Origin of the sequence: Croceitalea marina, from assembly GCF_042684265.1 — a bacterium.
Taxonomy (GTDB): domain Bacteria; phylum Bacteroidota; class Bacteroidia; order Flavobacteriales; family Flavobacteriaceae; genus Croceitalea; species Croceitalea marina.
The window spans coordinates 1-57,487 of record NZ_JBHULB010000002.1; the positions used below are offsets into that span (position 1 = coordinate 1).

Annotated in this window: 58 protein-coding genes (1 of these 58 cut by a window edge); 19 read left to right on the top strand and 39 right to left on the bottom strand. The window is 36.4% G+C overall.

Features of this window, described 5'->3' with window-relative positions; translation table 11 throughout:
- Window positions 1-2,614, bottom strand: a 2,614-nt coding sequence (locus tag ACFSQJ_RS00495) for a Calx-beta domain-containing protein (RefSeq protein WP_377764789.1), incomplete at its 3' end; no start/stop codon positions are given.
- A gap of 405 nt (window positions 2,615-3,019) precedes the next feature.
- Here ACFSQJ_RS00495 and ACFSQJ_RS00500 point away from each other — a divergent pair.
- Window positions 3,020-3,568: a ClpP family protease gene (locus ACFSQJ_RS00500; RefSeq protein ID WP_377764790.1), complete on the top strand. Its 549-nt coding sequence runs from the start codon at window positions 3,020-3,022 to the stop codon at window positions 3,566-3,568.
- A 137-nt stretch (window positions 3,569-3,705) separates the two neighbouring features.
- On the opposite strand, the gene ACFSQJ_RS00505 is transcribed toward ACFSQJ_RS00500, so the two are convergent.
- The 5 genes from ACFSQJ_RS00505 to ACFSQJ_RS00525 all read right to left on the bottom strand — a co-directional run bounded on the left by ACFSQJ_RS00505 (window position 3,706) and on the right by ACFSQJ_RS00525 (window position 8,716).
- Window positions 3,706-5,238 (bottom strand): cryptochrome/photolyase family protein, encoded by a 1,533-nt coding sequence (locus tag ACFSQJ_RS00505; protein WP_377764791.1) that lies wholly within the window; start codon window positions 5,236-5,238, stop codon window positions 3,706-3,708.
- 1 nt (window position 5,239) lies between these two features.
- Window positions 5,240-6,535 (bottom strand): DASH family cryptochrome, encoded by a 1,296-nt coding sequence (locus tag ACFSQJ_RS00510; RefSeq protein WP_377764792.1) that lies wholly within the window; start codon window positions 6,533-6,535, stop codon window positions 5,240-5,242.
- The gene (locus ACFSQJ_RS00515) at window positions 6,532-6,666 is read right to left on the bottom strand and encodes a DUF2256 domain-containing protein (protein WP_377764873.1); all 135 of its coding nucleotides are present in this window, start codon (window positions 6,664-6,666) and stop codon (window positions 6,532-6,534) included. The genes ACFSQJ_RS00510 and ACFSQJ_RS00515 overlap by 4 nt, the downstream gene beginning before the upstream one ends.
- A gap of 172 nt (window positions 6,667-6,838) precedes the next feature.
- Window positions 6,839-7,618: a zinc ribbon domain-containing protein gene (locus ACFSQJ_RS00520; RefSeq protein ID WP_377764793.1), complete on the bottom strand. Its 780-nt coding sequence runs from the start codon at window positions 7,616-7,618 to the stop codon at window positions 6,839-6,841.
- A gap of 3 nt (window positions 7,619-7,621) precedes the next feature.
- Window positions 7,622-8,716: a Nif3-like dinuclear metal center hexameric protein gene (locus ACFSQJ_RS00525; protein WP_377764794.1), complete on the bottom strand. Its 1,095-nt coding sequence runs from the start codon at window positions 8,714-8,716 to the stop codon at window positions 7,622-7,624.
- A gap of 48 nt (window positions 8,717-8,764) precedes the next feature.
- On the opposite strand from ACFSQJ_RS00525, the gene lpxK reads away from it, so the two are divergent.
- Window positions 8,765-9,781 (top strand): tetraacyldisaccharide 4'-kinase, encoded by a 1,017-nt coding sequence (gene lpxK / locus ACFSQJ_RS00530; protein WP_377764795.1) that lies wholly within the window; start codon window positions 8,765-8,767, stop codon window positions 9,779-9,781.
- Here lpxK and ACFSQJ_RS00535 read toward each other — a convergent pair.
- From ACFSQJ_RS00535 to ACFSQJ_RS00575, 9 genes are all read right to left on the bottom strand, one after another.
- Window positions 9,753-11,972 (bottom strand): hybrid sensor histidine kinase/response regulator, encoded by a 2,220-nt coding sequence (locus ACFSQJ_RS00535; RefSeq protein WP_377764796.1) that lies wholly within the window; start codon window positions 11,970-11,972, stop codon window positions 9,753-9,755. The genes lpxK and ACFSQJ_RS00535 overlap by 29 nt on opposite strands.
- The gene (gene gap, locus ACFSQJ_RS00540) at window positions 11,969-12,979 is read right to left on the bottom strand and encodes a type I glyceraldehyde-3-phosphate dehydrogenase (protein ID WP_377764797.1); all 1,011 of its coding nucleotides are present in this window, start codon (window positions 12,977-12,979) and stop codon (window positions 11,969-11,971) included. Before gap ends, ACFSQJ_RS00535 begins: the two co-directional genes overlap by 4 nt.
- 53 nt (window positions 12,980-13,032) lie before the next feature.
- Window positions 13,033-13,908 (bottom strand): lipoyl synthase, encoded by an 876-nt coding sequence (gene lipA, locus ACFSQJ_RS00545; RefSeq protein WP_377764798.1) that lies wholly within the window; start codon window positions 13,906-13,908, stop codon window positions 13,033-13,035.
- A gap of 55 nt (window positions 13,909-13,963) precedes the next feature.
- Entirely contained in the window at window positions 13,964-14,527 is a 564-nt protein-coding gene (locus ACFSQJ_RS00550) for an RNA polymerase sigma factor (RefSeq protein WP_377764799.1), read from the bottom strand.
- Between the two features lie 32 nt (window positions 14,528-14,559).
- On the bottom strand, window positions 14,560-14,760 hold the full coding sequence (locus ACFSQJ_RS00555; protein ID WP_377764800.1) for a membrane or secreted protein: 201 nt from the start codon (window positions 14,758-14,760) through the stop codon (window positions 14,560-14,562).
- 72 nt (window positions 14,761-14,832) lie between these two features.
- The gene (locus ACFSQJ_RS00560; RefSeq protein WP_377764801.1) at window positions 14,833-15,591 is read right to left on the bottom strand and encodes an anti-sigma factor; all 759 of its coding nucleotides are present in this window, start codon (window positions 15,589-15,591) and stop codon (window positions 14,833-14,835) included.
- Window positions 15,591-16,154, bottom strand: a complete 564-nt coding sequence (locus ACFSQJ_RS00565) for an RNA polymerase sigma factor (protein WP_377764802.1) — start codon at window positions 16,152-16,154, stop codon at window positions 15,591-15,593. The genes ACFSQJ_RS00560 and ACFSQJ_RS00565 overlap by 1 nt, the downstream gene beginning before the upstream one ends.
- A gap of 196 nt (window positions 16,155-16,350) precedes the next feature.
- The gene (gene murB, locus ACFSQJ_RS00570) at window positions 16,351-17,367 is read right to left on the bottom strand and encodes a UDP-N-acetylmuramate dehydrogenase (RefSeq protein WP_377764803.1); all 1,017 of its coding nucleotides are present in this window, start codon (window positions 17,365-17,367) and stop codon (window positions 16,351-16,353) included.
- Window positions 17,364-18,557, bottom strand: a complete 1,194-nt coding sequence (locus tag ACFSQJ_RS00575; protein WP_377764804.1) for a pyridoxal phosphate-dependent aminotransferase — start codon at window positions 18,555-18,557, stop codon at window positions 17,364-17,366. The genes murB and ACFSQJ_RS00575 overlap by 4 nt, the downstream gene beginning before the upstream one ends.
- A gap of 155 nt (window positions 18,558-18,712) precedes the next feature.
- Between ACFSQJ_RS00575 and ACFSQJ_RS00580 the strand changes: the two genes are divergently transcribed.
- On the top strand, window positions 18,713-20,062 hold the full coding sequence (locus tag ACFSQJ_RS00580; protein WP_377764805.1) for a PDZ domain-containing protein: 1,350 nt from the start codon (window positions 18,713-18,715) through the stop codon (window positions 20,060-20,062).
- Between the two features lie 37 nt (window positions 20,063-20,099).
- Here the strand turns inward: ACFSQJ_RS00580 and ACFSQJ_RS00585 are convergent, their stop codons facing one another.
- On the bottom strand, window positions 20,100-20,486 hold the full coding sequence (locus tag ACFSQJ_RS00585; RefSeq protein ID WP_377764806.1) for a DUF1573 domain-containing protein: 387 nt from the start codon (window positions 20,484-20,486) through the stop codon (window positions 20,100-20,102).
- 199 nt (window positions 20,487-20,685) lie between these two features.
- On the opposite strand from ACFSQJ_RS00585, the gene ACFSQJ_RS00590 reads away from it, so the two are divergent.
- Both ACFSQJ_RS00590 and ACFSQJ_RS00595 read left to right on the top strand, forming a co-directional pair.
- Window positions 20,686-23,328, top strand: coding sequence for a valine--tRNA ligase (locus ACFSQJ_RS00590; protein ID WP_377764807.1), 2,643 nt, complete (start codon window positions 20,686-20,688; stop codon window positions 23,326-23,328).
- A 19-nt stretch (window positions 23,329-23,347) separates the two neighbouring features.
- Complete coding sequence (locus ACFSQJ_RS00595; protein WP_377764808.1) at window positions 23,348-24,055, top strand: TlpA family protein disulfide reductase; 708 nt, start codon at window positions 23,348-23,350, stop codon at window positions 24,053-24,055.
- 5 nt (window positions 24,056-24,060) lie between these two features.
- Here ACFSQJ_RS00595 and ACFSQJ_RS00600 read toward each other — a convergent pair whose 3' ends face one another.
- On the bottom strand, window positions 24,061-24,888 hold the full coding sequence (locus ACFSQJ_RS00600) for a DMT family transporter (RefSeq protein ID WP_377764809.1): 828 nt from the start codon (window positions 24,886-24,888) through the stop codon (window positions 24,061-24,063).
- A gap of 118 nt (window positions 24,889-25,006) precedes the next feature.
- Between ACFSQJ_RS00600 and ACFSQJ_RS00605 the strand changes: the two genes are divergently transcribed.
- The 6 genes from ACFSQJ_RS00605 to ACFSQJ_RS00630 all read left to right on the top strand — a co-directional run bounded on the left by ACFSQJ_RS00605 (window position 25,007) and on the right by ACFSQJ_RS00630 (window position 31,314).
- Complete coding sequence (locus ACFSQJ_RS00605; RefSeq protein ID WP_377764810.1) at window positions 25,007-25,522, top strand: hypothetical protein; 516 nt, start codon at window positions 25,007-25,009, stop codon at window positions 25,520-25,522.
- 48 nt (window positions 25,523-25,570) lie between these two features.
- Window positions 25,571-26,458, top strand: a complete 888-nt coding sequence (locus tag ACFSQJ_RS00610) for an MBL fold metallo-hydrolase (protein WP_377764811.1) — start codon at window positions 25,571-25,573, stop codon at window positions 26,456-26,458.
- Between the two features lie 244 nt (window positions 26,459-26,702).
- Window positions 26,703-28,091, top strand: a complete 1,389-nt coding sequence (locus tag ACFSQJ_RS00615; protein WP_377764812.1) for a Gfo/Idh/MocA family protein — start codon at window positions 26,703-26,705, stop codon at window positions 28,089-28,091.
- A gap of 7 nt (window positions 28,092-28,098) precedes the next feature.
- A complete protein-coding gene (locus ACFSQJ_RS00620; protein WP_377764813.1) occupies window positions 28,099-29,148 on the top strand; it encodes a GHMP family kinase ATP-binding protein in 1,050 nt (349 codons plus the stop codon).
- A gap of 6 nt (window positions 29,149-29,154) precedes the next feature.
- On the top strand, window positions 29,155-29,997 hold the full coding sequence (locus ACFSQJ_RS00625; protein ID WP_377764814.1) for a sugar phosphate nucleotidyltransferase: 843 nt from the start codon (window positions 29,155-29,157) through the stop codon (window positions 29,995-29,997).
- Window positions 29,998-30,045: 48 nt separating this feature from the next.
- Window positions 30,046-31,314 carry a sterol desaturase family protein gene (locus tag ACFSQJ_RS00630; protein ID WP_377764815.1) on the top strand — a complete coding sequence of 423 codons (1,269 nt, stop codon included), beginning with the start codon at window positions 30,046-30,048 and terminating at the stop codon, window positions 31,312-31,314.
- Here the strand turns inward: ACFSQJ_RS00630 and ACFSQJ_RS00635 are convergent.
- From ACFSQJ_RS00635 to rsfS, 6 genes are read right to left on the bottom strand one after another with little or no spacing between them, the layout of a single operon-like run.
- Window positions 31,311-31,577, bottom strand: a complete 267-nt coding sequence (locus ACFSQJ_RS00635; protein WP_377764816.1) for an acyl-CoA-binding protein — start codon at window positions 31,575-31,577, stop codon at window positions 31,311-31,313. The genes ACFSQJ_RS00630 and ACFSQJ_RS00635 overlap by 4 nt on opposite strands.
- The gene (locus ACFSQJ_RS00640; protein WP_377764817.1) at window positions 31,570-32,235 is read right to left on the bottom strand and encodes a phosphatidylserine decarboxylase family protein; all 666 of its coding nucleotides are present in this window, start codon (window positions 32,233-32,235) and stop codon (window positions 31,570-31,572) included. Before ACFSQJ_RS00640 ends, ACFSQJ_RS00635 begins: the two co-directional genes overlap by 8 nt.
- Window positions 32,225-33,028, bottom strand: a complete 804-nt coding sequence (locus tag ACFSQJ_RS00645; RefSeq protein ID WP_377764818.1) for a phosphatidate cytidylyltransferase — start codon at window positions 33,026-33,028, stop codon at window positions 32,225-32,227. Before ACFSQJ_RS00645 ends, ACFSQJ_RS00640 begins: the two co-directional genes overlap by 11 nt.
- A gap of 3 nt (window positions 33,029-33,031) precedes the next feature.
- Entirely contained in the window at window positions 33,032-33,640 is a 609-nt protein-coding gene (locus ACFSQJ_RS00650; RefSeq protein ID WP_377764819.1) for an LUD domain-containing protein, read from the bottom strand.
- Between the two features lie 36 nt (window positions 33,641-33,676).
- Window positions 33,677-35,647: an ATP-dependent zinc metalloprotease FtsH gene (ftsH, locus tag ACFSQJ_RS00655; RefSeq protein WP_377764820.1), complete on the bottom strand. Its 1,971-nt coding sequence runs from the start codon at window positions 35,645-35,647 to the stop codon at window positions 33,677-33,679.
- 6 nt (window positions 35,648-35,653) lie between these two features.
- Window positions 35,654-36,031: a ribosome silencing factor gene (gene rsfS / locus ACFSQJ_RS00660; RefSeq protein WP_377764821.1), complete on the bottom strand. Its 378-nt coding sequence runs from the start codon at window positions 36,029-36,031 to the stop codon at window positions 35,654-35,656.
- Window positions 36,032-36,126: 95 nt separating this feature from the next.
- Between rsfS and ACFSQJ_RS00665 the strand changes: the two genes are divergently transcribed.
- Complete coding sequence (locus ACFSQJ_RS00665) at window positions 36,127-36,846, top strand: biotin--[acetyl-CoA-carboxylase] ligase (RefSeq protein ID WP_377764822.1); 720 nt, start codon at window positions 36,127-36,129, stop codon at window positions 36,844-36,846.
- Here the strand turns inward: ACFSQJ_RS00665 and ACFSQJ_RS00670 are convergent.
- Both ACFSQJ_RS00670 and pyrE read right to left on the bottom strand, forming a co-directional pair.
- Window positions 36,843-37,238, bottom strand: coding sequence for an SRPBCC family protein (locus ACFSQJ_RS00670; RefSeq protein ID WP_377764823.1), 396 nt, complete (start codon window positions 37,236-37,238; stop codon window positions 36,843-36,845). The two genes, ACFSQJ_RS00665 and ACFSQJ_RS00670, sit on opposite strands and share 4 nt — an antisense overlap.
- A 4-nt stretch (window positions 37,239-37,242) precedes the next feature.
- Complete coding sequence (pyrE, locus tag ACFSQJ_RS00675) at window positions 37,243-37,884, bottom strand: orotate phosphoribosyltransferase (RefSeq protein ID WP_377764824.1); 642 nt, start codon at window positions 37,882-37,884, stop codon at window positions 37,243-37,245.
- A gap of 7 nt (window positions 37,885-37,891) precedes the next feature.
- Between pyrE and ACFSQJ_RS00680 the strand changes: the two genes are divergently transcribed.
- The gene (locus ACFSQJ_RS00680; protein WP_377764825.1) at window positions 37,892-38,488 is read left to right on the top strand and encodes an NUDIX hydrolase; all 597 of its coding nucleotides are present in this window, start codon (window positions 37,892-37,894) and stop codon (window positions 38,486-38,488) included.
- Here the strand turns inward: ACFSQJ_RS00680 and ACFSQJ_RS00685 are convergent.
- From ACFSQJ_RS00685 to ACFSQJ_RS00705, 5 genes are all read right to left on the bottom strand, one after another.
- Window positions 38,477-40,249, bottom strand: coding sequence for a M14 family metallopeptidase (locus tag ACFSQJ_RS00685; RefSeq protein ID WP_377764826.1), 1,773 nt, complete (start codon window positions 40,247-40,249; stop codon window positions 38,477-38,479). The two genes, ACFSQJ_RS00680 and ACFSQJ_RS00685, sit on opposite strands and share 12 nt — an antisense overlap.
- A 58-nt stretch (window positions 40,250-40,307) precedes the next feature.
- Window positions 40,308-40,721: a response regulator gene (locus tag ACFSQJ_RS00690; RefSeq protein WP_377764827.1), complete on the bottom strand. Its 414-nt coding sequence runs from the start codon at window positions 40,719-40,721 to the stop codon at window positions 40,308-40,310.
- On the bottom strand, window positions 40,708-42,489 hold the full coding sequence (locus ACFSQJ_RS00695; RefSeq protein ID WP_377764828.1) for a PAS domain-containing sensor histidine kinase: 1,782 nt from the start codon (window positions 42,487-42,489) through the stop codon (window positions 40,708-40,710). Before ACFSQJ_RS00695 ends, ACFSQJ_RS00690 begins: the two co-directional genes overlap by 14 nt.
- Window positions 42,490-42,698: 209 nt before the next feature.
- Window positions 42,699-43,160: a pantetheine-phosphate adenylyltransferase gene (gene coaD / locus ACFSQJ_RS00700; protein WP_377764829.1), complete on the bottom strand. Its 462-nt coding sequence runs from the start codon at window positions 43,158-43,160 to the stop codon at window positions 42,699-42,701.
- A gap of 32 nt (window positions 43,161-43,192) precedes the next feature.
- On the bottom strand, window positions 43,193-44,170 hold the full coding sequence (locus tag ACFSQJ_RS00705) for a D-alanine--D-alanine ligase (protein WP_377764830.1): 978 nt from the start codon (window positions 44,168-44,170) through the stop codon (window positions 43,193-43,195).
- A 163-nt stretch (window positions 44,171-44,333) separates the two neighbouring features.
- Between ACFSQJ_RS00705 and ACFSQJ_RS00710 the strand changes: the two genes are divergently transcribed.
- The 4 genes from ACFSQJ_RS00710 (at window position 44,334) to ACFSQJ_RS00725 (ending at window position 47,216) form a co-directional block, all read left to right on the top strand.
- Complete coding sequence (locus ACFSQJ_RS00710) at window positions 44,334-44,921, top strand: PASTA domain-containing protein (RefSeq protein WP_377764831.1); 588 nt, start codon at window positions 44,334-44,336, stop codon at window positions 44,919-44,921.
- A 1-nt stretch (window position 44,922) separates the two neighbouring features.
- Window positions 44,923-45,948 (top strand): RluA family pseudouridine synthase, encoded by a 1,026-nt coding sequence (locus tag ACFSQJ_RS00715; RefSeq protein WP_377764832.1) that lies wholly within the window; start codon window positions 44,923-44,925, stop codon window positions 45,946-45,948.
- A 95-nt stretch (window positions 45,949-46,043) separates the two neighbouring features.
- Window positions 46,044-46,805 (top strand): peroxide stress protein YaaA, encoded by a 762-nt coding sequence (gene yaaA, locus ACFSQJ_RS00720; protein WP_377764833.1) that lies wholly within the window; start codon window positions 46,044-46,046, stop codon window positions 46,803-46,805.
- Between the two features lie 45 nt (window positions 46,806-46,850).
- Window positions 46,851-47,216 (top strand): hypothetical protein, encoded by a 366-nt coding sequence (locus tag ACFSQJ_RS00725; protein ID WP_377764834.1) that lies wholly within the window; start codon window positions 46,851-46,853, stop codon window positions 47,214-47,216.
- 1 nt (window position 47,217) lies between these two features.
- Here the strand turns inward: ACFSQJ_RS00725 and ACFSQJ_RS00730 are convergent, their stop codons facing one another.
- On the bottom strand, window positions 47,218-47,346 hold the full coding sequence (locus ACFSQJ_RS00730; protein ID WP_377764835.1) for a 30S ribosomal protein THX: 129 nt from the start codon (window positions 47,344-47,346) through the stop codon (window positions 47,218-47,220).
- A gap of 74 nt (window positions 47,347-47,420) precedes the next feature.
- Between ACFSQJ_RS00730 and ACFSQJ_RS00735 the strand changes: the two genes are divergently transcribed.
- Both ACFSQJ_RS00735 and ACFSQJ_RS00740 read left to right on the top strand, forming a co-directional pair.
- The gene (locus ACFSQJ_RS00735) at window positions 47,421-48,095 is read left to right on the top strand and encodes a uracil-DNA glycosylase family protein (RefSeq protein ID WP_377764836.1); all 675 of its coding nucleotides are present in this window, start codon (window positions 47,421-47,423) and stop codon (window positions 48,093-48,095) included.
- A gap of 132 nt (window positions 48,096-48,227) precedes the next feature.
- Entirely contained in the window at window positions 48,228-50,774 is a 2,547-nt protein-coding gene (locus ACFSQJ_RS00740) for a phosphoenolpyruvate carboxylase (protein WP_377764874.1), read from the top strand.
- Between the two features lie 35 nt (window positions 50,775-50,809).
- On the opposite strand, the gene ACFSQJ_RS00745 is transcribed toward ACFSQJ_RS00740, so the two are convergent.
- The 8 genes from ACFSQJ_RS00745 to trpC all read right to left on the bottom strand — a co-directional run.
- Window positions 50,810-51,637 (bottom strand): RluA family pseudouridine synthase, encoded by an 828-nt coding sequence (locus ACFSQJ_RS00745; RefSeq protein WP_377764837.1) that lies wholly within the window; start codon window positions 51,635-51,637, stop codon window positions 50,810-50,812.
- Window positions 51,638-51,703: 66 nt separating this feature from the next.
- Complete coding sequence (locus ACFSQJ_RS00750) at window positions 51,704-53,200, bottom strand: M20/M25/M40 family metallo-hydrolase (protein ID WP_377764838.1); 1,497 nt, start codon at window positions 53,198-53,200, stop codon at window positions 51,704-51,706.
- Entirely contained in the window at window positions 53,197-53,772 is a 576-nt protein-coding gene (locus ACFSQJ_RS00755; RefSeq protein ID WP_377764839.1) for a DUF6563 family protein, read from the bottom strand. Before ACFSQJ_RS00755 ends, ACFSQJ_RS00750 begins: the two co-directional genes overlap by 4 nt.
- Before the next feature lie 273 nt (window positions 53,773-54,045).
- Window positions 54,046-54,561 (bottom strand): hypothetical protein, encoded by a 516-nt coding sequence (locus ACFSQJ_RS00760; protein ID WP_377764840.1) that lies wholly within the window; start codon window positions 54,559-54,561, stop codon window positions 54,046-54,048.
- 83 nt (window positions 54,562-54,644) lie between these two features.
- Window positions 54,645-55,406: a tryptophan synthase subunit alpha gene (trpA, locus tag ACFSQJ_RS00765; protein WP_377764841.1), complete on the bottom strand. Its 762-nt coding sequence runs from the start codon at window positions 55,404-55,406 to the stop codon at window positions 54,645-54,647.
- Window position 55,407: 1 nt separating this feature from the next.
- A complete protein-coding gene (gene trpB, locus ACFSQJ_RS00770; RefSeq protein ID WP_377764842.1) occupies window positions 55,408-56,592 on the bottom strand; it encodes a tryptophan synthase subunit beta in 1,185 nt (394 codons plus the stop codon).
- A gap of 64 nt (window positions 56,593-56,656) precedes the next feature.
- Window positions 56,657-57,337: a phosphoribosylanthranilate isomerase gene (locus ACFSQJ_RS00775; RefSeq protein ID WP_377764843.1), complete on the bottom strand. Its 681-nt coding sequence runs from the start codon at window positions 57,335-57,337 to the stop codon at window positions 56,657-56,659.
- A 3-nt stretch (window positions 57,338-57,340) separates the two neighbouring features.
- Window positions 57,341-57,487, bottom strand: partial view of an indole-3-glycerol phosphate synthase TrpC gene (gene trpC, locus ACFSQJ_RS00780; RefSeq protein WP_377764844.1) — the 3' portion only. The gene runs 636 nt beyond the window's last position; only the last 147 of its 783 coding nucleotides appear in the window; its start codon lies beyond the right edge, outside the window; it ends in the stop codon at window positions 57,341-57,343.

Below are 57,487 nucleotides of genomic sequence, written 5' to 3' on the forward strand. Positions count from 1 at the left end.
CATAGTCGCCAGTAAGTGTTACATCGAAAGTAGCGGTTACGCCAGCCCCTTCGGTCACGACGACATCGGTCTGAACGATTGACAAGCCATTGCCCGGATTGTTGTCATCATCGTTGATGATACCGTTTGCGGTACCATCGTTGATGGGCACCAGTGGATCGGTTGTACTGTTCAGGGTTACGGTATAGGCCTCTTGGGCCTCAATGATGTTATCGTTAAGTATGGACACTACGATTTGCTGTACCTCCCCATCATTACCGGCGAATGAAATCGTTCCGTTGGTGATCGGTGTAAAGTCGGTAGCAGTAGCAGTACCGAAAGCCGTGGAGAAGTCCACATCGAAACCTGCGGCATAGTCGCCAGTAAGTGTTACATCGAAAGTAGCGGTTACGCCAGCCCCTTCGGTCACGACGACATCGGTCTGAACGATTGACAAGCCATCGCCCGGATTGTTGTCATCATCGTTGATGATACCGTTTGCGGTACCATCGTTGATGGGCACCAGTGGATCGGTGGTACTATTTAGAGTTACCGTATAGGCCTCTTGTGGCTCAATGATGTTATCGTTAAGTATGGACACTACGATTTGCTGTACCTCCCCATCGTTACCAGCGAATGAAATCGTTCCGTTGGTGATCGGTGTAAAGTCGGTAGCAGTAGCAGTACCGAAAGCCGTGGAGAAGTCCACATCGAAACCTGCGGCATAGTCGCCAGTAAGTGTTACATCGAAAGTAGCGGTTACGCCAGCCCCTTCGGTCACGACGACATCGGTCTGAACGATTGACAGCCCATTGCCAGGGTTATTGTCATCATCAAGAATTCTCAGGGCTGATTTTTCAGTATTAATACTTACCCTTGAAGGCCCAGTTCCATATTTGCTGGTTTCGGCTGTATTTCTAGATTTAACACCACTAAACTCTTCAGTAGGTTCAATTAAGTTGTCCTCGGTAGTTGGAACGGGTATAAATATTTCAGTTCCTGCTATTGCATTAGGAGGGAATGAAACAGTCGTACTAAAACTATTAAAATCAGAACCATCTGTTGCGGGATTTGAGGAGGTGGGTCGCTCTTCGGTTGCAAAATCGACACTGTAAGAGTCTTCAATACCTGCATACTGTTGCCCTGAGGTATTAGTACCTGTTGATAAAAATAGTCTATATTGAATGGTGTCACCTTCATCTACACTGAAATTCCCACCTACTACATAAGCAATGTCAGTGTCTATAACAGTTCCAGTTCCTTCACCATCAGTAATAGTAACAGCGCCGCTTGGTTCACTAATGGTGACTGTAAAATTTTGTTGTGTTGCTTCAACCCAATCGTCATCTATCGCAAGAACATCAAATGTTATCGAAGAGGCATTTGCCTGTAAAGTAACAGTTGACGGACCCGAATAATCGGCATTAGTGGTTGAATTGTTTGTATAAGAGATATTAAAATCAAGAGGTTCCGTTGATGGATTATTCGTTGAAATAGTGAAAGTCAAGTTGTCACCTTCATTTGCTGAGGCATCATCTATACTGACACTAGACTTAACGTTAAGAGTAACCACCGAAATGTCACAAACATTTTGATTAGGTGCTGGCAAACATACCTGTACTTCAAAAGTGTCGGTACCCGAGAAACCAAAGTCAGGGGTGTATGTAAAAGTACCATCTGTATTTACTATCACGGTCCCGTTTAAAGGTTGAATATTGTCAAAAAGGCTATATGTTGAACCAATTGGTACGTTATCATTTGCTCCAACATCTCCGTTAAATACTTCTTCAAATTCAGGCTCAAAAAAATCGTCTTGAGCATAGGTTTGCATTAAAAAGAATTTACCGTCACCGTGATCTTTTGTGGCTCCTAAATAACGAATAGAAGTTATTGTAGATCCAGTAGGGGCAAGACTTGAAAGTTCAAAAAGTGCAATACCAATGACTTGATCGTTTTTGTCATTATTTCGACCACTGCTCCAATAATCAGAACTTCCTTGAGGTGGAGTTTGAGGTTGAAGTCCTTGAAGTTGGGCTCCATTTTTTATGAAAGTAGACCCTAATAATTGATTTGGCCCACCCCCAGCAGGAGTTCCGTATAGTTCAATATATAAACAATTATTTCCGGCACGTTCTGTAACAGCAAGAATCCCTTCGGGATTAGAAGGAATACCTGGGCTGTATGTTATGGTCTGTATTTGAGCATCAGTGGTAGCAACCTTAGATTGATTATCACAGAATTGGTCACCATTTTGATAAGACTCAAAATAATAGTTCAGGTTCAGTGATTGGTAAGCAAGTATTGCATCATTGGCCCAATTAGCACCAGCACTTCCGGTCACAAATTCTGTTCCATTACGTCTTATGTTATTGGAAGCATGTCCTGCAGGCCCTAATCTTGTTAGTTCGTATGAGGTTGGTACAACAAAACTGGTATACTCTGAACCGTTTAAACTAATTGAACTAAGAGTGGCAGGGTCATCGAATGTAGTCTGAGTATCTGCCCAATTGAAGGTCACTCCACTTTTAATAGAATTTGCTTGTGCAAAAATACTAGTGCTAGAAAAGGCTAACAGTACCAGTAAAATAATAGGGAGTTTAGCAAAATTGCTGCCACGCTGTATTATTGTGGTCATAGGTTTAAGTTTATGAAATTCATGTTTAAAATTTCAAAACCTTAGAACGTCTTATTACACAAATCAGTAAGAGAGAGAGTTCATAGGTTAAGCTTTAATTTTATTCTTGAATTGATTTGGGTTCAATTACGTGGTAAAAGTAGCCCCAAATACGAATCTTGCATAAATTTCACGTTGTTGGTGGTTAATAAATCGATTAATAACAATCAGCTAGATGAACGGTATTATACCACCGATATTGGTAAATTGTTGTGAAACAGCAAGTTTTGTATGTCAAATGACTATAAAATTGGATTGTAAGAAATAGACTATACGCTTATAGTAGTAATATGTTTGCGTATTTTTTTTCGATTAAAGAATCATAAAATATTTAGTTAATTTTGTGGTCTATCTTAAAAAGAAAGAATGAGTTCTAAAAAAGGAAAAGTACAAGAGGCTATACAAGAAAGATTATTGGAAGAACGTAAAGTCTTTTTATGGGGTATGGTAGATGATAATTCTGCAAAACATGTAGTTGATAGATTATTATACCTTGATTTGCTAAACAATAAAGAGATACAGTTAATTATCAATAGTCCAGGGGGTTATGTAACTTCCGGATTTGCTATTTACGATACTATTAAACAAATAAAAAGCCCTGTTTCTACAGTTTGTTCAGGTCTTGCGGCATCTATGGGCTCGATTCTATTATCTGTGGGTGAAAAAGGCCGCAGATTCATTCAACCCCATGCACGGGTAATGATTCATCAGCCGAGTGGTGGTGCTCAAGGACAAGCGTCTAATATCGAAATTCAAGCTAAAGAAATTATTAAGACGAAAGAGTTAGGTGCTAAAATTTTGGCCGATAATTGCGGGCAAGATTTTGATAAAGTGATGAAAGATTTTGACCGTGACTATTGGATGGGAGCCGAGGAGTCTTTAAAATATGGTATTGTTGATAAAATACTGAAATAGAAGTGATTAAGATGTAAATGAAAAGTCCTTCGCAGTATATTGTGAAGGACTTTTTATATATAGGCGCTCTCGCGGAATAGTTTACTTTATTTACGCAATCTGTCGTTGATTGGATTTGTACCTTTCGTTAATAAAAGTTAAAATTTATCAGGATTCGAGATTACATCCGCAGCCCTATCCTTTAATTGCTGAAGTTCTGTCAAATCTTTCTTTTTCAAAAGGTTCAGCATCATCGCCATTCGTTGATTATTTTTAAAGTAATCTTTTTTCTCATCTAAAAAATTCCAATATAAGGCATTGAAGGGGCAGGCGTCTTCCCCTATTTTTTTAGTGTGGCTGTATTGACATTCTTTACAGTAATTGCCCATTTTATTGATGTAATTGGCACTACTTACGTAAGGCTTAGTGGCAACGATTCCCCCGTCGGCGAACTGACTCATACCTCTAGTATTGGTTATTTCTACCCACTCAATAGCATCAATGTATACTCCTAAATACCAATTGTCTACTTCATCAGGATTAGTTTGCGTCAATAGGGCATAGTTGCCTATAATCATTAATCGTTGAATATGATGTGCGTAGGCATCATCTAGACTTTGACCTATGGCATGGCTTAGGCAGTTCATCTTTGTTTTTCCGGTCCAGAAAAAATCGGGCAATGGATTGTTGTTGTCTAATTCGTTAAGTTTTCGATAATTCGGCATCTCTTTCCAATAGATACCCCGCATGTACTCTCGCCAACCTAAAATCTGACGCACAAAACCCTCTACCTGAGATATATCGATTTCATCGGTATGTTCATAATAATGCTCAAGTACTTTTTCGATTACCTCTTTAGGTGAAAGCATTTTGCAGTTCATCGCAAAGCTAAGTCTTGAGTGGAATAAATACTTTTCTTTGGTATGCATGGCGTCTTGAAAGTCGCCAAAATGAACCAATAGCTTTTTACAGAAGTAATTTAGCACTGATAGCGAGTCTGCACGTGAGGTGGGCCAATTAAAATTATCGGGTGCTATATTCCCAAAAGTATTAACCCCAGCTTTTTTAATTTCCTCTAAAATTGAGCTAATATCTTTTCGGAAACCACGTTCACGAGGAATTTCTGGACTGCCCGGCCATTTTTTACGATTGTTATGGTCAAAATTCCATTTGCCTCCATCTGGTTGACCGTTTACCATCATAATATCATGTTTCTTTCGCATCATGCGATAGAAATTCTCCATAATCAATTGTTTTTTCCCTTCAAAAAAGTCTTTTAGCTCCTCACGCTTGGTAAAAAAATGTTCTGTATCGAAGGCTTCTGTTTCAATATCTAAATCGGAACAGATTTTTTTTAGCTGTTCATCTAGGCGATATTCATCTAGTAGTTGATATTCAAATTTTTCCGCTCCACTTTTTTCAATCACTTTTTGTACAATCTTTTCGAGCTTATGCGGATTGTCCTTATCAGAAATCTTGAAATATAAAAATTGATGTCCCTTAGCGGTTAACTCTTCTTTAAAATTACGCATTGATAAAAAGAAAGCTACCACCTTTTGAATATGGTGCTTTACATAGTCTGTTTCTTGGCGCATTTCAGCCATTAGGTAAATAACCTCATCGTCTTGTGTGTTAAACCAGCTATGTTTTGAGTTCAGTTGGTCACCTAGTATTAAACGTATTTTCTTCATTCTAAAATAGTGGTTCTTGTAGCCAAAGCTTTTGAAATTTTCCTTTTGAGTCGTACATAGCCGCCTGTCGACCAATATTGAATTTTCTATCTCTGGGGTCGTTACCTACCCCGCTGTTGTACATCCAATTACACCAATTACTGTGAACATCATAATCGATAAGCATACTTTCAAAGTACGCAGCACCGATACGCCAATCTTGTTGTAGTTCTTTAGACCAGAAACTGGCCACATTTTGCCTACCTCGATTACTCATCCACCCGGTTTTTAAAAGCTCTATCATATTGGCGTTAACAAAGGGTTCTTTGGTTCTTCCATTAATCCAAGAGCCAAGTATTTCTTGGTTTACATTCCAGGTATACTTTTTATTTAAAATTCCACCTAACTGAAATATTTTTTGCTTGTATTTTAGACTGACGTACTTAAAATAGTCTCTCCAGACTAGTTCAAAAATTAGCCAATAAGTATCTTGATTTTTACGGATTTCCTTTTCAAACCTTTTTACTTCCCAGTAAATGGTCACCGGAGAGATACATCCGTTGGCCAACCAAGCAGAGAGTTTAGAACTATAGTCTATTCCTACTAATCCATTTCGGGTCTTTTTATAGGTAGCAAGTCTTTTAGACTCCCAACAGTAATAATTTAAACGTTCTAAAGCATTTTCTTCCCCACCTTTAAAAGGAAATGCACTTCTGGAATCTCCTGAAAAAGTTTCGAAACCCAATTCTATTAGGGAAGGTATATGGGTTTCTGTTTCGAAATAGTTTTCACTAGGCTTTTTTTTAGGAACACCTATTTCTTCTCTAATCGATACATTTTTTTCACACTGTTTTCTGAAGTTTGTGAAAATGTCGGGTACCTCATTAAAACTAGAAAAGGGTATGTAATCGGGATCAAATAAAAATTGATCGCAACTTTCTACAAATTTAACGTTTTTGGAAACTGAAGTTTTAACATTTTCAAGAACGGTGTTTTCATCCCTTGTCCATTCGGCCTGTAGATAAATAGCATCTATCTTATGTTTAACGAGCAAGTCGCTTAATTTTTCTTGTGGTTTAGCAACAAATAGATACAGGGGTATATTCAGTTCTTTAAGATTTGTCTTTAGGTTAGCTACTGACTCAATTAAAAATTGTGCTCGGTATTTTTCTGTTTTTTTAAAGCCAAATTCACCCAAACTAAACTGTCTAGGGTCGAAAAAGTATACCGCTATCGTTTTGTCGCCTTTACACGCCTTTTGAAGTGAAAGATTATCTGTGGTTCTCAGATTGTTTCTAAACCAAATTAGGGTATTCATCTATTTTTGTTTCTTCTGCACTTTTCACTACAGTATTTTACATTATCCCAGTCTTTTGACCATTTTTTTCTCCAGTTAAATGGTCTATCGCAACTGAGGCAAATTTTTACGGGTAAGTTTCGCTTCATTATTTTGTTTAATAAAAATAATAAAAAATTAAACAAAATAAGTATTTAACAATTTTGTTTTTTGGATTTGGATTTGAAGTAGGGTGAAAGTCTTTCAAAAAACTAAACTATGTATGAAAAGAAAAAGCCATCCGTTAGTCTGGGATGGCTTTCATAAATCTTCTAAAAAAATATTCTAAATCTTACTAAAAAGCTTTTGCATTTTTTCTTGTTCTTCGTCCGCTAGGGTAGGGTCAACTAAAATTCTACCACTGTGTTCGTCTGTAATAATCTTTTTACGAGAGGCAATTTCAACCTGTACTTGCGGTGGTATCGTAAAAAATGAACCGCCAGATGCACCACGTTCAATTGGTACAACCGCCAATCCGTTCTTAACATTGTGACGAATACGCTTGTACGCTTTAATAAGGCGCTCTTCAATTTTATCTTCGAACTCTTGAGATTTCTTTAAAAGTGCTAGCTCTTCTTTCTCAGTTTCGGCCAAAATAGCGTTTAACTCACTCTTCTTATGTTTAAGATGTGCATCTCTTTCACTAAGCTTTTCTTTAGTTTCTGAGATTACCTCTTTTTTCTGTTCTATCTGAGCTTTGAACTCCTTGATGTTTTTTTCTGCTAATTGAATCTCCAATTCTTGAAACTCAACCTCTTTGCTAAGCGAATTAAATTCACGGCTGTTACGCACATTCTTTTGCTGCTCAGCATATTTTTTGATAAGCACCTTAGATTCTTCTATAAGATTCTTTTTTGCCGTGATTTCAAAGTTTATTGTTTCAACATCGGTTTTCAACTTATCCATTCTGGTTTTAAGACCTAGAACATCGTCTTCTAAATCTTCAACTTCTAGAGGTAATTCACCACGAACACTTCTTATTTCATCAACTCTAGAATCGATTAATTGTAAATCGTACAATGCACGTAATTTGTCTTCTACAGTTGTTTCCGTTTTTTTCGCCATATGTTAAAAATACTTGATAGGATTAGTTATACTTTCCGATAAAGTGACCGCAAAATTAGGAATTTTTTTTGTAAGAAAGTCTACCAATAGGTTTTTTGTAAACTGCTCGGTTTCAAAGTGACCTATATCTGCTATAATAAATTGATTTTCAGCCTCATAAAATTGATGATATTTAACATCAGCAGTAATAAAAACATCTGCTTTTGAAGCTTTTGCGGCCGAAATTGCAAATGCACCGCTTCCTCCTAAAACTGCTACTCTTTTTATTTTCTTTCCTAAAAAAGCAGAGTGTCTTATGCCTTGTGCATTCATTTTAGTTTTTAGATGATTAAAAAATTCCTCCTCATCCATTTCTTCTATTAGTTCCCCAATCATACCCAGGCCCATATTTTGATTTACATTCTCTAGCGTGGTAATCTCATAGGCCACTTCTTCGTAGGGATGATGTTTGAACAAAGTAGCGATAACTTGAGCTTCTTTTTGACTTAAAAAAGTCATCGATAATTGAATTTCTTCTTCATGATGTACCGCACCAATAGTTCCTTTTACAGGGTTTGCGTTTTTTTCTGCTTTAAAAGTTCCTGTGCCCTCAGTACTAAAGCTACAGTTGCTATAATTACCTATATTGCCGGCACCGGCATTAAAAAGCGCATTTTTTAATTCTTCAATATTGGTTTTAGGCACATAAGTGGTCAACTTTTTTATGGTACCCTTTTTAGGAATAAGAATTTTAGGATTTTGAACACCTAGCATCGAACAAATTTTAGCATTTACGCCTATGTTTGAGTTGTCTAAGGCGGTGTGCATGCTGTAAATGGAAATGTCATTGGCGATGGCCTTCATTACAACTCTTTCTACATAGCTTCGTCCCGTAATTTTTTTTAAGCCTTTGAAGATGATTGGATGGAAGCTCACAATGAGGTTACATTTTTTTTTGATGGCCTCATCGACCACATTTTCCAAGGTATCTAGAGTTACTAGAATACCCAATACATTTTGATTCGGGTTACCTACCAGCAAGCCTACATTGTCGAAATCTTCGGCATAATGTAAAGGGGCAAGGTCTTCTAGTATTTCAGTAATATCATTAACAGTCATTACGGCTATTTTATGTCGTTAAAGATAAAATATTATAAATTCGCCCAGATGCGACTTTTACGTAAAATAGCTTTTCCAGTTTCTTTAGTCTATGCTATGGTGGTTTACCTGCGTAATTTTTTTTATGATAAGGGTTGGTTCAAGTCAATATCATTTCAAGTGCCTACGGTTTGTGTTGGTAATTTAAGTGTAGGTGGTACCGGTAAAACACCAATGATCGAATATATTCTACGACTATTTGAAGAGCATCATAAAGTGGCGGTATTGAGTAGGGGCTATCGAAGAAAAACGAAAGGATTTTTATTGGCCGATGAGCAATCGACTGTTCTAGAGCTAGGAGATGAACCTTTTCAAATCCACTCCAAATTTAATATGGTAACCGTTGCTGTTGATGAAGACAGACAAAATGGAATCGTCACTCTGGTACGAAAGATAAATCCGGATTTAATTTTGTTAGATGATGCCTTTCAACATAGAAAGGTAAAAGCTACACTTTCCATTCTCTTAACTACGTTTTCTAATTTGTATGTCAATGATTGGTACTTGCCTACTGGAGAATTGAGAGATGGTAAAAAGGAAGCTAGAAGGGCCCAAATTATAATCGTTACGAAATGTCCTAGTAGTATTACGGAAGAAAAAAAACAAAGCATAGTTAACGCAATAAAACCTAGAGACTATCAGCAAGTATTGTTCAGTACATTGAAATATAATGAGTTTTTGGTAGGATCGAATAACCGAATATTGCTTTCCAGTTTACAAGGAAAGCGTTTTTCTTTGGTAACCGGAATTGCCAATCCTCAACCTTTACTCGATTATTTAATTACTGTGAACAGCACGTTTGAACACTTTCAATTTGCCGATCATCATTCTTTTAGCGAAAATGATATTGAAAGTTTTTCTAAAAATGGATGTATTGTTACCACCGAAAAAGATTTTACCAAACTAAAAGGAAGATGTAAGAACCTGTTCTATTTAGAAGTACGGCATGAATTTTTGGGCAAGGGTAATGAAAGTATTGAAAAAGCAATAAAGAATATTATGTCTGAGTTTCGGTCTTCTTCCTAAATATATTTTCTCCAATTTTTTGATAGAATACCTCAGGTTTAAAAGGCTTTGTGACGACATCGTTGCAGCCTGCAGCGTAAAAACTATCGAGGCTGTCATCCATAGAAATTGCAGTTAAAGCGATTATGGGTATTTCTTTATTGAACATTCGTATTTGTATGGTAGCCTCTTCTCCGCTGATACCCGGCATGTGAATGTCCATTAAAATGGCGTCATACCTCTTGTTCTTAGCGGCATCAATCGCCTCATTACCATTATTTGCAATATCACAAGAAATACCTTTTTTATTCAGCATTTTCTTGGTAATCACTTGGTTTATTTTGTTGTCTTCAACGATTAATATATGTAACCCGGTAAAATCAAAATCTTCTTGGCTCATTTCAAAAGAGATATCAGCTACTACACTGTCTTGATACTCTAAATCTAAGTTGAAATAAAAGGAACTGCCAACATCAATCTCGCTCTTTAATTGAATTTTACTGTTAAATAGGCCTAAAAGGCTTTTAACAATGGTGAGGCCAAGACCAGTTCCACCATATTCTCGATTTATCTGAACGGAGCCTTGTTCAAAACTATCAAAGATGTTTCTTTGTTGTTCTTCAGAAATACCGATACCGTTATCACGTATTTCAAAATATACATTTATACGATTTTCATCTTTACTTTCAAGTTTCGTAATTACATCTACTTGACCGTCTTCCGTAAATTTAAGGGCATTGCCGACTAAATTCATTATAATTTGAGATAGCTTCACGGGGTCTCCCATTAGGTGCATGGGAATGTCGTTGTCATAGTCCAATACAATTTTTGTGTTATTCTCATTCGCTTTTTGCTGCAATGAATCTAGCACATCTGTAAGTACTGTTTTTAATTTGAATTCAACATTTAATGCTTCTAACTTATCTGCATCTATTTTATTGATTTGAAGAATGTCATTGATAAAGTTCAATAAGTATTCACCTGAGAATTTTAAGGATTTTAAGTGCTCTTTTTGATGCTCTGCAGGGTTCTCATCTAACAACAAGTGTGTGAGTCCGGTAACGGCGTACAACGGTGTTCTAAGTTCATGTGTTACCGTAGACAGGAAATTTGTTTTAGCTTTCATTGCCGAAACAGCAGAGTCTCTTGCGGTCTCTAGTTCGCTGTTTTTGGTCTGAAGTAAATCGTTGGTTTTTAGTTTAATTTGATTGTTTCTAAAAAGTGAGACGGCCAATAAAGAAATGATTACCAAAAATGCTGAAGCCAATATTGCCGTAATTTCAGACCTATTCTTAGATTCGCTAAGAGTTTCATTTTCTTCACTCAATTTTTGAATTTGTTCGCCTTGAAATTTGGTGGTAATCTTATCAGCATTTTTTGTTTCAAGTTTAAATCGTTCTATGGTGTAAAGTGAATCCCGGATATTTAATAGATTTTTGGTAAATCCTAAAGCTTTATCATATTCCCTTAAATCTTCATAAACTTTGGCGAGAAACTGGTTGGCCAGTAACATTTCTTTAAAAAAGTTATTCTTTGTAGCCAATTCTAAAGCAGCCTCACCATGCTTGGCGCTTTTTTCAAGATTACCTTGTTTGAAGTTAAGTTCCGCAAGACCAAGATTTGCTTTGGTGGCCAGATATACCCGTTCATCAATATCAGAATTCACAAGCAGTGCATTTAATTTAGTTTCTGCTTCATCAAACTTTTCAATATTGATGAAAATGGTAGCTTCCGTTAATTCGATATTATTTATTAGATTTTTATCGTTGCTTAGCAATTTAGCTTCTTCAAGCATTTTTATGGCCTGAAAGTTATTTTTTTCTCGATATAAGATCGTAGCATCTATGAATTTTTGAAAAGCATCACCCAAGCGGTATTCCGTGCTCTTCAATATAGCACCTGCCCTATCTCTATAAAAAGAAGCGGTGTCGTGGTCATTTAACTCGATATGAAGCAATGCAATTTTCTGGTAGATGTCTACCAGTGTTTTCGGATTGTCGTTTTTCTCAGCTATTTCGGTAGCTTTATTTAGAACATCAATTGCGGAAGAAATTTCATTTTGATTTCGAAGGGTACGTGCTTCTTTGTAAACGGTAGCCATGGTATCTTTGGCCAAATAGGTATCTTGAGCCCTTGTACCGAAAGAGTGAAGTACAAAAACAATAGCCAATATAAGATTGGATAAAATTGTATATGAGCTTTTGCGCGTCAAACGTAGTTTTTCTTGATAAGTAGATTTATTAAGTCGATCAATCTGGCACAGTAACCTGTTTCGTTGTCATACCAACCTATAATTTTTACCATTTTTCCAATAACCGAAGTCATCTGAGAATCAAACGTACAAGAATAATAACTATTGTTTATATCAATAGAAACTATGGGGTCTTTTGTATAAAAAAGTACATTTTTTAGGTCTTTTTCAGCTCGACTTTTAAAAGTACGGTTTATTTCGTCAATGGAAGTTTCTTTTTTGACATTGAAAGTTATATCGGTCAGCGAACCATTTGGCACAGGCACCCGAATGCCGCAGCCCCCGATTACATTACCTAAATCAGGAAATATTTTTGTCAGTGCTTTGGCGGCACCCGTAGTTGTAGGAATAATTGATTGAGATGCTGCCCTTGCGCGTCTTAAATCCCTGTGGGGCCTGTCATGTAGACTCTGGTCAGAGGTGTAGGAGTGAATAGTGGTAATATAAGCCTGCTCTATACCGCACAATTCGTCAATTACTTTTATCATTGGAGCCGCATTGTTCGTTGTACACGAAGCATTGGAAATAATATGGTCACTTTCATCTAAAATGCCTTCATTTACGCCCAAAACAACCATTTTCATGCTATCATCAGAGGGTGGTACCGATAGAATAACCTTTTTTGCACCATTCTTAAGATGACCTTCTAAATCCTTTTTCGACTTAAATTTACCCGTAGCCTCTATTACAATATCCACGTCATAATCGCCCCAATTAATGGCTTCAGGGCGGGAAAAGTTTAAAACGGGTATCTCTTGATCTTTGAAAAGAATGTTATTTTCTTTAAAGGAAATTTCCTTATGGAACATGCCATGAATACTATCATATTTCACCAAATGTGAAAGTGTTTCCGCATCGGCTAAATCATTTATAGCAACAACAGTTATGTTTTGATTATCAGCTAGAAGTCTAAAGAGCGTCCTGCCTATTCTTCCAAAACCATTAATACCAATAGTGATATTTTTCATTTGATATTATATGTTAGAGCGAATATGAAATTGTGCTTTAAAACGGGTGTCTCTTAATGAATATGTTTGTGCGCTTTGTATGAAGAACGCACTAAAGCCCCACTTTCTACATGCCTGAAACCTAGTCCTAAACCAATATTTTCATATTTTTTGAACTGTTCAGGTAAGATAAATTGTTTGACAGGTAAATGTTTTTTAGAAGGTTGTAAATATTGACCTATGGTCACCACATCAACATCTACTGCTCTAAGGTCTTTCATGGTTTGTATTACTTCCTCTTCTAGCTCGCCTAAACCTAGCATAATTCCAGATTTTGTTCGGTTAGCACCATTTTTTTTGAGGTAATTCAAAACTTCAAGACTTCGGTCGTATTTCGCTTGTATTCGCACTTCTCTGGTTAGCCTTTTTACAGTTTCCATATTATGCGAAATTACTTCAGGAGCAACTTCTAAAATTCTGTCCAAATGATTTTCAATACCTTGGAAATCCGGAATTAACGTCTCTAAAGTAGTTTCAGGATTCATTCTACGGATAGCTTTCACCGTTTCGGCCCAAATGATGGACCCCATGTCCTTTAAATCATCTCTATCAACTGAAGTAACTACGGCATGTTTGATCCCCATGATTTTGATGGAACGTGCTACTTTTTCTGGTTCGGCCCAATCTACACTTTCTGGTCGGCCAGTCTTAACACCGCAAAAGCCGCAAGAACGTGTGCAAACATTACCTAAAATCATAAAAGTAGCGGTACCTTCTCCCCAGCATTCACCCATATTTGGGCAACTACCTGAGGTACATATGGTATGAAGGTCGTATTTTTCAACTAATCCGCGAAGTTGAGTGTATTTTTTACCCGTGGGCAACTTTACCCTTAACCATTTTGGTTTGCCTTTTGGTGGGCGCACATGTTCGGCTGTTTCTACACTCATAACAAATTCTTTATTGCAAATATACGAATTGGGGGTCAACTGTTTTTTAGAAAACCTACTTGCTTTTAATGATTTCCGCTAATAATTTTTTCGCTCTTAATAGCTTTACCTTAACGTTGTTTACTGGTTCGTTTAGCTCTTTTGCAATAGCCGCGTAGCTCAATTCATTGAAATAGCGCAGATTGATAACTTCTTGATAGTGGGGCTTCAGTTTTTTGATATGGGAAAGTAAAGTAGCCAAATTTTGTTCCGTAATTAGCTGGTCTTCCACCGTAGGGGATTCGTCCAGCACTTTTTTGACGGCATCGGAAGTACTATTTTCAATACCTGCCAATACATTACGTTTTCGTTTTCTAATAAGGTCTACGTGTATATTTTTCGAAATTGTAATGAGCCAAGTTTTAAACTCATAGTTATCATCATAAGTCTTTATTTTATCAAATGCCTTTGAGAAGGTTTGAATGGTAATGTCTTCGGCGTCATTTTCATTTTTGGTCCGGTCCAATTGAAAATAGTAAACATAATTCCAAAAGGTATCTAATAAAGAACTAAAAGCAATTTGATTTCCAGCTTTAGCCTTGTCTATTCTCTCTTTTAAAACTTCGTCTGTTTTATCCAAAAAAGTAATTTACGTGTTGTCTGCAAGGGGCATTATGCAACTGCATCTTTTTTGCAGTCTTGTTCATCGGGCAGTTTTCCACAGAAACCGCAGGCTTCGCCCTCTTTATTTAGAAAAGGATTTTGACTGGCACAAGTTCCTGCAAATCTGCCATCTTTCTTTGACCAAATTTTAATGGCTATACCCGCGAAAGCTAAGGCCAAAAGTGCTATAGTGAGAAGAATCAACTTCATGTATTGAATTTTGTACAAAAGTACAAAATATGCACTGAAGAAATGCTGAAACTATTTTCCTTTAAGGGAAATTTAGAACTTGATATTCGCTACGATATTTTGCACTGTGGGCGTTTCATTTCCTCCTTGAGGTTCTATGGTGATGTAGCTAACAGCATTATCTGCGTAGGGTAGGGCCAACAGTTTTTCCTTATCATCGAATTGTTTGATGATTCCTAGATTCACCATTTCACCATTAACTTCCGCCCACATTTGAAAACATTTGTCTTCAGGAAGTTGTGGAAGGTTACTTACGTTTATATACGATAATTTCTTTACCGGGTTTACGTAGGCAACAGCCTTTAACTCCTGGGCTTTTTTATTACCATTAACGGTAAATCTTCTTGTATTAGGATTGTTAAGAACGATATATTGGTTTCTGATGTCTTCAAGCTGAATTTTCATATCATTCTCTAAATCTTGAATCTTACTATTAACAATCAAATTTTCTTCTTGTAAACTCTTATTCTGATTGTAAAAGAAATAGGTTGCTCCGGCAAAAATTAAGGCCGCAATACTCGCCGCTACAGCAAATCTGTAAAACTTACTTCTACTTCGCTTTTCTTGCCTAATTCTAAAAAGAATCTGCTCTTTAAGGCCTTGCGGTGTCTTTAAGGCATGCATTTTGGCAAAAATTTCAAGATTTTCTTGCAGTTCGTTATATGCTTCCCTTACTTCAGGGTACATGGCAATATAACGCTCTACTCTGAGCGATTCTTCCGTTGTTGTAGAACCTAAGAGGTATTTTTCCAACAGGTCGGTATCCAAAAATATTTTAATCTTTTCTTTCATTACAACACACTTAAAACTATTGCCAGCACCATTGATGTGCCATATATTTTACGCAATTCGCGAAGTCCAATTTTCAGTCGCGATTTAATAGTACCCAAAGGGATGTCGAGTTCATCACTCGCTTCTTGTTGGGTCATTCCTTCAAAAAATAAGGCTTCGAGGACCACTTTATACTTCGGCTCAATTTTGTCAAGGTTCTCCTTAACATCCATCAACTCGGGCATAATACCTCTTGTGCCTAAATTATATACGTCTGAAACATCAATTTGGATTTCTTTATCGGCTTTTGTGTTTACACTCCTTAATTTATCGATTGCCGTATTTCTTGTAATCCTAAACAACCAAGTAAAGAGCTTTGCCTTGCTAGCATCATAAGAATCTGATTTCTTCCAGATTTTTATAAAACTCTCTTGCAATACATCCTGCGCTAAATCTTCATCTTTCACTACTTTATAGGCAACTCCATGTAGGGTATCACCATAGTTGTCATAAAGTAGTGAAATTGCCTTTTCATCTCGATCTTGTAATAATTCTACAATATGTTTTTCAAGTAGTGTGCTCATTTATAGGGCGTTGATAAAAAATAGCTTCTAAAAAAGTCCAAAAAATATTTCTTATCGTATATATACAAACGCTAAAGTAAGAAATTGATTATTACAGCGTATTTAATTTAAAATAAAGACAACAGTTTAAACGTATATAAATTTTTGGTTAGTTTGGTTTGGTATAACCCCTGTTTTTCTGCTTAGAAATCGGGGGTTATTTTATAATATTCACTTCTGGAACAATACTGATATTGAACTTATCTAAAACTGCCTTTTTAATTTCGTATGCTAGGTCTAAAATTTCTTCTCCAGTGGCATTGCCATGGTTTACGAGTACTAAAGCCTGTTTTTCGTGTACACCGGCATCCCCAAAACGCTTTCCTTTAAAACCACATTGCTCAATAAGCCAACCTGCAGGTATTTTAAAGGTTTTGTTATCCACCGCATAAAACGGAGCATCTGGATTTTTTTTGCTGAAAGCTTCAAAGGTCTTTTTTGAAACTACTGGATTTTTGAAAAAACTGCCACTATTACCTATCTCTTGAGGGTCTGGCAATTTACTCTTTCGAATAGCCACTACAGCATTTGATATATCTTTTATGGTAGGGTGAATAATATTATGTTTACTTAATTCATCTTCGATGGCCCCATAAAGCGTATTTAATTTATGGTTGCTTTTCGTAAGTTTTAGTTTGACCGAGGTAATGATGAATTGCCCTTTCACCTCTTTTTTAAAAATTGATTCTCGATAACCAAACTTACAATCTTCCTTCTTGAATTCCTTTAGTTCTTGCGTGCGGATATCCATGGCCTCACAGCTAACAAAGATGTCTTTCAGCTCGGTTCCGTAAGCTCCAATATTTTGTATAGGTGCCGTACCGGTATTTCCGGGAATTAAGGAAAGATTCTCTAAGCCTCCATAATCTTGTTCCAAAGACCAGAGTACAAGTTGGTGCCAATTTTCACCCGCCATAACTTTAATAACTACGGCTTCTTGCTCTTCTTCAAAGACCGAGATTCCTTTGAGATTGATATGCAATACTAAAGCATCAATATCTTTGGTAAGCAACATATTACTACCACCACTGATTACAAATTTCTCGGGGTAGGCCGACAATTGTAATGCTTTTTGCAGCTGCAATAAGCTGTTTACCTCCAAAAAGAACTTAGCTTTTGCTTCAATACCAAATGTATTGTAAGATTTTAAAGAGATGTTTTCTTGAATGTTCACGAATTGTGATATTGTTTTAATCCTTCGGAGAGAATGTGAACTGCTTTTTTAAGCTGTTCTTTCTCCAGAACATATGCTATTCGTATTTGATTGTTTCCTAAACCTTCGGAAGCATAAAAGCCAGCAGCTGGCGCGACCATAACGGTCTCGTTGTGCACATTGAATTTTTCAAGCAGCCATTGTGCAAAGTCATCAGAGTCTTTTACAGGTAATTCTACTACACAATAAAAGGCACCACTGGGTTGGGCAACTTTGACTCCTTCAACTTTTTGTAATTCCGAAATCAATAAGTCTCTTCTAGAGACGTATTCTTCTATGACATCGTCAAAATAGCTTTGAGGCGTATCCAAAGCTGCTTCACTTGCTATTTGTGCCAAAGTTGGAGGGGATAGCCTTGCCTGTGCGAATTTTAAGGCCGTTTGTATCACTTCTTTGTTTTTGGATACCAAACATCCGATTCTTGCACCGCACATGCTATATCGTTTAGAAACCGAATCAATAACAATGGCATAATCTTCCAATCCGGAAATACCTAGTAGGGAATAATGCTGTTTGCCATCATAAGCAAATTCACGATACACTTCATCGGCAATCAAGAAAAGGTTGTGTTTTTTCACCAATTCAGCCAGTTGCTCAATTTCCTCTTTGTTATACAGATAACCTGTTGGGTTGCCTGGATTACAAATAAGAATGGCTTTGGTTTTTGGTGAAATCAATTTTTCAAACTCAGATATTGGCGGTAATGAAAAATTATCCTCAAGTTTAGAGACAATCGGTACGACATTTACACCATTTGCCGTAGCAAAGCCATTATAGTTAGCGTAAAAGGGCTCTGGAATAATGACTTCGTCGCCCTCGTCTAGAATACTTCCCATTGCAAATGATAAGGCCTCAGAACCTCCGGTAGTTACAATAATTTCTTCGGCCTCAACTTTTAGATGATGTTTGGCATAGTACTTCGCAATTTTAACACGATACTCTTCTGAACCTTCGGTTCTACTATAGGCCAAAACTTCAATGGCACTATTTTTTATTGCATCCAAAGCGATTCTTGGAGTTTTGATATCCGGCTGCCCAATATTTAAATGAATAACCTTAGTACCTCTTTTTTTGGCTGCTTCAGCATAAGGAACTAGTTTACGAATAGGCGAGGAAGGCATCTTGCTCCCTTTTAAAGAAATTTTTGGCATTTCGCGCTTAATTTTTCACAAAAATCGATAAACCACTTAAACAAAACAATTTAACGGTGTTTTATTTATCAGATTGACTAATGTTAAATTAAATGTAACCAAGCTATTTATTTGCTATCTTTAAAAGAGTCAATCAATTAAACACTACTTCTTTCATGTTAAGAGTTAGCTGCATAACATGTTTTCTTCTATGTCTTGGGGGTGTTTTGTACGGCCAAAAATTTCAGATTCCGCCAGGTAAGAAGTTCGAGAAAATAAATTTTGAGCTCGTTAATAATCTAATGATTGTTCCTGTTGAGGTGAACGGGGCTAAGCTTTCTTTTATATTGGATTCAGGGGTTAGTAGCCCAATATTATTCAATATTACAAATCAAGATTCGATTCAGATTAACGATGTATCTAAAATAACCTTGCGAGGTTTGGGAGAAGGAGAACCAATGGAAGCATTAAAATCTAGAAACAACATAGTAAAACTAGGCAATGCGGCAAATTTTAAACAATCGTTATTTGTTGTTTTAGATAAGGATTTAAACTTCTCCACTTCACTGGGAATTCCGGTACACGGTATAATTGGTTATGATGTTTTTGAAAATTTTATAGTTGACGTTAACTATACCAGGAGGTATATAAAGCTTTATAATCCAGATTCATACAAGAAAGAGAAATTAACCAAACACCAAGAATTGCCTTTAGCTATTTATAAGAAAAAGGCCTATTTGACGGGAGCCATTCTTTTGGAAGACGATTCCGATGTTCCTGTAAAATTGTTGGTGGACACGGGTAGTAGCGATGCCTTATGGTTGTTCCATGACCCTGAAAAAGGAGTTAAAATTCCTGAGAAGAATTATGATGACTTTTTGGGAAAAGGCTTGAGTGGAGACATATTTGGAAAGCGAACCAAGCTAAAAGGGGTTCGTGTCGGCGATTTTCTGCTCAAGGATGCTAAAGCCGCTTTTCCTTTTAGAGAATCTTTTAGTGCTATTAAAAACCTCGGCAACCGAAACGGTAGTCTGGGAGGTGAGGTTCTAAAGCGTTTTAATATGGTTTTTGACTATAGTAATAAACGTATTTACCTAAAGAAAAATGCCAACTTCAAAACACCTTTTCAATACAATTTTGCGGGCATAGCCCTGCAGCATAATGGACTGCGTTACATTTCTGAGCGTATTACCAACGCTCAAGGTATTGTGAAATCTGGTAATGAAAAAGATACTTTTGGTAACGTACAAATTTTGATGGGTGATAGAACGAGGTTAAGTTTGGTACCTGAAATAATAGTTTCTGGTATTAGAGCCGGTAGCCCTGCCGAAGAAGCCGGCCTTAAAGAAGGCGATATCATATTAGCGGTAAACGGAAAAAGAGTACACCAGTACAAGTTGCAGGAAATTTTATCGATGATCAATCAGAAAGAGGGAAAAAAAGTGCGCCTACTCATAGAACGTTATAATAGGGATTTGCTTTTTTCTTTTGTGGTCAAGGATATTTTTAAAACAAAAAAGCCCTGACAATTGTCAAGGCTTTCAATTTATATTTTTCAACTACTTATTTCGCACCTTCCACTAATTCACCTTTAATTTTGATGACTTTAGTTGGTGTATCCGCATTTGATGTTACGGTAATAGCCTTTCTAAAAGGACCTACAGGTCTTTTTGTATCATACTTTACTTCAATTTTTCCGGTCTCACCTGGAGCAATTGGAGCTTCTGGCTTTTTAGGAATGGTGCATCCACAACTTGATTTTACATTACTAATTACTAGAGGCGCATCGCCCGTATTTGTAAATTCAAAAGTTCTAACACCATCTCCGCCACGTTGTACTTTTCCATAATCAATGGTCTCGGCTTTAAATTCAATTTTTGCGGTCTTGTCCTGTGCTTTTACGCTTAAGGCCATAAGACCTACAAATAATAAAAGTACTGCTTTTTTCATCTTTTTAATTTTTTTGAGGAACTTCAAATTTAGGAGATTTAAACCTACATCCAAAATTCTTTTGTCATCTAATAACGTTACTTACTTTTGTTTCGTATTTATAGAATTGGTATTTGGTCGAACAGCACTAAAATTTAACATTGCTTTTCTTCATAAAATTCCAATTCACCCATGATAAGACAAAAACTGTACCGAAAATATGGAGATTCCATCTAAATATGATTCTAAAAGAGTAGAGGGCCACTGGTATGATTACTGGATGAAACACGACTTTTTCAACTCTAAGCCCGATAGTAGAGAGCCTTACACCATTGTTATACCACCACCAAACGTTACTGGGGTGCTGCACATGGGGCATATGCTTAACAATACTATTCAAGATGTTTTAATAAGAAAAGCACGTCTACAAGGTAAGAATGCATGCTGGGTACCCGGTATGGACCATGCCTCTATCGCTACAGAAGCAAAGGTGGTTGCCAAATTAAAGGAGAACGGAATAGAAAAGTCGGATTTAAGCCGTGAAGAGTTCCTTAAACATGCTTGGGATTGGACGGATGAGTACGGTGGGGTAATTCTTGAACAGCTAAAGAAATTAGGCTGTTCATGTGATTGGAGTCGCACCAAGTTCACAATGGATGACGATATGTCAGCATCTGTAATCAAGGTTTTTGTTGATTTGTATAATAAAGGTTTGATTTACAGGGGTTTTAGAATGGTAAATTGGGATCCTGAAGCACAAACGACACTTTCAGATGAAGAAGTAAATTATGAGGAAAGACAGGGGCTATTGTACTATTTGTCTTATGAAATTGAAGGTTCTGATGAAAAGGTTACGATTGCAACCACTCGCCCAGAGACTATTTTGGGTGATACCGCTATCTGTATTAACCCAAATGATGAGCGATATGCCCATTTACGGGGTAAAAAGGCCATTGTGCCTATTTGCAACCGTGTGATTCCGATAATTGAAGACGAATATGTTGATATGGAATTTGGTACCGGGTGTTTAAAGGTTACTCCCGCACACGATGAGAATGATAAAAATTTAGGGGAGAAGCATAATCTAGAGGTAATAGACATTTTTAATGCGGATGCGAGCCTTAATTCTTTTGGAATGCACTATGAAGGTAAAGACCGTTTTGTGGTACGTAAAGAAATTGCCAAAGAGCTTCAGGAAAAAGGATTTTTGGTAAAAACAGAGCAGCACTTGAATAAAGTAGGCACGTCTGAGCGCACAAAAGCGGTTATAGAGCCACGACTTTCAGATCAGTGGTTTTTGAAGATGGAAGATTTGGCAAAACCCGCTATAGAGGCTGTTTTGGGTAATGGGGAGGTAAAACTTTTCCCTAAAAAGTTTGAAAGCACGTATCGCCACTGGATGGAGAATATCCGAGATTGGAATATCTCTCGCCAATTATGGTGGGGGCAACAGATACCCGCCTATTATTACGGAGATGGTAAAGAAGACTTTGTAGTTGCTGAATCACTCAAAGAGGCTTTAAAACTTGCTCAACAAGCTGTCTCCTCGAACGGAGTCGAGAAGTCTTTATCAGCAGCTGATTTGCGCCAAGACAACGATGTACTAGATACCTGGTTCTCTTCTTGGTTGTGGCCTATTAGTGTATTTGGAGGTATTCTTGAGCCAGATAATGAAGAAGTAAATTATTACTACCCTACAAATGATTTGGTGACTGGTCCGGATATTTTGTTTTTCTGGGTGGCCCGTATGATTGTAGCTGGGTACGAGTTTCGTAATGAAAGACCTTATGAAAATGTTTATTTAACCGGACTGGTAAGGGATAAGCAGCGTCGCAAGATGTCAAAATCTTTGGGTAATTCCCCAGATGCCCTAAAATTGATTGAAGAATATGGTGCTGATGGTGTTCGTGTTGGTTTGCTTTTAAGTTCAGCCGCAGGTAACGATTTAATGTTCGATGAAGCTTTATGTCAGCAAGGAAAGAATTTTGCCAATAAAATTTGGAATGCCTTTAGATTGGTAAAAGGGTGGGAAGTAGCAGATATAGAACAGCCAGAAGCCGCTAAGATTGGAATTGAATGGTACACTGCCAAGTTTAATCAAACTTTAGCTGAAATTGAGGACCATTACAGCAAGTATAGGATATCTGATGCTTTGATGGCAATGTATAAATTGATATGGGACGATTTCTGTTCATGGTTCTTAGAAATAGTAAAGCCTGCCTACCAACAACCAATAGATAAGAAGACGTTGACGTCGGTTATTCATTTGTTCGAAGAAAACCTAAGAATACTGCACCCATTTATGCCATTTTTGAGTGAAGAAGTTTGGCAGCACATGAACGAACGTTCTCCTGAAGAAGCTTTGTGCATTGCAAATTGGCCCAAAGTCGGTACGACCGACAGTAATCTAATTGCAGATTTTGATTTTGCTGCTGAGGTAATTTCTGGGGTTCGTAATATTCGTAAAGAGAAAAATATTCCCAATAAAGATGAATTGGAGTTGTTGGAGCTTAACGCTGGAGGGGTCTCATCTAAACTGAACGCCATTATTACCAAATTAAGCAATCTATCTAACATCAGCACTGTTACGGAAGCAGAGGATGGGGCATTAAGTTTTAGGGTAAAGAGTAATGAGTATTTTATACCTATTGCTGGCGCAATAGATGTAGAAGAAGAATTGAAAAAACTGAATGAAGAATTAATATACACCAAAGGTTTTTTGCAATCTGTACAAAAAAAACTATCCAACGAGCGCTTTGTGAATAATGCTCCACCACAAGTCGTAGAAATGGAGCGTAAAAAAGTAGCTGATGCTGAAGCTAAGATTGAAACTTTGGAAAAGAGTTTAGCTAGTTTAGAATAAAGATAAAATGCAATAAAGTATGATATTAACTAATAAAATTATATTAATCGTTACATTTTTTTTGTTATTTACTTTTATAGTGAAAGCCCAAGGTAAAGGTATTGGTATTTCATATTCAAAGATAGTTGTTGATAAGGAATTCAACATTGACAAAGTATATTATAAATTCAGTGGAAAAAAGATTCCAAGAAAAGTATTCGCTAGTTTAACTAGGAAAAACCCCAATCTATATTTAGAGAAAGAATATAATGAACAGGGAAGGGTGATAAAGTATCTTTATGATAAGGATAATCAAGGAGTAAGACTTGTAAAGCCTAAAGCTATTGCTAAAGGAAACTTTCCCTCATTTAAATTCACAACAGTAGAAAAAAATAAAATAGTTTCTAAAAATTTATTGGGTAAAATTATTATTCTAAGATTTGAACTTTTTGTAAATGATTTCAGATTTAAAGAGAACGAAATTAAAGAACTGGACAGAAAAATAAATATTTCTAAAAATAAAGAGAATATAGAGGCTGTTATAATTTTTGAATGCTCTGAAAAGGAAATTATAAATGGCTTTTCTATACCTGATTCTAATTTTAAATTAGTTGGAAATGGTATGAATTTTATCCAAAAATTAGGTATTAGTAGATTTCCTTACACTCTAATAATTGATCAACAAGGTAACTTAATTGATAAATTTGCTTTTTCGGAGGATATCGAGCTTGATAAATATTTTAGATAATATATTCACTTTTTGACAAGAGTATTCGCAACCAATCCGCCTACAATTAAAAAGAGCCCAAGAAAACTCCAAATGGAATAGTTGTCATCAAACCAAAAGACACCAATGGCAATGGTAAAAATGACCTCGGTATATTTTATGGGAGCAACCTTATTAGTTGCTGCCATTTGAAAAGCTTTCGTCATATACACTTGGCCGAAGTAGCCAAAGATTCCTAGGCTCCCTAATAACACCCAATCCCAACCTTGGGGTTGTATCCATATAAAAATGGAGACAAGTCCACCGATCACCGTTGATAGAAACATAAAATAATTTACCACAACGACAGGGTGGTCGCTTTTACCAATCTTTCGAATCATTATATAAACTAGACCTGTAAAAACTGAAGCTGTTATTACCAGAGCCATACCGGTGTTGCTCACGTTTCCATCAAAACCTTTAAGGATGATAACACCAGAAAAAGCCATCAGAAAGAAGAGAAGCTGAATGGGTTTCAACTTTTCTTTTAACAAAAAAACTGCAAATATCGCGGCAAAAATAGGCGCGATGTAGCGCAAAGATACCGCGGTTCCAATAGTCAAATGTTTAAAGGACAGAAAGAACAAGCTCATCGAAATAAGGCCGAATAAAGCTCTGAGAGAGAGCAATTTTATTTGGTTTCCTAAAATCGGAATCTTATTTCTTAAAAGGTATGTGGTTGCGAATACACATGAAGTGATCGATCTAAAAAACACTAATTGAAACCCGGGAATATGTTCTAAATATTTGATAAAAGCGTTCATTAGCGAAAATGAGGCCGTACTAATGAGCATAAAAAGAAACGCTTTTTTCACAGGTAGAAATAAGTAAACAAAGCTACAGTATTAAATGGCGTATTTGTGTAATGTATTTTATCATTCACTTGTAAATATGTTACAAAAGACTTTTCTTTGTTTAAAATCATTCTAAATAATGTCAAAGGAAAGAGAAGTATCCAATAAATTGAGAATTTATCACCGTTATCTAGGCTTTTTTTTAACCGGAATAATGGCGGTTTACGCCATAAGCGGTATTGTTTTGATTTTTAGAAAAACAGATTTCTTAAAAATCGAAACTGTAAACGAAAAGCAGGTTGAAGCCAATTTAAGTGCTGAAGAGCTAGGTAAGCTTATAAAAATCAAAGGGTTGAACTTCACTGCTACAGATGGGGCAGTGGCAAAATTTGAGCAAGGCTTTTACAATACCCAAACGGGTGAAGTAAATTATAGCACTAAAAAGCTTCCATTAGTGCTTGATAAAATGACCCATATGCATAAAGCGACATCTAAAGACCCATTATTTTTTCTAAACATATTTTTTGGCCTTGCACTTCTGTTTTTTGTGGTTTCGGCGTTCTGGATGTTTTTACCTGGTAGTACAATATTTAAAAAAGGACTTTATTTCGTAGCAGGGGGCGTTGTTTTGACACTTATTATGCTGCTGGTGTAAGGTTTTTGAAAAATAGGTAACTTATAGGCATAACCTTTACACCTTAAGATGAAAAAAATCACCTATTTAGTATTTGTTTTTACTTGTTTATGGTCTAATGCACAACGAGATTGGAGTAGCGTTGAAATTACTTCCGAAAAACTTTCCGATAACATTTATGTGCTTTATGGTGCAGGGGGTAACATTGGTTTGGCCATCGGTGAAAAAAATGCCTTTGTGATAGACGATCAATTTGGGCCCTTATCTGAAAAAATATTGGGACATGTTAAGACCTTAACGAACAAACCAGTAAAGTGGGTTTTAAATACCCATTGGCATGGTGATCATACCGGGGGTAATGAAAATATGGCAAACCAAGGAGCAATAATAATTGCGCATGAAAATGTTAGAAAAAGAATGTCTACCAAGCAAGAACGTGGCGGTGGACGAGTTTCTGAACCTTCACCCGAAGCAGCCTTGCCAATACTAACTTTTAATGATAAGATGACACTTTACCTTGGCGGCGGAAAAAGTATGCATGCGATGCATGTTAACGATGCCCATACAGACGGTGATTCGTATTATTATTTTCCAGAAGATAATATACTGCACATGGGAGATAACTTTTTTGTTGGTCGTTACCCTTATATCGATTTAAATTCTGGCGGAGATATCGATGGATTAATTAGTAATGTCACTATGGCCTTGGGGATAATTGATGACGATACTAAAATAATTCCTGGTCACGGAAAAGTCACTGTTGGTAAAGAAGATTTGAAAAAATACAAAGAGGTAATCTCTGAATTGCGTGAACGCGTAATAAAAGCGCGAACTGAGGGTAACTCTCTGGAAAAAACCCAGAAACTTGGTCTTTCAAAAGAATGGGATTCAACTTTTGGACAAGGGTTTATCAACGCTGATCGTATTGTGGAGTTCATTTATAAGTCTGCAGATTAGCCCATAGAGCTTATTTCTTTTTCAAATGTTTTTTTTACTTCCTTATTTGGCTAAACGGGGCGATAATTAAACATTTAATTCTTTTTTTTGCGTCTTTATTCAAGGGTTCTGCAGTGTAAAAGTGCGAAATAGAGGGTTGAAAGTCTCTTTTTTACGCTCTTTGTGCTACACTATGCTACTTTTCGAGTATTTTTGGTATTTTCAATTTCACTATTTTTCACATTGAAATGCTCATTTTGTGAATATGAAAAACTTAGATAGACGTCATTTTTTAAAGAAAACCTCATTATCGGCGGCTGCGATATCAATACTGCCGAATACTTTATCCGCACAGCGGGAGCGTCCCTTAGGTGCAACCTATATGGGAGATTTTGCTGCGACTAAACTCGAGGTTGTTCGAGCTGCTTTTATTGGGGTAGGAGCAAGAGGGGGTAATCATTTAAAATTCTTGGCGGCTCTGCCCAATACCGAGGTGGTTGCTATTTGTGATATTTATGAAGATTTGGTGAAGCAAAAAGTAGGCTGGGTACGCGAAGTTTCAGATGAGAATAGACATCAGAATATTGCAGAATATTCGGGTGACGAAGATCAATGGCGACATATGTTGAAAGATGTGCGACCAGATATTGTTTTCATCGCTACCAATTGGCATAACCATGCACCTATGGCAATAGAAGCAATGAATATGGGTGCGCATGCTTTTGTAGAAGTGCCGATTGCCGTTAGCCTTCAAGAAATGTGGGATATTGTTGACACATCAGAACGCACCAAGAAGCATTGTATGATGCTTGAAAATGTAAACTACAGTAGAGATGAGCTGATGTTTTTAAATATGTGCAGGCAAGGAGTTGTAGGAGATATTTTGCATGGAGAAGCAGCCTATATTCATGAGCTAAGATGGCAAATGAAGGAAGAAGAAAGAGGGACTGGTTCTTGGCGCACGCATCATTATGCGAAAAGAAATGGCAATTTGTATCCTACGCATGGCCTGGGTCCGGTTGCACAGTATATGAGTTTGGGCAGGGGGGAAGATTCTTTTAAGAGTTTGGTTTCTTTTTCAACCCCTGCAGTAGGTAGAGAAAAGTATGCCGAAGCAAATTACCCAAAAGCACATAAATGGAATCAATTGGAGTATAAAGGTGGAGATTTAAATACATCTATAATTAAAACAAAATTGGGTAAAACTGTAATGGTACAATGGGATGAAACCAGTCCAAGGCCCTATTCAAGGTTGAATCTAGTTCAAGGAACTAAAGGTACACTTGCCGGTTTTCCAACTAGAGTAGCGCTGGAAGGTGGCGTTGAAGGAATCACTAAAGATCATCACTCATGGGTGCAAGGTGAGCAGTTGCAAGCATTATATGAAAAGTATGACCATCCTTTATACAAAAGACTTAATCAGGCAGCTAAGGGAAGTGGACATGGTGGAATGGACGGAATTATGGTCTACCGTATAGTAGAATGCCTTCAAAAAGGACTGCCCTTAGACCAAAACGTTTACGAAGGTTGTTTTTGGAGTGCCGTTGCCCCGCTAAGCGAACGCTCGGTGGCGAGTGAAGGAGCTCCCCAACCCTTCCCAGACTTTACAAGAGGAAACTGGAAAAACACAAAACCCCTTTCAATAATAAATTAGAATTTAAATGATTGATATAAAAGTTCCTGCAAGAATTTGTTTCTATGGTGACCATCAAGATTATTTAGGCCTGCCCGTAATTGCAGGTACTATAAACAGGTTTATACAGTTAAAAGCGGTGCCAAATGCTACCAATAATTTTGCTATTAAACTGCTAGATTTAAACGAGCGTGTGACCATAGCAGTTGATGATGCTTTGAAGAACGTACAGAATGGAGATTATTTTCGGTCTTGTATGGCTGTTCTAAAGGAAAAGGGATTTGCTTTTGAACAAGGTTATGATATTGAGATTGCAGGCAATATCCCTGTAAATGCTGGACTATCCAGTTCTTCTGCTTTGGTGGTTTGTTGGCTTCGGTTTTTGGTTAAGATTCAAAAAAAATCAATTGCCGTTTGTGATATAGAATTAGGTCACTTGGCCTATGAAGCAGAAGCCGTTTACTTTAAACAGCCCGGGGGCATAATGGATCAATATACCATAGCACAAGGCGGTATGCTATTTATCGATACGGAAACAGGAAAAAGTGGTAAGCTAAGCACACAGTTAGGTACATTGGTTGTTGCGGAGTCCGGTATTTCGAAACAGACCCTAGAGGTACTTCAAAATGCTCGAGTTTATGCTCAAAATGCAGTTGAGGCGGTACAAAAAAGGGTCCCCGAATTTAAAACTAGCGCTGCGACAGTTTCAGATTATGAAAAATATAGGGGCCTGGTGCCAGACAAGTTTCAAAATCATTGGTATGCGACGATACATAACTATGATATTACCAGAAAAGCACAGGCAGAGTTGTCTAAGAGTACTCCAGATATTAAAGTTTTGGGTGATTTAATGAACCAGCATCAAGAAATTCTTCAAAATCAGATTCAGAATACACCTCAAGAAATGATAAAAATGATGAATGCTGCAAGGAAAGCAGGTGCACTAGGTGCAAAAATAATTGGTTCTGGCGGCGGCGGCTGTATGGTGGCCATTACAACGGATGAATTAAAAAATAGGGTGATAGATGCTTTTCTTGCTTCAAACGCCGTAAATGCATATGAAGTACAACTAACATAGTTATTTATGAAGAATGAGAGTTTAGTGATAATGGCCGGTGGTGCCTCATCAAGAATGAAGCGGAGCTTAGCTTCATCTGGTTTAGATGATAAAACTTTAGCTATTGCTAAAAATCTACATAAGACATTAATACCCTTAGGTGAAGCCCAAAAACCATTGTTGTTTTATCTGTTGAAGAATGCAATTTCTGCTGAAATTAAGAGGGTATATGTGATTACATCTCCTGAAAATGGCGCATTCAAAGAGTTCGCCAAGGAATTTTTTAAAGAGGAAGCCCATATAAATATAAGCCTGCATTTTGCCGTGCAATATGTACCAGAAGACAGGGCTAAACCTCTAGGTACGGCCGATGCCTTGCAACAGTGTATAGACCAATATCCTGAATTGTTAAAAGAACGATTTACAGTTTGCAATGGCGATAATCTATACTCCACCGATGCGCTTATAGATTTAAAAAAGGAAAGGACGGCACCAAATGCACTTATTAGTTATAGTAGTGCCGGATTAAATTTTTCTGACGAGCGTATCGCCAAGTTTGCCCTCATGGATATCGATGAAAATGGATTTCTAAAAGGAATCGTTGAAAAACCCAATCCTGAAGAGGTTGATGGTTATAGAGATGCTGAAGGAATTCTAAGGGTTAGCATGAATATTTTCAGTTTTTCGGGCGATGTTGTTTATCCCTATCTTGAGAATTGTTTGCTGGATCCTGTACGCGATGAAAAAGAACTGCCCCAAGCAGTAAGAAAAATGGCCGGTGAAATTGATGGTGGAATCTACTGTTACCCTAGGTCAGAAGCTATTCCTGATTTGACCGATGCCAACGATATAAAGCGATTTATAGGCTAGAATTGTTCTGGTTTAAACTATTCTAAGACTTATTTTTATCTTTATCTCATGGAGACCTATGCCAACGCCTTGCTTTATGCCATACCTTTTTTTACTGGTTTAGTGCTTGTTGAGGTGCTTTATGGTGCACTTGTTAAGAATCAAAAGCATAATGTGATGGATACTGTAAGCAGCCTAAGCTCTGGTTTGACCAACATTATAAAAGACTCTTTAGGCCTTGTTCTAGTTCTTGTAAGTTATCCTTTTTTAGCAGAAAATCTTGCGCTTTTTGACATAAATACCACTTGGTTGGTATGGTTGATAGCTTTTATAGCAATAGATTTTGCAGGATATTGGAATCATCGGTTAAGCCATCACATCAATATTTTTTGGAATCAACATGTAATTCATCATAGTAGCGAAGAATTTAATCTCGCTTGTGCCTTAAGACAATCAATTTCAAATCTCATTGGTTATTTTGCCTTACTCCTTATTCCTGCTGCGATACTTGGCATTCCTAATGAGGTGATAGCCATTTTGGCACCCATACATTTGTTTGCCCAATTTTGGTATCATACGCAGCATATCGGTAAAATGGGCTGGTTAGAATATGTTATTGTAACCCCTTCTCAACATAGGGTTCATCACGCCATCAATCCAGAATATATAGATAAAAATTTAGGACAAATTTTATGTGTTTGGGACAGACTGTTTGGTACTTTTCAAGAAGAACTTGAGAATGTACCTCCACAATATGGTGTGTTAAAACCGGCCGCAACATGGAATCCAATTCTAATTAACTTTCAACATTTTTGGCGATTGGTTAAAGACGCCTGGAGAACAAGAAGTACCTGGGATAAGGTTCGAATTTGGTTTATGCCCACTGGTTGGCGACCTACAGATGTTTCTGAAAAATATCCGGTATCGATAATTGAAGACGTTTATAATTTTAAAAGGTATAAACCCAAAAGTTCGAATTTGTTAAAAGGATATGCTATTTTTCAGCTATTGGCAAATACTTTTTTGTTATTGTTTATGCTCTATAATTACGCTGAAATCGACTTTAGGGAACTGTTGTTATTTAGTGCTTTTGTGTTTGTAGGCATCTTCGCATATACAAGCCTAATGGATAGAAAGCCTTATGCCTTTTGGGTAGAACTTTTAAGAGGCTTAAGTGGTTTTGCTGTTCTTTTTCGAAACGGTGATTGGTTTGGGTTAAATTCTTTTGTGAGCTTTGGTAGTAATTTTATGATGGTTTACTTTATCCTAAGCATAGGATGTAGTTTTTATTTTACTTTTATTGAAAAAGAAAGAACCGAACAAGCCTTAGTTATTTAGTAGTCTTTTTTTAGCGAAGTTTCCACCAGCTCTACATACTCTTTCATTGCTTGCTTGCGACTAATATTTTTTGCCTGAATTAGGGCATTTGCTTTGAAAGCGTTGATTAAAGGTGTTTTGCTTCCGGGGTTGTCAAAGTTTTTCTTCGCTATTTTGTAATAGGCATAGAGTTTAAGTAGCAAATCTGCGGGTATGGGCTTTGAGTAGTTGTTTACGAAAGCAACGGCCTCTTCAAACTTTATATGTGTCTTTTCACTACCCATCTTGACTTTTAAGTGTAGCAATGCACGTTTTTGCTCCTACTACTTTTTGATTTAAGTCTACTGTTATATCCGCATCTAATGGAAGAAATAAATCTACTCTTGAGCCAAACTTTATGAACCCGGCATCTTCACCTTGTGTAACTTGTTCTCCTTCTTCTGCATAATTTACTATTCTTCTGGCTAAAGCCCCGGCAATTTGTCGATAAAGAATTTCACCAAATTTAGGAGTATGTATCACTACAGTCGTGCGTTCATTTTCAGTACTTGATTTTGGGTGCCATGCTACGAGATATTTACCTGGATGGTATTTAGAAAAGGTGATTGTACCACTGGAAGCATATCTGGTAACATGTACATTCAGCGGAGACATAAAAATAGAAACCTGCTTTCTTTTTTCTTTAAAATACTCAGTTTCTTCTACTTCTTCAATCACAACGACTTTACCGTCTACAGGAGCTAAGATTTCATCAAAATTTGGCGTAACCAGACGTTTTGGGTTGCGAAAGAATTGTAGTATTAGAACAAGAACTATGAAAGCAGCCAATTGAAAAGCAATTCTTAACCAATCAATAGGAACAAAGAATTGTGCCGAAAGAATAATTCCTACAGTGATAAAAAATGTAACTAAAATTATCGTTTGTCCTTCTCTATGAAACATAAGAAAATAAGTTTAAGGTCAAATATGCGAACGGCGCTGCAAAAACTAAACTGTCCAATCTATCTAAAATTCCTCCATGACCCGGTAAAATGGCGCCACTATCTTTAACTCCTGCTATGCGTTTAAATTTAGACTCCAATAAATCTCCTAGTCCACCTGTTACAACAATTACTGTTGCTAAAATTAACCATTGATTTAGACTTAAAGTGGTTTCGTATTTGGCCAAAAAATAGGCCGCAATTAATGCAAAAATAAGACCACCAAGAGAGCCCTCCACCGTTTTTTTAGGTGAAATGGATGGGTATAGTTTAGTTCGCCCTAAAGTTTTACCCACTAGGTATGCAAAAGTATCACTTACCCAGATTAAAATAAAGATACCCATGATTAAAAATTGAGCAAACTTGTCGTCCTTATACGGAATCATGGTAAGGAATATGCACCCTCCGCCAATATAAAATAAACCAATAATAAATTTTTGAATGGTAGTAAAGGAGCGCTCTTTTTTTGAAAATAAGAATGTCAATAAAGCCAAATTAATGGTTATTGTGAAGAGCATTAGTAAAGTTATAAGTGCTTTGTCAGATACCAAATAGATATAGGCCCACCACAAACCGAGATAAGCTATAAAGATGTAATAGCCTCTTAAATGGGTAAGCCTTTTAAATTCATAAAGACAGGCTAGACCAAAGACCATAAATAGGAAGTCAAAAGCGTCTGAATTTAAAAAAACTGCTGAAAGTAATAAGATAACGTAGAGAACACCAGTAAGTGACCTTCTTAAAATTTCTTTCATTGATTAGTAATCTTCTAAAAGTAAAAGATATACATTTTTCGAGGCACTACCGTAAGAAAGAAAGTCATTTTTATTTTCTGCGGTCAATTGAAAGTGTTTTAGAGTGGTGATGTTATCAGGAATTTTCTTAGCGTATTTCTTTTTGATAATCTTTAAAGCCTCACTTATTGAATCTACTAATTGACTTGTGGTGGCAAACACAATAAGGTTCGATGGAAGCTCATTTAATTTCTTTTCCTCTATTTGATTAGAGCAAACTAATATAGAGCCGTTATGGGCAACCAAATGCTCACAAGTTGTAAAAAATACATCACTATCTTTTCGCTTATTGGTAAAAAGCATTTTTTCTTTTGAGAATCGCTTCTCTAGTCTTTCGTCGATACAATAGAAGAATTTATTTCTCCAATCATTTTCGGCAATAATATTTGACAATGCACCTTGAATCTCAGAAAAGTTTTCACAGTAAATGAACTTGCCTCCGTTCTTTTTAAAATAGATGGTGAACTTTTCATCAACCGGTATTTTAAGGTCGGGCATATGTTCTCCCCTGGTTTCCGTAGTTTCTTTAGAAACCTTTTTTCCTCCTCCAAAAAGTTTACCAAATAAACCCATTAGTCCGGTAGCAACGAATTAGTATCAACACTAAATTTATTCACTTTCTTCATCTGTGGTCGCTTTGACCTTTTCCTCTGCAAGGGCTTGCTTTTCAAAAGGTCTTTTTCCAAAGATTTTTTCTAAATCATCTTTAAAAATAACCTCTTTTTCTAAAAGCCGTTCAGCAAGTGTGGTTAATTTATCTTTGTTTTTATCCAATAAATCAATGGCACGTGCGTATTGTTCTTCTATAATTTTAGAGATTTCTTCATCAATTTTTTGAGCAGTTTCTTCACTATACGGTTTGGTGAACCCATATTCATTTTGCCCTGATGAATCATAATAGGTGATATTACCCAGCTCTTCATTAAGGCCATAAATGGTAACCATTGCCCGTGCTTGTTTGGTAACTTTTTCCAAATCGCTTAAAGCACCAGTAGAGATTTTATTGAACATTACCTTTTCTGCCGCACGGCCCCCCATGGTAGCACACATTTCGTCTAACATCTGGTCAGGTCTTACGATTAGGCGTTCTTCGGGCAAATACCAAGCTGCACCGAGAGATTGTCCTCTGGGTACTATAGTAACCTTTACCAATGGCGCTGCATGTTCTAACATCCAACTTACAGTGGCATGACCAGCTTCGTGAAAAGCAATGGTCTTTTTCTCTTCTTGGGTAATTATTTTATTCTTTTTCTCGAGCCCCCCAACAATTCTGTCAACTGCATCTAAAAAGTCTTGTTTGTTTACCGCTTTTTTCTCTTTTCTAGCAGCAATTAAAGCAGCTTCATTACAAACATTGGCAATATCAGCGCCTGAGAAACCAGGGGTTTGTTTTGCAAGAAAGTCTAAATCTAGCGTTTCTGCTGTTTTTATTGGGCGAAGATGTACCTCGAAAATCTCTTTACGCTCTCTAATGTCTGGTAAATCAACATAAATCTGACGGTCAAAACGCCCGGCACGCATTAAGGCCTTATCCAAAACATCTGCACGGTTGGTCGCTGCCAATACAATTACATTTGTGTTGGTTCCGAACCCATCCATTTCAGTTAATAACTGGTTCAGGGTGTTTTCGCGTTCATCATTAGAACCAGTAAAATTACTTTTCCCCCTTGCACGACCTATGGCATCAATCTCGTCAATAAATATAATTGCCGGAGATTTATCTTTTGCCTGTTTAAATAAATCTCGTACGCGTGAAGCTCCCACACCAACGAACATTTCAACAAAGTCAGAACCTGAAAGTGAGAAGAAAGGAACTTTAGCCTCACCGGCAACTGCTTTTGCCAATAATGTTTTTCCTGTTCCTGGAGGGCCTACTAAAAGGGCACCTTTAGGAATTTTTCCGCCAAGTGAAGTGTATTTATCCGGATTTTTTAAGAACTCAACGATTTCTTCAATCTCTTCTTTTGCACCTTCTAATCCTGCCACATCCTTAAAAGAAGTTCTAGTATCTGTTTTTTCATCAAAAAGCTTTGCTTTTGATTTTCCAATATTGAATATTTGACCTCCGGCACCACCGCCTGCACCACCTGACATTCTTCTCATCAGATAGATCCAAATACCTATAATTAAAATGAAAGGAAGTATAAAGGATAGAACATCGCCAAGATAATTTTGTTCCGTATCAAATTCTACGATTGTTTCTAAGCTATTCTCAGCTTTGATTTCATCAATCTCATTTTGAAAAATCTGTAAATCACCATATTCCAAAATATACTGGGGAACAATACCGGTATAAGGAATTAAGGGCTTCTCATTTACCTTAGCGTGAACTTTCTTTTGAAGCGCAGCTTCGGTCAAGAAAACCTTGGCCTGCCCCATATTTTTTATCACAATGATTTTTGCAATATCCCCGTTTCTAAGGTATTCTTGCAATTCAGAAGTGGTAGTTTTTTCTGTACTTGAAAAAGCACTGTTGCCTATTAATTGAAAACCAATTATCAGGGCCAGTACCACACCATAAATCCACCATGAACTAAAACGAGGTTTTTTCGGGGTATTTGAATTGTTGTCTTTTGCCATTTTTTTCTATTGATTATAGCTACTCTCTACAAGGGTTACTTTAGCGTCTCCCCAGAGGCCTTCAATGTCGTAGAAGTCCCTAATATGTTTTTGAAATACGTGTACAACCACATTTACGTAGTCCATTAAGACCCATTCAGCATTTTCAGAGCCTTCTACATGCCATGGTTTGTCTTTAATAGCCTTACTTACCGTCTTTTGTATTGAAGATACGATTGCGTTGACGTGTGTGTTAGATGTACCATTGCAAATAATAAAGTAGTCGCAAACTGTATTCTCTATCTCTCTTAGATCAAGAAGGTTAATATCTACCCCTTTGACTTCTTCTACACCATGTATGATTAAAGATATTAGTTCATCTGCGCTAGCCTTGTTTTTCTGCATTCAATAATTTTAGGTTTCTACAAAGTTATTGTTTTTTTGGTTTGTCGCACTGCGTTTTTAACATTACATTCAACATTAAGTTTTCTTGCGTACCTATGTCAATAATCAAACTTAATGCCACGGACTCTACCAATGTTTATTTAAAAGAATTGGCACTATCGCAGCAGCTTGATGATTTCACGGTAGTATCAACAGAATTACAACGCAAAGGTAGGGGGCAAATGGGGTCTGAATGGCTATCCGATAAGGGTAAAAACTTAACCGTCAGTATCTTAAAAAAGTTGAGTGCTTTTCATGTAGAAAATCAATTTGACCTAAACTGTATAGTATCTTTAAGTATATATGACGTTTTGCATGAATTGACAGTGCCGAATTTAAGTGTAAAATGGCCAAACGACATTCTGTCAGGAAATCAAAAAATATGTGGAATTTTAATTGAAAATGTTTTAAAAGGAAAGCTGATTCACCTGGCTATTTTAGGAATTGGTCTTAATGTAAACCAGACTGACTTTCAAAATGTAGAAAAAGCGAGTTCTCTTAAATTGCTGTTAGGTCAAAATTTGGATTTGGATGAGCTGCTAACCAAAGTTTTAGATAAGCTAAAATCTTACTTTTTAATTTCTAGAGAGGAGTTAAAAACACTTTACTTAAAAGTATTATTTAGAAAAGATAAACCTTCTACGTTTAAAGACCTTAGTAATAGAAGTTTTACAGGCATAATTAGAGGTGTTGACCCCTCTGGCAAATTACTGGTTGAGTTGGAAGGCGGCTTGTTAAAGCCGTTTGATTTAAAAGAGTTGAAGTTGCTGTATTAGCTGATTTTATCCATATTCGTGGACAAAGTCTCCATAAATTTTGTAATCGGACTTTTAATCATCATTGCCATCATAGCATTAAACTCCCCTTCAAAACTTAGGCTAACTTCACTTTCGTTTTCTGATAAGGCCTTAATATCGGCAGTTAGTGTAAAAGGCAATTTATCACTCGCAGCTCCAAGAACAACCTTTTCGTTTGGAAATTTTTCTTTTAATCTTAATACGATTTCGGGCATACCGCTTAATGCAAAACGAAACGTATTTTCATCTAAAACTTCGAATTTGTCAATGTTTTCGGGCATTAGAATTTCAAAATTTTTAATATCCACTAAAAAATCAAAAACTTCCTTATCACTTTTCTGAACGACTTTTTTATTTGCTTCTATATGCATTAAACTAGGGTTTCCACTGCGACGGATTTGTTTTCCATTGCATAAGGGTTTGTAAATTTTCTTCTTTTATATAATTCGTGTCCGAGGCTTGTTGAATTAAATGTTCATAATCACTAAGGGTATGCAGTGCTACCTCGGCATTTTTAAAATTATCGGATGCAACTTTAAAACCATAGGTAAAAATAGCCACCATTCCCTTTACATTCGCTCCAGCATCTTTTAAGGCGTTTACAGCATTAAGACTGCTTTTACCGGTACTTATCAGATCTTCTATTACAACAATATTCTGCCCAGATTCTAAATGACCTTCTACTTGGTTTTGCCTACCATGAGATTTTGGTTCTGGTCTTACATAAATAAAAGGTAAGCCCAAGGCTTCGGCAACTAAGATGCCAATACCGATGGCCCCTGTGGCAACCCCAGCGATCACATCAGGTTTTCCATAAAGGGTCTCTACTTGTTTTGCCATCTCTTCTCGAACAAAGTTTCTTATTTGAGGATAAGATAGTATAATTCGGTTGTCACAATAGATGGGAGACTGCCATCCGGAAGCCCACGTGAAAGGGCTTTCAGGTTTCAACTTTATTGCATTAATTTGCAGTAATAGTTCGGCCGTTTTCTTAGCGCTGTTCTTGTCTAAAATCATTGCGCAAATGTATAAAGTTTTTGTTAATGAATCTCCACTGATTTTAACAAATAAGAGGCCCGAGAATAACACAGGAAATGTTTTCTTAATGGAGGATGATGATATCAGTTATGCTATCACCGCTCTTTCTAAAAAAGTATTGGATGTTGCCTATATTTATGACCCTACCGAGGAAATAATAGAAAAATTCAGTATGAAGATACCTCTCGTAACTGCGGCAGGAGGAATGGTTCGAAACGAAAAAGGCAAAGTGCTTTTTATCTATAGAAATGATAAATGGGATTTACCTAAGGGTAAGCTGGAAAAAGGTGAGTCGATTGAAAAAGCGGCAATAAGGGAGGTAGAAGAAGAAACAGGAGTAAAAAATCTTGTGATCAAGAACTATTTAAAAACTACCTATCATATTTTTAAGAGAAATGGCGAGCACCGACTTAAGAAAGTAGTTTGGTTTGATATGACAACGACTTATTCAGGTAAATTGATTGCCCAAAAAAATGAGGGAATTACCAAAGTAAAATGGAAAGGATCAAAAAAAACGGCAAAGGCACTTAAAAATTCTTACCTGAATATCAAACTTCTTTTTGATGACGAGTTAATGCAATAAGATTTTTTCTGATTCGCTATTCTTTCGAATTCTATAGATGGGATATTGCATATGCGCTTCTTCGTAATACTTTGATTGTTTAAAAATCCAATCTAGTTGTGCATACCAATTTTTGGAAAATGTTTCATCTTCTTCCTTTTTTGCGTGAAAATCAGCTCGGAGTATTGAATCCTGTTCAAGTAATTTCAAAGCTTCATCTTCAAAAACATAAGGAGAAAAACCTTCTTTTTGTTGCAACACAGTATCGAAAAAATTCCAATTGAAAAATGAATCGGGTCCATTGGGCTCCAAGGTTTCTAAAAGATAGCGAACCCCTTCTTGATTCGTTGGAACCACAAAATCACCTTTGGTAAAAGCTGCTGTTTTTTTAGTGCTATTTACCTTGGTATTGTAGTGCAGGTAGTGCCCTTCATAAGGATTTTTTCTAGTGTCATAAGACTCAATTTTATAAGACTCGACCGATAAACTAGTATCTTTTTCAAGCTCAAAAAATCTTATGTTATTATCACTTAACCTATCAATAACTTTTTTCCATCCTTTTTTAAAGATATATGCAGCAGGAATTTCAACAGTATCCTGAGCGATAAAGTAGTTTTGATAAATTACTTTTTTAGTAAATGGTTTATCGCGATTGTATTTTAATCTAGGTAGACCCGTAACCGGGCTAATCAAAGTGTCCGCTTGATAACCTTTAAAATCTAGAGAACTATTTTGAATAGTATCTATCTGCCAGTTCAAGTGATACGTTTTGGTTTTGGCAAAATGCTCAAACTGCTCGATACGAAGGTTTTTGATGTTTTGTTTTTCATCATTAGCAATAGCGATTGCCGATACCATTAATTCATAAGTGCCTTTAACCCTTTGATTATAAGGTTTTAGCATATGTGTTTCTACCATTAAACCTAATGTATTCCATAAGGTTGTATAACCGGTTGAATATCTGGGGACATCTAAAAATTGCGAGAATCCGGTTTCTGGAGGTCTATTAAAAACGTTGACATAGGGTGTAATATCCCAATCTTTAGCCTTTAGATGATTTTCCAATTTGAGCTGAAACTCTTTGTTGAGATATTCCCCAAGTTTTCCGCCCAATTTGTTGTGCTGTGTAAAAAGATGGGTAAGCGTGTATTGGTAATCTGCGCCATTACTTACGTGATTGTCAATAAATACATCTGGTTTTATGAGATGAAATATTTCCGCAAAAGACTTTGCATTTTTAGTATCTGCCTTTATAAAATCCCTGTTCAAATCATAATTTTGGGCGTTTCCTCTAAAGCCATAAGAAATAGGCCCGTTTTGATTGGCTCTTGAGGTAGAGTTGCGATTTAACGCCCCACCAATATTGTAAATAGGAATTGTAGCAATTACTACGTCTTTTGGTGGTGTTATGGTTTCATTTGCCAAATCACGAAATAGAAGCATTGTAGCGTCTATACCGTCACTTTCACCAGGGTGAATGCCATTATTTATAAGTAAAAGGAGCTGTTCTTTTCGAATTTTTTCGAAATTGAAATTTCCTTCAGCATTAAAAGTGACTATATGCAAGGGGTAACCACTATCTGTATTTCCGATAGTTTGAATATTAACCTCAGGGAATTCTTTTGCTAAATTTCGATAGAACTCAATGGTTTGACTGTAGGTAGCGGTTTCTTTTCCTCCTGATTGCTCAAAAACTGTTTTGAAAGAAGCGTTTTGTTCTTCTAGGGTTGTTTCACAGGAAATAAATAGGAGCAATAAGAATAGAAAAAAGTAATTTTTCATTACTGTTTTAAGATTTGAAAAGGTTGAATTTCAAATCAAAAGTAAGTAAAACTTCTTTTTAAGAGGCCAAATCCATTTTGTGTAAATCATTTAATTCAATCTTATAAATGGGTTTGTTTACAAAATCAATGTGGTGATTTGTTTTGGCCCTAAAGCTTAACCATTTCTCTCTATCATTTGGGTCAATGGAAGAGGTTATAATATTGATAAGAATACGCTCTTTAATCTCCAGTCTTATGAATTCTTCTAGAAAGTCCCATCCATTTAAAATAGGCATATTAATATCTAGAAAAATCACCTCAGGTAGCACTTTATTTGAGGTAATGCGGGCCATGACTTCCTCTAGGCCCAATTGCCCATTATTAAATTCAAATACTTCGCTTTTAATACTAATTTTAGATAACATTTTTCTCATTCCAAAGCGCATGATTGGATCATCATCAATTACAAAAATAGTTTTAATATCCCTCATTTAAATATACTTTAAAAGTTGTTCCTTTATTTATTTCGCTACATGCTATTATACTTCCACCCATAGCTTCTATTTGATTTTTACTGATGTAAAGCCCAATACCTCTCGCATCTTTATTGTCGTGAAAGGTTTTATACATACCGAAGAGTTTATCTCCATTCTTATCTAAATTTATTCCAATTCCGTTGTCTTTAATACTGAGAACTACTTTGTTTTCATTTTTTTTCGCCGTAATGGTAATCTTTGGATTTCTATTTGGATGCTTGTACTTTACCGCATTGGTCAGCAAATTCAATATGATATTCTCAATATATGCCGGTATACCATGAACATTAAGGTTTTTAGGAATAGTGTTTTCATATTGTACTTTGTTCTTTTGGAATAGTGCAATAAGATTTTCATGAACTGAATCAAAAGACGCCCTTAGATTTATGCTTTCTCTGGTTACGTTGGTGTTGGTATTGATTTTAACTACTTCATTTAAATTATCTAGTGTGCCTAAAAGATTGTCAGATGCTTTTGATAGCATTTTTACAATTCTATCTTTTTCACTTTCGTCTTTTTCATTTGTCAAGAATTCTAAGAGCATTGAAAAATTAGCGGTGTGCGATCTTAAATTATGTGATACGATATGAGCGAAATTTACCAGCTTTTTGTTTTGTACCGAGGTTACATCTATTAAATGCCTTAACTCATGCTCTTTTTCTTTTAAGGTAGAAATATCCATACTAATACCTAAAAGGGCATAAGTCTGACCTCTAACATCTGTTAACGGAATCTTTGATACCAAAAGAGGCACTTCGGTGCCATCTTTTTTTCTTAACAACTCCTCTTTTGCTAGAATAGGAGTTTGATTTTTCATAATCTGCAAATCTTCCTCTCGCAGAATTTTGGCCATTTCCTCATCGTATAGGTCGAAGTTATTCTTGCCAAGTATTTCATTGGGATTACTAGCACCAAAAAAATCACATTCTGCTTTATTGACCAATATTTTTCGCGACTCTATATCCTTTATATAAACATTTAAAGGCAGGTTGTCAACTAGGGTATGTAGTAATTTTTCATTTTCCCTAACTTGAATTTCAGATTTTACTTGCTCGTCAATATCTTGAAAAGTACCTAAAAGCTTTACGATTTTTCCGTTTTTATAAAGCGGTTTGCCAGATGAAAGTACCCAACGTTCGTTCCCCTTTTGAGTCACTATTTGCAAGCGCTCTTGAAATTTATTGCCCGTTTCCATGGAATTATGGACTAGCATTGAGATTTTATTGCGACTATGCCCTAATTTGTAAAATTCTATCGCTGTATCTACATCAGGTTTATAGTCGTTGGGAACTTCATGAATTTTTTTTGTCATTTTTGACCAAGAAAGTTTATTGCTCTTCAAGTCGTATTCCCAAGTACCTACTTTTGAGATTTCTGATTTTGTTTCTAAGAGTGTTCTTAGTTTTTCTATTTGAAGCTCTCTTTCAAAAGTTTCGCTAATGTCTTTGGCGGTCACAATTATTCCCAATATCTTTTTCTCAATGCTACGATAGGGTTTAAATGTCCAAAGAATATGTTTGAGAATAGTCGTATCACTTACGGCACACCGATACGATATTTCTTTTCCGTTGATCAAACAGTTAGTGAGCAGGTCAAACCATTCGCCGTTATTAGCTTTAAAGCATTCCAGTTGGTCGTTGTTTTTTGTGTTTTCGTTTAAAAAAGAAAATAGAGTTTTCCAACCCTGTGAGGTACTTATAAAATTAAGGTCATTATCTAACAAAGCAGTGGCGTTTGGCAATTGCTTTATTAGATAGGCGTAACTAGTATCTAATGGGTTCGCTGTATGTGAAGTATAGGTGTTGATAAGCTGTTAATAAGTAATTTCTTACTAAATTATAGGTTCACTTAAACGCACCCTAGATTATGTTGTGAACTAGCTACATTTTGTGGTTTATGTAAGAAAAACCTTAAAAATTTAAAAAATATGGACTACTTATCAGTGGTTATTACTGTGTCTGGTACTAAAAGAGTGTAATCTCCACCATTTCTAATTACATCACGAACAATAGAAGAACTTATATATGATTTGCCCGAAGATGTTAATAAGAAGACAGTTTCTATTTCTGAGAGATGTCTGTTTGTATGGGCAATAGCTTTTTCAAATTCAAAATCCGCCGGATTACGGAGTCCTCTTAAAATAAAACCAGCATTGATTTCTTTACAGAAGTCTACCGTTAAACCTTTATAGGTAACTACTTTTATTTTAGGTTCATCTTTAAAGGCCTCTTCAATAAACTTTTTGCGCTCTTCTAATGAGAACATATATTTTTTATCGGCATTGATTCCAATAGCAATGTAGAGTTCATCAAAAACTGTAATTCCTCTCTTAATAATATCATAATGGCCAAGGGTAAGTGGGTCAAAAGATCCAGGAAAAATTGCTCGCTTCATCTTAAATGCTATTGTTTACTAAAATTACGTAATTATTTCTTCAGGGCTTCTTCTAGGGCACTTTCAAAAAGCTCAGGTAAATCGATACCATGAATATTGGCTTGTTGCGGTAAGATACTTTCTTCCGTTAGTCCTGGTGTGGTGTTAACCTCGATTAAATAAGGTTCATCACCGATAAAAATGAATTCGCTTCTAGAAAATCCTTTTAGTTTTAAAGTTTTGTAAATATACTGCGCTACTTCAGTAACGTTATTCTGTTGTTTTTGCGAAATTCTAGCAGGAGTAATCTCTTGAGATTTTCCTTCATATTTTGCTTCGTAGTCAAAAAAATCATTTTCACTCACGATTTCAGTAATCGGCAATACTGTTACCTCTCCCTTATAGGTAATTACACCAACGGAAACCTCAGTTCCGTCAAGAAAGGATTCAATAATAATTTCATCATCTTCATCAAAGGCTTTTTTTATGGCTTCTTCGAGTTCACTTTCTTCATATACTTTCGAAATACCAAAACTGCTTCCGGCCTTATTGGCCTTTACAAAACAGGGTAGGCCAACTTTTTCTACAATAGCGGTTGCATCCACGGCATCACCCAAATTTAAAAAATAAGATGTCGCACATTTAATACCATAGGGCTTTAGAACACTTAATAAATCTCGTTTGTTAAAGGTCAAGGCAGACTGGTACGTATCGCATGAGGTGTGGGGAATATTCAAAAGCTCAAAGTAAGCTTGCAAAATGCCATCTTCCCCAGGCGTACCATGCACCGCATTAAAAACTGCATGGAATTTTATTTTTTCATCATTTAATTGAATACTAAAATCATTTTTATTTACATGGTGTTCTATTTTATTCTCATCAAGATAATACCATGAATGTTTGGTAATATAGATAGGGTAAGAGTTATACTTTTTACTATTTAGATGTTTATGCACAACACTTCCACTTTTTATAGAGATATCATACTCACTTGAAAAGCCGCCCATTATAATGGCTACGTTTTTTTTCATTAATACACTTTATAACTCTTCTAATTGGAGGTCTGACAATGCCTTCAACCAGAATAATAAACATTCGATTTTTACAGTTCTATGATTTAGATTCAAATATCATAAGCCCAAAGTAAAGAAAAAAGAGGGGTTTCTTTTATATTTGTTCGGTTAACAGTTTTTCATGAAACATTTTTTTCAGTTTTTAAAGAGCAAAACTTTTTTAATTCAACTAGGGCTTGCAGTGGTTGTGCTGCTTTTGCTGGTTTTTTTAACCCTGCAGTGGTTGAAGAGTGAGACCAATCATGGAGAATTTGTTGAAGTGCCCGATTTTGCAAAAATGTCGGTTCAAGAAATGCGAAAAGCGGCTGAAGATGCCGGGCTCAGATACGAGGTTTTGGACTCTACAAATTACAATCCAGAATTCCCGAGGTTTTCTATTCTAGAACAAGACCCTGTTGCTGGAAGTAAGGTAAAGGATAATCGAAAAATATACTTTACCGTAAACCCATCAGGGTATAAGAAGGTCACTATTCCTGACATTATACAGGTTACTAAGAGAAATGCCACTTCACGTTTAAGAGCAGTTGGGTTAGACGTTCAAAGGGTGACTTATATTGACGAGCTTGGAAAAGATATGGTCTACCGAATGAAATACAAGGGAAAATATGTAAACCCAGGTGACAAACTTCCGAAAACCTCAAAGTTAGAATTGGTGTGCGGTAATGGCACCATAACCCAACAGGCGCGAATTCAAGCGGATTCTAATTAATATGTGCGCCGACCAAAATCTAGAAGAACCGCAAGAAGAGCTTTATGAGCATCATAAAATCAGCGCAGCAAAGGGTCAAGAACCTTTGCGTGTTGATAAGTTCCTGATGAATTTTATTGAAAATGCAACCAGAAATAAAATTCAAAAAGCGGCAAAAGATGGTAATATTTGGGTAAATAATCAGATTGTTAAGCAAAATTATAAGGTAAAGGCGGGTGATGAGGTTCGCGTTTTGTTTACACATCCACCTTATGAATTCTTACTTACTCCAGAAAATATTCCTTTAGATATTGTTTATGAAGATGAGGTACTTTTAGTGGTAAACAAGCCAGCAGGTATGGTAGTTCATCCTGGGCATGGCAACTATTCGGGAACTCTGATTAATGCCTTGGTCCACCATGTTGAAAATTTGCCCAATAACAGCTCGGAACGCCCCGGTTTGGTGCATCGAATCGATAAAGATACTTCAGGACTTCTAGTTGTAGCAAAAACAGAAGCTGCAATGACCTATCTATCTAAACAGTTTTTCGAAAAAACCAGTGAACGAGAATATATAGCCTTGGTTTGGGGTAATTTAGCGGATGATGAAGGTACAATAGAAGGTAATTTGGCCCGCCACCCTAAAAACAGGCTACAAATGGCTGTTTTTCCTGAGGGAGATGAAGGTAAAGAAGCGGTAACGCACTATAAAGTACTAGAGCGGTTAGGTTATGTCACTTTGGTTTCATGTAAATTAGAAACGGGCAGAACGCATCAGATTAGGGTTCATATGAAGTATATTGGTCATACCTTATTCAACGATGAGCGTTACGGAGGTGATAAAATTCTAAAAGGAACAACATTCACGAAATACAAACAGTTTGTGGAGAATGCTTTTAAAATTCTACCAAGACAAGCCTTACATGCAAAGACACTTGGCTTTAAACATCCTGTAACCGGAGAACCAATGCAATTCAATTCTGAAATTCCGGATGATATGCAGCAATGTATAGAGAAGTGGCGTAAGTATGCGCAACATGCCGAATAATATAAATTCTTTCAATCCTTACATAACGAAGTCCTGTTAAAGTGTATGCTCTATTACAGATTTTGGTTTTATTTTTGAATTAAAATGAAAAGGAAATGAAAATTGTTATTTCACCGGCAAAATCGCTAGATTTTGAAACGAAGCTGCCCACAGAAGAGTTTAGTACCCCCCAGTTTATTGAGCAGTCGACTAAACTCAATAAGGTTTTGGCCAAAAAGAAGCCTAAAGCCCTTTCAGAACTGATGTCTATTTCTGATAATTTAGCGCAATTGAATTGGGAGCGTAATCAAAAATTTTCAACTCCTTTTACTCCAAAAAATGCACGCCCCGCGGTTTTTGCCTTCAATGGTGATGTATACCAAGGTTTAGATGCCTATACTTTACCTAAAGAAAAACTGGCCGATCTTCAAGATACTTTAAGAATATTATCTGGTCTATATGGCATACTTAGACCGCTTGATTTGATGCAGCCTTATAGACTAGAAATGGGCACACAACTCAAAATTGGTCGTAAAAAGAACTTATACGAGTTCTGGAAAGAACAATTGACGGAACATTTGAATACCGAGTTAGAAGATAATGAGCTTTTTGTAAACCTTGCCAGTAACGAGTATTTTGGGGCTGTAGATGAGAAAAAACTAAAAGTACCCGTAATCACACCTATTTTTAAAGACTGGAAGAATGATAAGTTGAAAGTAATTAGCTTTTTTGCCAAAAAAGCCAGAGGTTCTATGGTACGTTATATTTTAGATACCGAGGCAAAAACCATAGAAGATATTAAGTCTTTTAATTATGATGACTACGAATTTAGTCAGGCCCATACACTAAAAGAGAACGAACCGGTTTTTATAAGATAGAATAAATTCTTTTTCTAAACGTTCTTTAGTTAAAGAGCAATTATCATGAAAAAGATACTTCTTTCGATAACCTTAACAGTTCTCTTAGCTTTTGCTTGCACTGATAGAGATGATGAATTGTTAGGGCCAAATATTCGTATCAATAATAAAAGTGGAGTAAATTTTACTAGTGTTCAGGTTAGGGTCGACACTTTGATTTTTGAAAACATTCCTTCGGAAGGTTTTTCGAATTACGTGCCTTTCGAAATTGCATATGCGGCAGATACTCTGGTAATTGAAACCGATTCAACGCAGTTTAATTTTACACCGCCAGATAGTATTATTGGCAACCCACTACCTTTAGGACTTTATACCTACGAACTCAGTTTTTCCGAAGAAGGTGAGGTTTTATTTAATTTTAGGGTAGATTAGTTTATTTCGCCCTTGGTGTTCCCAATTTTTCTTCAATAGTAGTGCTTTTCTTTATTTTACGTTTGCGTCTTGCACCGTAGGTTTTGTTTGCAATTTTGCCTCGTTTTGTTTTTACATCTCCCTTGCCCATAGTTCTTCTATTATTAGTTTGATTTAATATAAGAAAAAGTACGACTTTTACAAGGTTAGTTTCCTTTCATAATTATGTCTAACCTATTTAAGCACGAACATCCTTATCCACCTTTTTTGTTTAAAGGAGTTAAAAAATTGATTGTAGGTACGCTTCCACCGCCAAGATTTACCACCAGAGAACTAAAAGAACGAGATGTTGATTTCTGTTACGGTAGCCGTGATGGCCAACTGTGGCCCATATTAAACGAAATTTTTCAACTCAATCTAACTTTTGAAACTACAAAAGAAGCTGTTAAGGAAAGAAAAGAATTTTTAGTAAAAAATAAAATAGGCATCTGCGATATTGTAAATAGTGCTGAGCGCGAAAAGATTGATGCTTCCGATTTAGGAATGCAAAATGTGCAACTTCGAGACATTTTTGCTTACTTAGAAAAGTACCCTATTGTAAATAAACTACTATTTACCGGTGGTAATAGCAAGAATGGTCCAGAATATTTCTTCAGAAGGCTTTTAAAAGAACACCAGGTGAAGTTTAAAGTGGTTTCTAATGAAGTTCCAAGAATACATCAATTTACACATCCCATCACTAAAAAAATTATAAAAACCGTTTCATTGACAGCCCCTTCTGGAGCGGCAAATCGAGCCGTAGGAAGCTTACAGGCTTATAAAGATTTAAAAAACAAGAATCCTGATTTTAACACCTTCGATTTTAGGGTGCTGCAGTACCAAGAACATTTTCTACGATAACGTTTTCGCTTGTTAAGATTAGTCAACCTCTACTCTAAAAATGTGATTTGGCTTTAAATTAATAACAGATTTTAACATTTATAACGACCTTTGAGCTTACACCATTAATTAAATAGCGGAGCGATGAACCAAATGCAGCAGGCAAAAAGATTAGAAGAGTTTAAAAAATCGGTAACTAATAAGTTCAATATTTACAATAGTCTTTTTTTAAGCTTACCCTATCGGAATATCGAAAACGTTGGTATGCTGATACCATTGCTTTTTGATCATTGCGAAAAAGGACTAAAAGAAGGTAAGAAACCTCAAGAAATTCTTGATACTTTTTTCAATAGTTTCGTAGGCATAAAAGAGGAGCGGGAACGTCTTGATTTTATGTTCCGCATCATACAATATGTAGAACGCCAAGTTGTTCTTTATGACAGTGTTGAAGATTCGGCATTTCCAAAGCTGCAAGAGTATACCAACTCACTCTCAATAAAAGACTATTTCAGTTTAGTTGATAAAAATAAAAATTGGGACAAAATTGCAAAGAAACTCTCTACTTTTAGCGCTCGAATTGTTTTAACGGCGCATCCAACTCAATTTTATACTCCAGCGGTTCTAGATATCATTACAGAGCTTCGAACACTTATTGATAGCAATCAGATTAACGATATTGACGTTACATTGCAGCAATTAGGTCTTACATCTTTGGTGAATGCTAAAAAACCCACGCCATTAGATGAGGCAAAAAACATCATATATATTTTAAGAAACACCTATTACGATGCCATAGGTGAATTGTTCCAATATGTAAAAAGCAATATTCGCGTTGCTGATTTTGCCAACTATGATATTATGAAGCTTGGTTTCTGGCCGGGTGGAGATAGAGATGGAAACCCTTTTGTTACCGCCGAGATAACAAAACAAGTTGCAGATGAGTTACGTATCAATTTGATGAAGTGTTATTACAATGATTTGAAATCGCTTCGTAAAAAGTTAACTTTTAAGGGCTTGCAAGAAGATTTGAATAAGTTGAGCGATAGCCTTTACAAATCAATGTTTGATGCAAGGGCACTGGTAAGTTATGAAGCCATAATAAGCTCGTTGATTGAAATTAGCACAAAACTAAATGAAGACTACTATGGTCTTTATTTAGAAGATTTAAATAAACTAATAGACAAAGTCCATATTTTTAAAACGCATTTTGCAACCTTGGATATTCGCCAAGACCATAGCAAACATTTGCTAGTAGTAGAGACGATTCTTAAGAAAGCGGGGGCCATTAAAGAAAGTCTAGACGAACTTTCGAAGAAGGAATTGATCAATTGGTTGCTCAAAAAAGACTTACAACTTAACGCTAAAGATTTTAAAGAAGATATTGTAAAAGATACCATTACCAATATTCAACAGCTTAAGGAGATTCAGGCAAGAAACGGTCAAGAAGGTTGCAACCGCTACATTATTAGCAATTCTGAAGATATTTTTTCTGTTCTTTTTGTGTTTGGGTTATTTAGATGGACGGGCTGGGCAGAAGAAGATATTACCTTTGACATAGTTCCTCTTTTTGAGACAATGAAAGGTATGGATGCTGCAGAAGAAGTAATGCAAACGCTTTTTGACACTAAAGCCTACAGAAAGCATCTTGAGCGAAGACAAGAAGCACATACCATTATGCTTGGTTTTTCAGATGGTACAAAAGATGGCGGTTATTTAAAGGCAAATTGGTCTATTCTTAAAACAAAAGAAACCTTGAGCAAGGTTTGTAAAAAGAATGGTATTAAAGTGATGTTTTTTGATGGTAGGGGAGGACCACCGGCGCGCGGAGGTGGAAAAACACATCGTTTTTATGCCGCACAGACCAAAGATGTGGCCAATCATGAAATTCAATTGACCATTCAAGGGCAAACCATTACCAGTACCTATGGCACAAAAGAGCAGTTCATGCATAATTCAGAGCAGTTGTTGACCGCTGGCCTTAGCAACAACCTTTTTGGTAAAGAACATGCAATTTCTGCTTCTCAAAGAAAGCTAATCGAAGAATTATCAGAATTAAGTTTTGCGAAGTATGATGCCTTAAAACAGCACGATAAATTTATCCCCTATTTAGAACATCGTAGTACTTTAAAATACTATTCGAACGCCAATATAGGTAGTCGTCCCGGTAAGCGAGGAAATAAAAAACAGCTCGAACTATCAGATTTAAGGGCAATCTCTTTTGTAGGCTCATGGAGTCAGCTAAAGCAAAATGTGCCTGGCTATTTCGGATTGGGTACCGCTATTAAAGAACTGGCGGACCAAGGAAGATTAAAAGAGATAAAAACACTGTATAAAGAAGTACCATTTTTTAGGGCCTTAATGCTTAATAGTATGATGTCTTTGGCCAAAACAAATTTTGACTTAACCAATTACATGAAAGACGACCGTGAATTCGGAGCATTTTGGAATATTCTTCATGATGAGTGCCAGCTGTCAGAAAAAATGCTTTTACAAATTTCAGGACAAAAGATTTTAATGGAAAATGAAGCAGTTTCTAGAGAATCTGTGAAAATTCGAGAGAAGATTGTACTCCCCCTATTGGTGATACAACAAAATGCCCTATACCATATTACACAAAAATCGAAATTTGCTTCGCTTTATGAAAAGATAGTAACACGTTCTTTATATGGAAATATTAATGCGAGTAGAAATTCGGCTTAGATGAACAAAAAGGTCTTTAAGCAGCAAAATTAGGCCTATTCCATAGTCGTGCTAGGAAATATTTTGTTGAATTTTTTTGGAAGTTCAGCCTTCTGATTTACTTTTTCATTAGTAAAAGGATGTATAAATTCAAGGGCATCGGCATGAAGGTAAAGTCCTTTTCTCTTTAAAATTAGATTTTTGGTACTATAAGTTATATCACCTAATATAGGATTGCCAATGCTCCATAGGTGTTTGCGCAATTGATGTCGCCTTCCGGTCTTCGGGTTTAATTTTACCAAATTAAGTTTGCCAAATCGTTTAGAGGAAACAGAATCTAGCACGGTGAACCTTGATTCTGATGGTTTACCATCAATGGTTGAGGTGATTTCTCCTTGTGGGTTCATATCACCAATAGTAATGGCATAATAGGTTTTTTTAACTTTTTTGTTCTCAAATAGCGCATTGAGTATACGAATACTACTCCTTGTTTTTCCAATTAATAAAACACCAGTTGTAGCATAATCAAGCCGATGTACGGGTTGTGGTTTTACAGCGTCTATCGCCGTACTTTCTTTTAGATTTTGAGATAGGGCATTGGTAACGGTTTTAAAACTATTACCACTGACCAATATACCTGCAGGTTTATGTATTAAAGCCAAATAATCATCTTCAAACAATACTTTTAATTTAAAATCTAGCCTTTTCTTTGGTGTTTCTTCATTTGGAATGGATAGGGAAATACATTCTCCTCCCTTAATAAAGGTTGCACTAGTAGCAACAACATCGTTCACCTTGATAAATCCTTTTTTTAGAATTTTTTTTAAAGCAGATTTGGTAGAAATAGAAGTAAAGATATCAACACCATATTCTTGAAGCCGCATTGGGGCACTTAGTTTAACTGCAATATGGGTTTCAGTGTGTTGAATGTTTTCTGATTGTGATGGTTTTTAGTTTGGAGTTGTACTTAACAGAGCATAAAAAGCCTTTATCCCATATGCCAACTGCCCAATTTTTAAATTCTCATTGGGGCTATGTTGGTTGTTATCGGGGTTTACCATAGGTACAATAAAAGCAGGTATTTGTAACTCATTAATGAAAGGGGCAATTGGCACTGTGCCTCCCATAATCCGTATTTGAACAACATCTTCGTTGAACGCTTGTTTCATTGTATTAACAAGAAAATCTCCATATTCATTATCTAAATCTGTTCTAAAGGCATCGGTAACAGAGCCTTCTAGAACAGTTACGATTTTAGTATGGGTGAGCCGCTCTTCTTTTGTAGGTGCATGGTCTAAAATATGGTATCCTTGATTAGTAATATGTGATTTTACCAATTTTTTCAATCTGTTGCCATCAGATTCTGGAACCAAGCGTAAATCCAACTCGGCGGTTGCCGAGGCAGGAACAATGGTCCGGGCTTCTTTTCCTATCCATCCTGAGCCTAACCCACGAATATTCAAACTGGGGTATTGTAAGGCTTCTTGGTAAAAGCTTCCTACTTTTTCAGCTGATTTAAATTGCAACTTTTCCGCAATGGCTTGATTGCTATCCGGAACACTTTTTAGAATATTCTGCTCTGCTTCGCTAATAGTGATACCATCATAATAACCTTTTATGGTTACACGGCCTTCAGTATCTTTCATTGAAGCTAATAATTGTGCCAATTGAAAACCTGGGTTAGGAGCATAATTACCGTAATGACCGCTATGTTGCGGTTTTACAGGACCATAAGTAGTTAGAGAAAGTGTGGTAATACCGCGGCAACCATAAACGACTGTTGGTTTTGCAGAAGAATGAACTGGACCATCTGCAATTAATAAGAAATCCGCTTCTAATAGCTCTCGATACTCTTTTACCGCCGCTGGTAATGGTTTGCTACTTTTTTCTTCTTCACCATCTAAAATTACTTTTATGTTAAAGGGCAGTGTTTTTCCTTCTTTCTTCAATAAATCAAAGGCATTTAATAGCATTACAATAGGGCCTTTGTCGTCTGAGGTAGAACGACCGAACAAACGCCAATTGTAATCTATACTGTCTTTTAAAGTTTCAAGGGGAATAGTTTCAAAATCATTTTCTATAGGTTGCTTTAAAACAGTTTTATAAGGACTAGCCTGATTCCATTTGCCTGGGTCAACAGATTGCCCATCAAAATGCATATAAATGAGTACCGTAGGCTTACCTTCTTCCATAGGAAGGGTCGCAAAAAATAAGGGGTGGTTTTCAGTTTCCAATTCGGCGGTGTTAAAACCACGTTGGGTGAATTTTTCCTTAAGCCAAAAAAGATTCCTCTGAATGTCATTCGCATTTAAGGCATCGTTAGGTATAGCCACAAAATCTTGTAGTTCATTGATGGAATTTGCTACTTGTGGTTTTAGTAATAAAGAGTCTTGGGAATAAGTATATGAAATCGATATGGTTAATATAAGCAATAGGATTACCCTCATAAGTTATTTAGTTTATAGACATATTTTAAGATTAGTTCATTTATTGAATCTCTATTTTGACTTTTTTCTTCCCGATACAATTTTAAAAGCTCTAAGTTATGTTCACTCAAAAGTTCTTCTAACCCAAAATCATTCAAATAAATAATTTTGTTATTGGTTGTATCTAATAGATAAGGGAATCTTAATTGTGCTAATTTGGCAGCTTGAATTCCAGAACCTATGGCCCCGCCTAACTTGCTCCAAAACATTGATGTTTCAGTTTCTTGAATTTGATAGTTAAATAGGTTTTCATCTTGGGATATTCCTCCAAGGAATAATAGAACCCTTCCATTATTAAGAACAGGTGAATACCATTGCTGAGCTTTATATTTAAAGCAATTAATGTATAAAGTATCTCCTGAAGAATAGGCTAGAATATTCTTTTTTATTTCCTTTCTAGAGATTGATTTATCTAAAGATGTCAAACGGTAGTCATTCCCACCTGACATTTTAATTTCTCCTAATGTTCTTTTTTCTAATTTAAGAAAAGCATTATTTGAAGGTTTTTTTTGCTTTATTTCATTAGTGTTCATATAAATGCCTTTTGGAAATAATTGTCCAGCCGCACTAAATAAGCTGAATAATACAAGAAATACGAACAGAATACTATTTAACCCGCTAACATTTATTTTAATATGAGTGATAGATTTCACAGTTTTTTTGAGTTTAGTGGTTTTCAGACCTCATACTAAACTATGATTTTTATTAAGTAAAAACATTATAATTATTAGAAATAAAGCTATGCTTTGCTCGATTACAACTATTAACAACTTGCTAAAAGATATCAAAAAAGCTAGCAATAGGCCTTAAAAACTATAGCCAAACCCTATATAAAACCATTCTGCAGCACCTAAGCCGGTTCTAAATACAAAGCCCTTTGGAGATTGCTTTCTGTAACCTATTGATATGCTTGGGTAAAACGTGCTATCATCACCTGGTGTTATGCCTTCTTCTAAATTGTCATCATTTCTTCTATGGTCTAAAAAATACCCTAGCCCCAAACCTACTTCAAAGTGACTCTTTCCTTTTCCTGTTAGCCCTGTAACCCCTATAGCAGTCAAAAGTCCAGTACCACTATTACTTCCGCTAAAGTCCAAGGTAAAATTCCCGCCCGATTTTGCAGTAAAATAATACGATTTAAAAAAGCCTTTCTCTTTAGTAGCAATAAGCCTGTCATAGCTAAGATGTGCCGAGTTTACAAGTACAAAAGACCCAAGTGAGAGTTGAATTACATTTTTTGGCACCACTTGACGAGTATTTTCTTGTGAATAGGAATTTCGGGTAAGTAGACCGATTAAGATTAAAAAGAAGTATTTTTTCATGTTAGTGTTTATAGCTATTGGCAATACTAACATTTCAAAAAGGAAAAACCCTTCTTTTATCTTGATGTTTTTTATAAATTCTTTTATCTAATCGTCTTTACAAAATCAGAGATGCTTTCTATTCCATTAGAAGTCAAATATTTAATAAACGCAGAGCCTATAATAGCTCCTTTGGCCGTTTTCGTAGCTTGTTGAAACGTTTCTGCATCTTTAATGCCAAAACCTACGATTTGCGGATTCTTTAAATTCATAGTTGCAATGCGCTCAAAGTAGTCGGTTTGCTCGTTCCCAAAACCTGATTTAGAACCGGTAACACTTGCAGAACTTACCATATAAATAAAGGCATCAGAGGCTTCATCAATTTGATGGATACGTTCCCCACTGGTCTGTGGTGTAATCAAGAATACATTAAGTAGTCCGTATTTTTTAAAAGTGGCTTCATAATCTGATTGATAGACATCTAGGGGTAAATCGGGCATAATAATCCCGTCAATACCAATTTCAGAGCACTTTTTGCAAAAGGCTTCCACACCATACTGAAGCATGGGATTAAAATAACCCATTACAATCAGTGGAATGGACACAGTTTCTCTAATTCTGGCAAGTTGCTCAAAAAGCTTTTCGGTGGTCATCCCATTTTTTAGTGCGGCGGTAGAGCTATCTTGAATGGTTGGTCCGTCAGCTAACGGGTCGCTAAAGGGTAGTCCGATCTCAATCATATCTACCCCATTTCGCTCTAAATCTTGAATGATTTGTACGGTGTCAGTTAAACTTGGATAACCAGCAGTAAAATATATCGAAAGAAGTTTTTTATCCTCCTGTAGTTTTTGATGAATCCTATTCATTTTACGCCAACTTAAAGTAATCAATATAGGTTTGTAAATCTTTATCCCCACGACCAGATAAACTGATTACGACCACATCATCAGGTTGAAATTTTTTATGGTCAAAAATTGCGAAGGCATGGCCTGTTTCTATTGCGGGAATGATACCTTCCAACTGCGAAAGTTCCAATCCAGCAGTCATCGCTTCATCATCTGTGGCAGAGTAAAATTCTGCTCTACCAGATTTATGTAAATGCGAATGCATTGGTCCAACCCCAGGATAATCCAATCCAGCAGAAATTGAATAGGGTTCCGTTATTTGTCCGTCAGTTGTTTGCATCAACATGGTTTTACAACCATGAATTATACCTACTTTTCCTAATGCAGAAGTTGCGGCACTTTCACCAGTTTCAACGCCTTTTCCGGCTGCCTCAACAGCTATGATACCTACTTGGGGCTCATTAAGAAAATGATAGTAGGTGCCCGCGGCATTACTGCCACCACCAATACATGCTACCACATAGTCAGGATTTTCACGTCCTTCTTTTTCTTTCAGTTGCCATCTGATTTCTTCTGAAATTACCGATTGAAAACGGGTAACCATATCAGGGTAGGGGTGTGGCCCAATTGCAGAACCAATAATGTAATGTGTGTCCACCGGATTATTAATCCAATCGCGAATCGCTTCATTAGTAGCATCCTTTAAAGTTCTGCTCCCAGAAAGCGCAGGGCGGACTTCGGCACCGAGCATCTTCATACGGGCAACGTTTGGTGCTTGGCGTTCGATATCTATTTCACCCATATAAACAATACACTCCATTCCCATAAGGGCACAAACAGTGGCCGTGGCCACACCGTGTTGTCCGGCGCCAGTTTCAGCTATAATTCTCTTCTTACCTAGTTTTTGAGCCATTAAAATTTGGCCTATGGTATTGTTTACTTTGTGCGCACCTGTATGGTTTAAATCTTCTCGTTTTAAATAGATTTTGCAATTGTGCTTTTCGGAAAGGCGTTTGGCAAAGTAAAGTGGGGAAGGTCGCCCTACATAATCTTTTAAAAGTTGATGGAATTCTTTTTGAAAAGATTCTTCATACATGATATCCAAATACTTTCGACGTAGCTCTTCTACATTTGGGTATAACATTTCAGGTATAAATGCTCCTCCAAATTCCCCATAATATCCTTTTTCGTTAGCGTGATAATTCATAGTTGTCAGTATTAAGTGATGGTTGATTAGTTAATTGTCTTTAAAATGATACCCTTTTAAATCATTATTTTATAATCAATGTTTCCTTAAACTCTTTTATTTTTTTTATATCCTTTAGACCGGGCTCCAATTCAAATTTACTGTTCACATCTATTACGTGACAATATTGAGATTCCGGTCTTTTTAAAAACTCATGTATCGATGTTAATTCTTCTATACCTATTCCCCCACTTAAAAAATATGGTTTGGTTGAGGGATAGTTTTTTAAAACAGACCAATTAAAGGTGCAACCATTGCCCCCGGGTAATTTACCCTTGGTATCAAAAAGGTAAAAATCACAAACATCTTCAAAGTGTCGTAATTGCTCAAAGTTGAAGCTGTCTTTTATTGAAAAAACCTTAATAATTTTTAGTTGCGGCACACGTTTTTTTAGTTCATCGCAAAAGGATGGGCTTTCCTTACCATGTAGCTGAACATAAAGTAAGCTGAACTGCTCGACCAAATGCTTGATTTCGGCTATTGTTGCATTGACAAAAACGCCCACTTTTTTAATACTATGGGGAATAGCTGGCATATCACCTTTAAAATAGCGTTTTGATGGCTCCCAAAAAATAAAGCCCAGATAATCCGGCTTCAATCCTGCCACCTCTGATGTATTGTCATTCATGCCACAGACTTTCAACTGTAAGGACACTTTGTCTTTAGTTGTATGATTTTTGTCTTTATTGGTATAATAATAATCCATCGGTTACTTCAATTTTTGAATAAACTCCTTAGCGCTTTTACCGGGATTGTTAGTTTTCATGAAATTTTCACCTATCAAAAATCCTTCGTAACCAAATTGTTTTAAGTCTCTAATGGCCTCTAGGGAACTGATGCCGCTTTCTGAAACTTT

Bases quoted from the DNA above. Each gene is read 5' to 3' on its own strand.
- ACFSQJ_RS00750 (WP_377764838.1), bottom strand. From the start codon at position 53,200: ATGAGGGTAATCCTATTGCTTATATTAACCATATCGATTTCATATACT.
- ACFSQJ_RS00565 (WP_377764802.1), bottom strand. From the start codon at position 16,154: ATGAGCACACTACTTGAAAAACATATTGTAGAATTATTACAAGATCGA.
- ACFSQJ_RS00605 (WP_377764810.1), top strand. From the start codon at position 25,007: ATGTCAAAGGAAAGAGAAGTATCCAATAAATTGAGAATTTATCACCGT.
- lipA (WP_377764798.1), bottom strand. From the start codon at position 13,908: ATGAGTGTAGAAACAGCCGAACATGTGCGCCCACCAAAAGGCAAACCA.
- ACFSQJ_RS00575 (WP_377764804.1), bottom strand. From the start codon at position 18,557: ATGCCAAAAATTTCTTTAAAAGGGAGCAAGATGCCTTCCTCGCCTATT.
- ACFSQJ_RS00650 (WP_377764819.1), bottom strand. From the start codon at position 33,640: ATGGGTTTATTTGGTAAACTTTTTGGAGGAGGAAAAAAGGTTTCTAAA.
- ACFSQJ_RS00730 (WP_377764835.1), bottom strand. From the start codon at position 47,346: ATGGGCAAGGGAGATGTAAAAACAAAACGAGGCAAAATTGCAAACAAA.
- gap (WP_377764797.1), bottom strand. From the start codon at position 12,979: ATGAAAAATATCACTATTGGTATTAATGGTTTTGGAAGAATAGGCAGG.
- ACFSQJ_RS00630 (WP_377764815.1), top strand. From the start codon at position 30,046: ATGGAGACCTATGCCAACGCCTTGCTTTATGCCATACCTTTTTTTACT.
- coaD (WP_377764829.1), bottom strand. From the start codon at position 43,160: ATGAAGCGAGCAATTTTTCCTGGATCTTTTGACCCACTTACCCTTGGC.
- ACFSQJ_RS00760 (WP_377764840.1), bottom strand. From the start codon at position 54,561: ATGAAAAAATACTTCTTTTTAATCTTAATCGGTCTACTTACCCGAAAT.
- ACFSQJ_RS00500 (WP_377764790.1), top strand. From the start codon at position 3,020: ATGAGTTCTAAAAAAGGAAAAGTACAAGAGGCTATACAAGAAAGATTA.
- trpB (WP_377764842.1), bottom strand. From the start codon at position 56,592: ATGAATTATCACGCTAACGAAAAAGGATATTATGGGGAATTTGGAGGA.
- ACFSQJ_RS00755 (WP_377764839.1), bottom strand. From the start codon at position 53,772: ATGAACACTAATGAAATAAAGCAAAAAAAACCTTCAAATAATGCTTTT.
- ACFSQJ_RS00510 (WP_377764792.1), bottom strand. From the start codon at position 6,535: ATGAATACCCTAATTTGGTTTAGAAACAATCTGAGAACCACAGATAAT.
- ftsH (WP_377764820.1), bottom strand. From the start codon at position 35,647: ATGGCAAAAGACAACAATTCAAATACCCCGAAAAAACCTCGTTTTAGT.
- ACFSQJ_RS00775 (WP_377764843.1), bottom strand. From the start codon at position 57,337: ATGGATTATTATTATACCAATAAAGACAAAAATCATACAACTAAAGAC.
- ACFSQJ_RS00680 (WP_377764825.1), top strand. From the start codon at position 37,892: ATGTATAAAGTTTTTGTTAATGAATCTCCACTGATTTTAACAAATAAG.
- ACFSQJ_RS00725 (WP_377764834.1), top strand. From the start codon at position 46,851: ATGAAAAAGATACTTCTTTCGATAACCTTAACAGTTCTCTTAGCTTTT.
- ACFSQJ_RS00625 (WP_377764814.1), top strand. From the start codon at position 29,155: ATGAAGAATGAGAGTTTAGTGATAATGGCCGGTGGTGCCTCATCAAGA.
- ACFSQJ_RS00585 (WP_377764806.1), bottom strand. From the start codon at position 20,486: ATGAAAAAAGCAGTACTTTTATTATTTGTAGGTCTTATGGCCTTAAGC.
- ACFSQJ_RS00665 (WP_377764822.1), top strand. From the start codon at position 36,127: ATGTCAATAATCAAACTTAATGCCACGGACTCTACCAATGTTTATTTA.
- ACFSQJ_RS00560 (WP_377764801.1), bottom strand. From the start codon at position 15,591: ATGAAAGAAAAGATTAAAATATTTTTGGATACCGACCTGTTGGAAAAA.
- ACFSQJ_RS00595 (WP_377764808.1), top strand. From the start codon at position 23,348: ATGATATTAACTAATAAAATTATATTAATCGTTACATTTTTTTTGTTA.
- ACFSQJ_RS00640 (WP_377764817.1), bottom strand. From the start codon at position 32,235: ATGTTTCATAGAGAAGGACAAACGATAATTTTAGTTACATTTTTTATC.
- ACFSQJ_RS00610 (WP_377764811.1), top strand. From the start codon at position 25,571: ATGAAAAAAATCACCTATTTAGTATTTGTTTTTACTTGTTTATGGTCT.
- ACFSQJ_RS00555 (WP_377764800.1), bottom strand. From the start codon at position 14,760: ATGAAGTTGATTCTTCTCACTATAGCACTTTTGGCCTTAGCTTTCGCG.
- yaaA (WP_377764833.1), top strand. From the start codon at position 46,044: ATGAAAATTGTTATTTCACCGGCAAAATCGCTAGATTTTGAAACGAAG.
- ACFSQJ_RS00670 (WP_377764823.1), bottom strand. From the start codon at position 37,238: ATGCATATAGAAGCAAATAAAAAAGTCGTTCAGAAAAGTGATAAGGAA.
- ACFSQJ_RS00590 (WP_377764807.1), top strand. From the start codon at position 20,686: ATGGAGATTCCATCTAAATATGATTCTAAAAGAGTAGAGGGCCACTGG.
- ACFSQJ_RS00505 (WP_377764791.1), bottom strand. From the start codon at position 5,238: ATGAAGAAAATACGTTTAATACTAGGTGACCAACTGAACTCAAAACAT.
- ACFSQJ_RS00705 (WP_377764830.1), bottom strand. From the start codon at position 44,170: ATGAAAAAAAACGTAGCCATTATAATGGGCGGCTTTTCAAGTGAGTAT.
- ACFSQJ_RS00745 (WP_377764837.1), bottom strand. From the start codon at position 51,637: ATGCGGCTTCAAGAATATGGTGTTGATATCTTTACTTCTATTTCTACC.
- ACFSQJ_RS00715 (WP_377764832.1), top strand. From the start codon at position 44,923: ATGTGCGCCGACCAAAATCTAGAAGAACCGCAAGAAGAGCTTTATGAG.
- lpxK (WP_377764795.1), top strand. From the start codon at position 8,765: ATGCGACTTTTACGTAAAATAGCTTTTCCAGTTTCTTTAGTCTATGCT.
- pyrE (WP_377764824.1), bottom strand. From the start codon at position 37,884: ATGATTTTAGACAAGAACAGCGCTAAGAAAACGGCCGAACTATTACTG.
- ACFSQJ_RS00620 (WP_377764813.1), top strand. From the start codon at position 28,099: ATGATTGATATAAAAGTTCCTGCAAGAATTTGTTTCTATGGTGACCAT.
- ACFSQJ_RS00645 (WP_377764818.1), bottom strand. From the start codon at position 33,028: ATGAAAGAAATTTTAAGAAGGTCACTTACTGGTGTTCTCTACGTTATC.
- ACFSQJ_RS00635 (WP_377764816.1), bottom strand. From the start codon at position 31,577: ATGGGTAGTGAAAAGACACATATAAAGTTTGAAGAGGCCGTTGCTTTC.
- ACFSQJ_RS00580 (WP_377764805.1), top strand. From the start codon at position 18,713: ATGTTAAGAGTTAGCTGCATAACATGTTTTCTTCTATGTCTTGGGGGT.
- ACFSQJ_RS00525 (WP_377764794.1), bottom strand. From the start codon at position 8,716: ATGACTGTTAATGATATTACTGAAATACTAGAAGACCTTGCCCCTTTA.
- rsfS (WP_377764821.1), bottom strand. From the start codon at position 36,031: ATGCAGAAAAACAAGGCTAGCGCAGATGAACTAATATCTTTAATCATA.
- ACFSQJ_RS00710 (WP_377764831.1), top strand. From the start codon at position 44,334: ATGAAACATTTTTTTCAGTTTTTAAAGAGCAAAACTTTTTTAATTCAA.
- ACFSQJ_RS00690 (WP_377764827.1), bottom strand. From the start codon at position 40,721: ATGAGGGATATTAAAACTATTTTTGTAATTGATGATGATCCAATCATG.
- ACFSQJ_RS00615 (WP_377764812.1), top strand. From the start codon at position 26,703: ATGAAAAACTTAGATAGACGTCATTTTTTAAAGAAAACCTCATTATCG.
- ACFSQJ_RS00740 (WP_377764874.1), top strand. From the start codon at position 48,228: ATGCAGCAGGCAAAAAGATTAGAAGAGTTTAAAAAATCGGTAACTAAT.
- ACFSQJ_RS00520 (WP_377764793.1), bottom strand. From the start codon at position 7,618: ATGGCGAAAAAAACGGAAACAACTGTAGAAGACAAATTACGTGCATTG.
- ACFSQJ_RS00735 (WP_377764836.1), top strand. From the start codon at position 47,421: ATGTCTAACCTATTTAAGCACGAACATCCTTATCCACCTTTTTTGTTT.
- trpA (WP_377764841.1), bottom strand. From the start codon at position 55,406: ATGAATAGGATTCATCAAAAACTACAGGAGGATAAAAAACTTCTTTCG.
- ACFSQJ_RS00685 (WP_377764826.1), bottom strand. From the start codon at position 40,249: ATGAAAAATTACTTTTTTCTATTCTTATTGCTCCTATTTATTTCCTGT.